Origin of the sequence: Kitasatospora sp. NPDC052868, from assembly GCF_044547105.1 — a bacterium.
Taxonomy (GTDB): Bacteria; Actinomycetota; Actinomycetes; order Streptomycetales; family Streptomycetaceae; genus Kitasatospora.
The window spans coordinates 109,433-167,103 of the sequence record NZ_JBITZW010000015.1; the positions used below are offsets into that span (position 1 = coordinate 109,433).

The window sequence follows — 57,671 nt, forward strand, 5'->3', positions numbered from 1 at the left end:
CCTTCCCAGTGCCCGGCGGGCCAGCACCGATACGGTACGCCGCAGCCGAACGGCCGCCGCGCTCGGCCCCTCGGTCACGGCCTCCCAGGCGCCCTCGGCGCCGTAGCCGTCAGGTACACAGGCGGCGGCCACGTACTCGCCGAAGGCGGCCGTCGCGGCGGGGTCGATCTCGCGGGAGCCGTCCCAGTCGATGCAGCCGGCCACCCAGGCCTCGGCCTCCAGCGGGCGCAGCGGCACGGGGGCGACGGCGCCGACCGCGCAGCGCACGGCGCGCCGGGCCGGGTCGAGGACGAGGGCGACGGAGGCGGTGGCGCGGGCGGGTCCGCTGCGGCCGGTGGCCTTGAGGAAGACCTGCGGGGCGTGCAGCAGCGGGACGCGCACCCAGGTGAGCAGTTCGCCGGGGCGCACCGGGTCGAGGCCGGTGAGCAGGTGGCTGACCGGTACCTCGCGGGTGGCGCCGGCCCGGGCGAGGGTGACGCTGGCCTCCAGCGCGGCGAGCACCGGCAGGGTGTCGCCGGCCGGGGCGGCGGTGGCGATGTTGCCGCCGAGGGTGCCGACGTTGCGCACCTGCGGCGGGCCCGCGGTCCGCGCCGCGTCGGCCAGCGCCGGGATCAGCGCGGCGAAGTCGGGGCGGTCCATCCGGGCGTGGGTGAGTCCGGCGCCGAGCACGGCGGTGCCGCCGTCCTCGTACCGCCAGCCGCGCAGTTCGGTGATCCGGCCGAGGCCGATCAGGGCGGCGGGGCGCAGCCGTCCGGCGTTGACGGCCTCCATCAGGTCGGTGGCGCCGGCCACCGGTACCGCGGCCGGGGTGGCGGCCAGCGCGTCGACGGCCTCGTCGAGGGAGGCCGGCAGCATGATCGTCCGGTTCACCTGGGTCCCACCGTGCTCCACTTGCTCATCGATCGCCTGCCGCCCGCGGCCTTCGGCCGAGATGTCCGCGTCGGCAGCCCGGCCTGGCCCGTAGGGTACGGGCGATCGGGCCGGGTTGGGCAACTCTGGCACACAATGCTCGATGATCATTTCGGGGCAGGCGAACGGGACTGCCCGATTGGGACGGATACCGGGCGGTATCTGCTCCGGTTCGATGCGAACCGGAGCAGATGTTCATCTGTTCTTGACGTCCGATGACCACTCGGAAGTTCCCGGGCGCCGCCACGCGGTGCGGCGCCCGGAGGTGCTCACTTCTCCGGCGGCGCGCCCTCGATCGGCCGGCCGACCACCCCGGGCCGGCGCTGCCAGGGGTGCGGCCCGCCGGCCGGCCGGTACTCCACGCCGAGCGCGTCCAACCGGGCCCGGTGGGCTTCCATCCGGCGGTCGAACCCCTCGAAGTCGCGCGCGGCCGGGTCGGCCGGCAGCGCGGACCAGGCGACCTCGGCGAAGGCCGCCAACCGGGGGAAGGCCCGGTAGTCGATGTCCCGGGCGGAGTCCATGAACTCGCTCCAGAGGTTGGCCTGGGTGCCGATCACCCGCCGGGCCGCCTCCTCGTCCAGCTGCCGGGGCACGGGCTCGAACCGGTAGACGTCCTCCAGCGTGCGCAGGAAGCCCACCGGGATGGGCTCCTCGTCCGCCGGGCCCTGCCGGTGGTCCAGGTAGACGTGCTGCTCGGGGCACATCACCACGTCGTGCCCGGCCTGCGCGGCGGCGATCCCGCCGGAGAAGCCGCGCCAGGAGGAGACGGCCGCGCCGGGCGCCAGGCCGCCCTCCAGGATCTCGTCCCAGCCGATCAGCCGGCGTCCGCGGGCGGCCAGCCAGCCGTCGAAGTGCCGGATCACCCAGCTCTGCAGCTCGTCCTCGTTGGTCAGCCCGAGCTCGGTGATCCGCTCCTGCGCGGCCGCGCTGTCCTTCCACTGCTCCTTGGGGCACTCGTCGCCGCCGAGGTGGATGAACTCGGACGGGAAGATCTCCAGGACCTCCTCCAGCACGCCCTCGAAGAACCGCAGCGTGCCCTCGGAGGCGTTCAGCACGTTGGGGCTGACCCCCCAGTCGGTCCAGACGCCCAGCGCCGAGGTGTCCACCACGTCGGCGTTGCCCAGCTCGGGGTAGGCGGCGATGGCGGCCTGGGTGTGGCCGGGCAGGTCGATCTCGGGGACGACGGTGATCTGCCGGTCGGCGGCGTACGCGACGATCTCGCGCAGGTCGTCCTGGGTGTAGAAGCCGCCGTGCGGGCGGTCGTCGCGGCGGTTGCCCAGCCGGTAGCCGACCATCGAGCGCTCGCGCCAGGCACCGCGCTCGGTGAGCTTCGGGTAGCGCTTGATCTCCACCCGCCAGCCCTGGTCGTCGGTCAGGTGCAGGTGCAGCACGTTCAGCTTGTGCGCGGCCAGCAGGTCGAGGAAGCGCAGCACGTCCGACTTGGGCAGGAAGTGCCGGGAGACGTCCAGCAGCGCGCCGCGCCAGCCGAAGCGGGGGGCGTCCTCGATGTCGACGCCGGGCAGCACCCATCCGGTGCGGCGCAGCGGCGCGCGGCGGAAGGCGTCCGGGCCGAGGAGCTGGCGCAGGGTCTGCGCGCCCCACAGGGCGCCGGCCGGGCCTGCGGCGGCGACCACGGCGCGGCCGGGGCGCACCGAGATCCGGTACGCCTCACCGGCCAGCGACTCGTCGTGGACCAGTTCGATGCCCTCGCCGGACCGCCCGGGGCCCAGCGGCAGGCCGGTCGCGGCGGTCAGCGAGGTGCGCAGCCACCGCTCGGCGTCCGCCAGGGCGGGCGCCGCGGTGAGGGTGGTCGTGCGGTCGAGGGGGAAGTCCTCGTCCGGGAGGCGGACGGAACTCAAGGGGGCGGGGATGAGATCCATCCCGCCATCCTGCCCACGACCTGCCCGATTGGCATAGACCACCTGGGGAAATGGTCGCTATGCAAAACGCTCCGGGCGGAGCTACTTGTTGTTGTCGTCCCCGCCCTGCGGCTTGCCGATGCCGTCGTAGATCTCCTTGCACATCGGGCAGACCGGGTACTTCTTCGGGTCGCGCCCGGGCACCCAGACCTTGCCGCAGAGCGCCACCACCGGGGACCCGGAGAGGGCGCTCTCCATGATCTTGTCCTTCTGGACATAGTGCGCGAAGCGCTCGTGGTCGCCGTCCCCGTTGGACACCTGCGGGACGGGCTCGACCAGGGTGCCGGTGCCGAGGCCGCGCTCGGGCTCAAGAGTGCTCATGGGTGCCAAGTCTATGGGCGCCCCGGGAAAGCGGGCCAGTGCCGGGGCCCGGGGCCATCCGGGTCAGTTCAGGGTGGGGTCGTCCGGGTAGGTCGCCAGCAGGGCGAGCGGGCCGCGCTGGCGGCGCAGCACCGCGCGCCAGAGCCGGTCCGGCTCGGGGCTGGAGATGTCACCCGGCTCACAGTCCACCAGGTACCACGCGCCGCTGCCGATCTCGCTCTCCAGCTGCCCCGGCGACCAGCCCGCGTACCCGGCGAAGATCCGCAGCGCCCCCAGCTCCCCGGCCAGCACCTCGGGCGGCGCCTCCAGGTCGACCAGGCCGATCGCGCCGTGCACCCGCCGCCAGCCGAGCGGCTCGCCGGTGCCCGGGTCCCCCGGCGCCACCGCCAGGCCGAGCGCCGAGTCGAGCGCCACCGGGCCGCCCTGGAACACCACGGCGGGCTGCCCGACCAGGCCGCCCCAGCCGTCCAGCACGCTGCCCACCTCCACCGGCGTCGGCCGGTTGAGGACGACGCCGAGCGCCCCCTCGGCGTCGTGGTCGAGGAGGAGCACCACCGCCCGCGTGAAGTTCGGGTCGGTGAGCACGGGTGTCGCGACGAGCAAGCGGCCGGTGTGGGACCGGCCTCCGTGCGAGTGGGCCCCTGTCATGCCAGACATGATCCCGCAGAACGCCCGGCGGCGGACACCGCAACACCAGGACCGTCCGGCCCGAACCCCGCCGCGCCGGACGAACACCCGTACGGACGCCCCGGCGGGCGGAACTCCACCCCAAGAGAGCACCATCACGGGAGAGGCTCACGGGAACCACTCGCACGCCTACTACCATCTACTGATGGTGGACGCCCTTTTACGGTGCCGACTCGGTCACACCGGGGGCCCGAACGCGCCCGTACGACCGGTCCACCGCCGGCTCTCACCGGAGCCCCACCCACTCCTCTGGCACCCCGGATTGCGAGAACGATGACCGACGACGTCCTGCTGGTCCACGGCGGAAACCCGCTCGAAGGCGAGATCCGCGTCCGCGGTGCGAAGAACCTGGTCCCCAAGGCCATGGTCGCCGCCCTGCTCGGCCAGGGCCCCAGCAGACTGCGCAACGTCCCGGACATCCGCGACGTCAAGGTGGTACGCGGTCTGCTCCAGCTGCACGGCGTGACCGTGCGCACCGGTGACGAGGAGGGCGAGCTGATCCTCGACCCGTCGCACGTCGAGAGCGCCAACGTCGCGGACATCGACGCGCACGCCGGCTCCTCCCGCATCCCGATCCTGTTCTGCGGCCCGCTGCTGCACCGCCTCGGCCACGCCTTCATCCCGGGCCTCGGCGGCTGCGACATCGGCGGCCGCCCGGTCGACTTCCACTTCGAGGTGCTCCGCCAGTTCGGCGCCACCATCGAGAAGCACCCGCAGGGCACCTACCTGGTCGCCCCGCAGCGCCTGCGCGGCACCCGGATCGAGCTGCCCTACCCCTCGGTCGGCGCGACCGAGCAGGTGCTGCTCACCGCCGTCCTCTGCGAGGGCGTCACCGAGCTGCGCAACGCCGCCGTCGAGCCCGAGATCGTCGACCTCATCTGCATCCTGCAGAAGATGGGCGCGATCATCACCATGGGCACCGACCGCACCATCCTGATCACCGGCGTGGACGAGCTGACCGGCTACAACCACCGCGCGCTGCCGGACCGCCTGGAGTCCGCCTCCTGGGCCTGCGCGGCGCTGGCCACCAAGGGCGACATCTACGTCCGCGGCGCCCGCCAGCTGGAGATGATGACCTTCCTCAACACCTTCCGGAAGGTCGGCGGCGCCTTCGAGGTGGACGACGAGGGCATCCGCTTCTGGCACCCGGGCGGCGAGCTCAAGGCGATCGCCCTGGAGACCGACGTGCACCCGGGCTTCCAGACCGACTGGCAGCAGCCGCTGGTGGTCGCGCTGACCCAGGCCACCGGCCTGTCCATCGTGCACGAGACGGTGTACGAGTCGCGGCTCGGCTTCACCGGCGCGCTGAACCAGATGGGCGCCCACATCCAGCTCTACCGCGAGTGCCTGGGCGGCACCCCGTGCCGCTTCGGCGCCCGCAACTTCCTGCACTCCGCGGTCGTCTCGGGCCCGTCCAAGCTGATCGGCGCCGAGCTGGTCATCCCGGACCTGCGCGGCGGCTTCTCGTACCTGATCGCGGCGCTGGCGGCCGAGGGCACCTCGACCGTGCACGGCATCGACCTGATCAACCGCGGCTACGAGAACTTCATGGAGAAGCTGCGCGACCTCGGCGCGCACGTCGAGCTGCCCAGCGAGCAGCTCGTCCACGCCTGACCGGCACGCCGGTCCGCCGGAACGACGACGGAGGCCGGGCCCCCCTCACGGGGAGCCCGGCCTCCGGGCGTTCAAGGGGTGCTTCAGGCGCCCTTGGCGGCTTCCTTCAGCTTGGAGCCGGCGCTCACCTTGGCGCTGTAGCCGGCCGCGATCTGGATCGGCTCGCCGGTCTGCGGGTTGCGGGCGGTGCGGGCAGCGCGGTGGGTGCGCTCGAAGGTCAGGAAACCGGGGATGGTGACCTTCTCGTCGCCCTTGGCGACGACCTCGCCGACGATCTCGGCGAAGGCGGCCAGAACGGCGTCGGCGTCCTTGCGGGTCACCTCGGCGCGCTCGGACAGCGCGGCCACCAGCTCACTGCGGTTCATGTGTACTCCTGTGGTCTGTTCGCTTGCGGTGTGCGGGGGCCCATCGGTGCTCCCTCCGGGGGGCACCCGGATAGGCCGCAGGTCCGCACACTGTGCTCATTCAGGCAATGCATGGTCGCGGGGCGGGTTCGTACCCCGTGCCGCCGTGCCTTCGAAGGCCCGCCTGCCTGCCTGGATACGAATCCTGCCCCGTCCGGCCCCGAGAAAGCCAATCGGGCCCCGGCGGCGCCACCCGAACAACGCCCGCCCGCCGGAGGTGTGACGCTCCGCCGGCTCCGGCGGACCGGGCGCGGGCGGCGGTCGGGACGACTCGCCGGAGGATGAGGGGGACGTTCCGTACTTGTCGGACACGCCTGCCCCGTGCAGGGCTACCGTACGCCCTAGGCACGACAAGCCCAAACACGCCCCTCGCCCTTGTGTCGCAAGGGTTCGGGGCGGGCTTGGGTGGGTAAGGGCGACATTCGGTCATTTGACCGATCCGCGACACGTCCCGAAGGGGTCGGGTCAGAGCTTGACGGTGGGGAACGAGGCGGTGTCGAGGGTGCCGACGATGCCCGGGGTCGGGCGGGCCGGGGCCGGCTCCTCCGAGGCGCCGGCCAGGGCCGCCTCCCGCACGGCGGCGGCCACCGTCTTGGCGACGTCCTTGTGGAAGACGCTCGGGATGATGTAGTTCGCGTTCAGCTCGTCGTCCGCGACGGTGGTGGCCAGCGCCCGGGCGGCGGCGATCATCATCTCGGTGTTGACCGTGCGGCTCTGGGCGTCCAGCAGGCCGCGGAAGACGCCCGGGAAGACCAGCACGTTGTTGATCTGGTTCGGGAAGTCGCTGCGGCCGGTGGCCACCACGGCGGCGGTCTGACGGGCGATCGCCGGGTCGACCTCCGGGTCCGGGTTGGCCAGCGCGAAGACGATCGCGTCCTTCGCCATGGTGGCCAGGTCTTCGCCGTCCAGGACGTTCGGGGCCGAGACGCCGATGAAGACGTCGGCGTCCGCCACGGCCTCCTTGAGCGTGCCGGTGCGGCCCGAGCGGTTGGTGTGCTCGGCGATCCAGCGCAGCGAGTCGTTGAGGTCGTCCCGGCCGCTGTGGACCACGCCGCGGACGTCCGCCACGGTGGCGTGCTCGACGCCCGCCGCCAGCAGCAGCTTGAGGATCGCGGTACCGGCGGCGCCGGCGCCCGACATCACCACCCGGATGTCGCCGATCGCCTTGCCGACCACCTTGAGCGCGTTGGTGAGCGCGGCCAGCACCACGATCGCGGTGCCGTGCTGGTCGTCGTGGAAGACCGGGATGTCCAGGGCCTCGCGCAGCCGCGCCTCGATCTCGAAGCAGCGCGGCGCGGAGATGTCCTCCAGGTTGATGCCCGCGAAGCCCGGGGCGATCGCCTTGACGATGGCCACGATCTCGTCGGTGTCCTGGGTGTCCAGGCAGATCGGCCAGGCGTCGATGCCGGCGAAGCGCTTGAACAGGGCCGCCTTGCCCTCCATCACCGGCAGCGCGGCCGCCGGGCCGATGTTGCCCAGACCGAGCACCGCGGAGCCGTCGGTGACCACCGCGACGCTGTTGCGCTTGATGGTCAGGCGGCGGGCGTCCTCGGGGTTCTCCGCGATCGCCAGGCAGACCCGGGCGACACCCGGGGTGTAGATCATGCTCAGGTCGTCACGGTTGCGGATCGGCAGCTTGGACGACATCTCGATCTTGCCGCCGAGGTGCATCAGGAAGGTGCGGTCGGAGACCTTGCCGATCGCCACGCCGTCGATCGCCCGCAGCTTCTCGACGATCTCCTCGCCGTGCGCGACCGAGGACGCCGCGACGGTCACGTCGATCCGCAGCGCCTCCAGGCCGGAGGCGGTGACGTCGAGGCCGGTGACCGATCCGCCGGAGGACTCCACGGCCGTGGTGATCGCACTGACGGCGTTGCCCCGGGCCGGGACCTCCAGCCGCACCGTGATCGAGTTGGAGACACTGGGCACCGTCGCCATCGACGTCCTTCTTCCGTCCACTGAGGGTCTCTGCGGGCCGGGCATGGATTCAACAGTTTGTTGAATGCAGTGCCCAGCGCATGCTAGACCTCGATCGTCGCACCTACCAGGGGCAAGCCAGAAATAACGTTCATTGAGTGTGCGGATCCGACAAGAGCGCGCGACCCTGCTTGCCCCCACGGGCCGATGCGTTACATTGGACGGGACACCGGCTCGATCCAAGCCCCCGGGCCCAACCTTAGTCGCTTCGAGCGACCACTTGCCGCGAGGCGAGCATGGCGGGTCGGTGTCACCAATCGTCACAACGAGGGCCCCCACCAGGCGGTGGGGGCCCTCGTCGTTGAGCAGGCGTCAGCCGGGCCGCGGGGCGGCCGCGCACGGCGGCCGCCCCACCCGTCAGCCGTGCAGCAGCGCGGGCACCCCCGCCGCGTCCGGCAGGTCGTCCGGGCCCGAGAGCACGGTCAGCCGCTGGGTCGCCCGGGTCAGCGCCACGTACAGCACCCGCAGGCCCGCCTCGGACTCGCCGGCGATGCCGGTCGGGTCGGCCACCACCGTCGCGTCGTACTCCAGGCCCTTGGCCTCCAGGCTGCCGAGCGCCACCGCCCGTTCGCCCAGATCCGCGATCCAGCCGGCCGCCTCGGCCCGGCGGTCCATCGGCACGACGACCGCCACCGTGCCGTCCACCTCCGCCAGCAGGCGCTCCAGCTCGGCCCGGGCCGCCGCCGCGAACGCCTCCGGCGCCGGGTCGGTGACGGCCGCGAAGCGCGGCTCCACCCCGACGCGGCGCACCGCGCTCGGCGAGGGCGTCCCGGGCGCGGCCAGCGCCAGCACCTTGGCGGCCACCTCGGCGATCTCGGCCGGGTTGCGGTAGTTCACGGTCAGCGTGTGGCGCCGGCGCGGCTTGCCGGACAGCACCTCGTCCATCGCCGCCGCGGCCTCCTCGGGGAACGGCCAGGAGGACTGCGCCGGGTCCCCGACGATCGTCCAGGTGGCCATCCGGGCCCGACGGCCGATCATCCGCCACTGCATCGGGGTGAGGTCCTGCGCCTCGTCCACGATGATGTGCGCGTACTCGGTGCGCTCGACCGGGATCCGGTCGCGCTGTCTGGAGCTGCGGTCGGCGAAGGTGGTGACCTCGTCCAGACCGGTCAGCAGGTCCACCGCGTCCACCTCGCGGACCTTCGGGCGGGCCGCCTCGCCGAGCAGCACCTGGAGCTCGTCGACCAGCGCCACGTCGTGCGCGGACAGCGCGCCCTCGCCGCGCTCCGACAGGTGCCGCCAGGAGGCCGCCAGGACCCGCGCCTCCTCCGGGGTGACGGCCCGTCGGGCGACCCGGTTGGTGTGCCGGGTGTGCTTGAGCATGCCGAGCACCCGGCGCGGGGTCAGCGCGGGCCACCAGGCGTCCAGGAAGTCCAGGAACGCCGCCTCGTCCGAGACGTAGTCGTCGAAGGACTCCTTCTCCTCCTGGCGCTGCTCGCGGGCGTAGTGGTCGGTCGGCCTGGGCAGGTGCCGGACGACCTCCTGCCAGAGGGCGTCCAGCAGCAGCCTGCGGGCGCGCGGGCGCAGCAGGTTCAGCGGGGTGCCGCCGGAGCCGATGACATTGCCGCGCACGGCCTTCAGGCGCCCGGCGTCCAACCGCAGCACCTCGCCGCGGGCGACCACCTTGAGCTCCTGCGGGGCGCCCGCCTCCAGCGCGCCCCTGGCGGCCCGGCGCAGCAACTGGGTCATCCGGGCCGAGCCCTTGATCCGGGCCGCCTCCGGGGTGTCGTAGGTGCCCGCCTCGATGCCGTCCACCAACGAGCCGACCGCGCGGATGGCGACCTGGCCCTCCTCGCCGAGCGAGGGCAGCACGCCCTCGGTGTAGGAGACCAGCAGCGGGGTCGGGGAGACCACCAGGATGCCCCCGGCGTAGCGGCGGCGGTCCTGGTAGAGCAGGAAGGCCGCGCGGTGCAGGGCGACGGCGGTCTTGCCGGTGCCCGGTCCGCCGGTGACCAGGGTGGCCCCGGCCGCGGCGGCGCGGATGACCTCGTCCTGCTCCTTCTGGATGGACGACACGATGTCGCGCATCGAGTGGCTGCGGGCCCGGCCGAGCGAGGCCATCAGGGCGCCGTCGCCGACCACCGCCAGCTCGCGGCCGTCCAGGGTCGGGGCGAGGTCGGGACGCAGCAGGTCGTCCTCGACGCCGACCACCTTGCGGCCCTTGGAACGGATCACCCGGCGGCGGATCACCCGGCCGGGCTCCAGCGGGGTGGAGCGGTAGAACGGCGCGGCGGCCGGCGCCCGCCAGTCGATCACCAGCGGGCCGTACTCGGCGTCCAGGACGCCCAGCCGGCCGATGTGGAGGGTCTCGGCGACGGCCGGGTCGGCCGGGTCGAGCGGGGTGTTCGAGGGGATGCCGTGCTCCTCCGGCGCGTCGGCCTGCTGGAGGTCGATCCGGCCGAAGAGGAAGTCCTCGAACTCGTTGTTGAGCCGCTGGAGGTGCGCGCCGGCCCGGTAGACCTGGGCGTCGCGCTCGGCGAGCGCGCCGGGGGTGCCGACCTGGACCCGCTTGACGGCGTCCTCCAGGATGTACTCGGCCTCGGCGAGCTTCTCCTCCAGGCGGTGGTAGACGGTGTCGAGGTGGTGCTGCTCCTCGGCGACCTCACGCGCGCGGATGGTGTCCCCGTCCGCGGCGGAGTCGGCGGCGGCGGTGATGGCGGTGTCCGTGTTGCTCTGCATGGCCTCGGTGGTAGCGGCGGTGTACTGGGTTGAGCCGTGCGCGCCCAAGAAGCCCCCTGACGTACATCTTGCGGTGGGTGGGTCCGGCTCGGGGAAATGAGCGGACGGAAAATCCTACGCCCCCGACCCCGGTCCGCGCTGCACCGCCCGCCCCCTGGGTGGTGGCGGTGCTCCTGCGGGCCCGCCGGGAGGGACGACGAAGGCCGCCCCCCGCTGAGCGGTGGGCGGCCTTCGACTTTTGAAACATGGGGTTGTGGAGATGCCGGGAATCGAACCCGGGTCCAGTGGAGTGGATTCAGGACTTCTCCGAGCGCAGTCCGCTGTGATTTTCTCGGCCCTGGCGGTCACGCGGACAAGCCGCCAACAGGCCCAGCTGCTGTTTGATTTCCCCTCCGCCCCCGCAGCCCGGGCGGACGGTTGAGTTCCCTAGATTATGCCAGGGTCCGGGTCGGGAACTCCCCGGTCTGACACCCAAGCGCTATCGGTGCTTATTAGGCAGCGAGAGCGAACTGCTGGGAATCGCGCTTAGAAGTGGCGATTATTTTTTTGCGACAGATGGTTAACGAGATCATTGCCGCGTTCCTCGGCTCGCTTCTCCTGTTTCGACTTCCCCTGTCGAAACCGATCATCCCCATGTTTTGTTGAGAAACAGCTCGGTGGGCGGCGAACCGACCCGACCGTGTTGCTTGCGCCATAGTACGCGAGGCGACGGGTGAGGGTCCAGCGGATTAACCCTGGCGCCGCCGTGCCGCCGCCACGGCGCGTGCCGTCTCGCGGGTGTCCTGCTTCTCGCGCAGCGTCTGCCGCTTGTCGTACAACTTCTTGCCGACGGCGAGTGCGAGTTCGAGCTTCACCCGGCCGTCCTTGAAGTACAGCGAGAGCGGGATGAGGGTGTGCCCGGCGTCGCGGACCTTGGCCTCGATCTTGTGGATCTCCATCCGGTGCAGCAGCAGCTTGCGCTTGCGCCGCGCGGCGTGGTTGGTCCACGTCCCCTGGGTGTACTCCGGGATGAAGACGTTGTCGATCCACGCCTCGTGGTTCTGGATGTAGGCGTAGCCGTCGACCAGGTTGGCCCGACCCTCGCGTAGTGACTTGACCTCGGTGCCGGTGAGCACGAGGCCGCACTCATAGGTGTCGAGGATGGTGTACTCGTGTCGCGCCTTCTTGTTCTGCGCGATCAGCTTGTGTCCGGTTTCCTTTGCCATAGCGCCGATCATTCTCGCATCCCGACCCGGTGCCGGGCAGCCCCTTTACGCGCGGGTCCCCAGACCCGCCAGGACCCGCAGGGCGAGCGCGTCGGCGTCCTCGTCCCCGGCCGCCGGTACGTCGGGGGCCAGCCCGGTGCCCTCCGGGGAGCGCCCGGCGGGGGTGAAGTAGCGGCCGACGGTGAGCTCCAGCACCGCGCCGTCGGCGAGCCGGCTGGGCTGCTGGACGGTGCCCTTGCCGAAGGTGCGGCCGCCCACCACCACGGCCCGGCTGCGGTCCTGGAGGGCGCCGGTGAGCAGTTCGGCGGCGCTCATCGTGCCGCCGTCCACCAGCACCACCAGCGGGACGTGCTGGTCGCCGCCGGGCGGGGCGGTCAGCTCGCGGGTCCCGCCGCGCTCCTGGTAGGAGCCGACCGGTCCGCCGTCCAGGAAGACCCCGGCGGTGTCGGCGGCCTCCTCGACCAGGCCGCCGGAGTTCCCGCGCAGGTCGAGCACCACCCCGGCGCGGGCGCCCTGCACGGCGGCGCGCACCTGCTCGGCCACCCCGCTGGTGAAGGCCCGCACGGTGATCCGGACGACCCCCTTGTCCAGGTGCTCCACCGCGACCTGCTGGCTGTCCAGCAGGGTCCGGTACAGCCGGACCTCGCGGACCTCGCCATCGCCGCGCTGGACGTCGAGGGTCACCTCGGAGCCGACCCGGCGCTCGCCCTCCCGCCCGCGCAGCCGGGCGACCACCTCGGTGACCGGCAGGTGGTCGGCCTGGTCGGCGCCGATCCGCAGCAGCCGGTCGCCGGGGGCGATGCCGGCCGCGGCGGCCGGGCCCGCGGGCTGCACCTGGGAGACCTCGGTGACGCCGTCCTGTCCGCGGCCCACCGAGAGGCCGACCCCGAGGTAGCGGCCGTCCAGGCCCTGGCTGAACTCGGCGTACTCCTGCGCGCTGTAGTAGGCCCCCCAGCGGTCGCCGTTGGCGCCGAGCAGGTGCTCGGCCTGCTGCTGGGAGAGCGCGGCGCCGGCCGGGTCCTGCCCGGCCGCGACGGGGGCGGCGGTGGCGGCGGCCGCCGGGGCGGCGTCGGCGGAGGAGTGGCGGGCCGGGGCGGTGCCCGAGTCCCCCCACGCGCCGGTGGCGGCACCGGCCAGCAGCACGGCGCCGAACACCAGGCCGAGGGTGACCGCCTGACGTGCTCTGCGCGGAGTCTCTGGCATGGCATCGGAGTCTAGACACAGCGCGGAGCGCGCCGGGCCGGAACGGGTGACGCCGGAGCGGCGACGGCCCCGGACGGCGCAGTGCCGTCCGGGGCCGTCGGGGCCGCACGGGGGTCGTGCGGGTCGAACAGGTGCCTAGACCTTCAGGTACTTGCGCAGCGTGAAGAACGCCGCGATACCGGCCATGCCCATACCGACCACCACCAGCAGCGGTATCACCGCCAGCACCGAGCCGAGCCCGATGAAGTGGATGAACTGCACCCGGTCGGCCAGCCAGCTGTGGACGAAGAAGTGCCCGCCGAGCAGCAGTCCGGACGCCATCACCGCGCCGAGCAGCGCGGCGAACGCGGCCTCGGCGATGAACGGCATCTGGACGTAGAAGTTCGAAGCACCGACCAGGCGCATGATGCCGGTCTCACGCCGTCGGCTGTACGCCGACACCCGGACGGTGTTGACGATCAGCAGCAGGGCGACGAACAGCATCAGCACCATGATCACGAATGCCGCGGTCTGCAGGCCGTTCAGCAGGCCGAAGAGGTTCTCCAGGATCTTGCGCTGGTCCTCCACCGACTTGACGCCCGGTTTGCCCGCGAAGGCGCTCTGGATGACGTCGTACTTGGTCGGGTCCTTGAGCTTCACCCGCCAGGACTGCGGGATGGCCTCCGGGCCGAGGACGGAGATGAGCGGGTTGTCCGGGTTCATCTCCTTCCAGTGCTTGTACGCCTCGGCGGAGTTCTCGAAGGTCGCCGACTGGACCACCGAGTCCATCTTGTCCAGCTGGGACTTGATCTCCTCGATCTGCGGGTCGGTGGCCGCACCGGCCTGGCACTGCGGCGAGTTGCGGGCATCCGACTTGGTGCAGAAGTAGATGCTCACCTCGACCTTGTCGTACCAGTACCCCTTCATCGAGTTGACCTGGTCACGGACCAGGAGCGAGGCACCGGCGAGGGCGAGGGAGAGCGCGACGCTGACGACGACCGCGATGGTCATCGTCAGGTTGCGGCGGAGACCCACACCGATCTCCGACAGGACGAACTGGGCGCGCATGCGTGTAACAACTCCAGGGTCGGGACCGGTCCGGCAACGGTGGGCCGGCGGCCTACGGCATCAGTGCTGGTGGATCAGTGCTGGTATCCGTAGACGCCGCGGGCCTGGTCACGGACCAGCAGCCCCTTGTCGAGCTCGATGACGCGCTTGCGCATCTGGTCGACGATGGCCTGGTCGTGCGTGGCCATCAGCACCGTGGTGCCGGTGCGGTTGATCCGGTCGAGCAGCTTCATGATGCCGACCGAGTTCTGCGGGTCGAGGTTTCCGGTGGGCTCGTCCGCGATCAGCAGCATCGGGCGGTTCACGAAGGCGCGGGCGATCGCCACGCGCTGCTGCTCACCACCGGAGAGCTCGCCGGGCATGCGGTCCTCCTTGCCCCCGAGGCCGACCAGGTCCAGCACCTCGGGCACCACCTTGTTGATGGCGCTCTTGGGCTTGCCGATCACTTCGAGCGCGAAGGCGACGTTCTGCGCGACCGTCTTGTTCGGCAGCAGGCGGAAGTCCTGGAAGACGGTGCCCAGCTGGCGGCGCATGTGCGGCACCTTCCAGTTGGACAGCTTGCCCAGGTCCTTGCCCAGCACGTGCACCTCGCCGACGCTGGGGCGCTCCTCGCGCAGGCACAGGCGCAGGAAGGTGGACTTGCCCGAGCCGGACGAGCCGACCAGGAAGACGAACTCGCCCTTCTCGATCTCCAGCGAGACGTTGTCCAGGGCGGGACGGTTCTGCTTGGGATAGGTCTTGGAGACGTTGTCGAATCTGATCACGGCTGCATCACGGAGGCCATCCTAGGCGGCGCCAGTCCTCGGTCGATCCACCCCGGGCGCCCGGCCCGGGAGCGGGCGGAGGGAGCGGAAAGGGCCGCTCCCGGCTTGGGACCATACGCGAGTCCGCGCCCGGCCCGCAGGGTCGGCCCGTGACAGCGGTCGAAAGCTGGGGGATAATGTCCGGTTATGCCCTGAATATTGCGAGGCATCTCACAGCCCGGGGGCCGGAACGGTCAGAACCTGGCAGAGTGGAGGTGGCGGTCGGGGTCGGCCGCTCCCCCGCACAGGGCAAGAAAAGGAACCAAAGCCCCGTCCGGTGCGTTGGCTGTAGCAGCGAGGAGGAGATCGCATGACCTGCGACCATCTGGTGTGCGCCAACTGCAACGGCCGCGTGAGCGAGGGCCGCTGCCCGGTCTGCCGCGCCAACCGGGCCCGGCTGCAGGAGCAGCAGGGTCCGTTCGCCGCACTCTCCCCCGCGATGCTGCTGGCCCTGGTGGCCGGGCTGCTCGCGGTGGTGCTGATCGCCCGGCAGGCGCTGGCCTGATTCCGTTCGAAGGTGCGAAACGTACGAGGAGGGCCCCGACGGTGATCCGTCGGGGCCCTCCTCGTACGCCTGCCTACTGCGCGATGCCTACTGCGCGGCGGTCTCGCGCTGCTTGCGCCAGCGGATGCCGGCCTCGATGAAGCCGTCGATGTCGCCGTCCAGCACGCCCTGCGGGTTGCCGACCTCGTACTCGGTGCGCACGTCCTTCACCATCTGGTACGGGTGCAGCACGTAGGAGCGCATCTGGTTGCCCCAGGAGCTGCCGCTGTCCTTGAGGGCGTCCATCGCCGCCCGCTCCTCCTGGCGGCGCCGCTCCAGCAGCTTGGCCTGGAGGACGTTCATCGCGGAGGCCTTGTTCTGGATCTGCGAGCGCTCGTTCTGGCAGGAGACCACGACGCCGGTCGGGAGGTGCGTGATGCGCACCGCCGAGTCGGTGGTGTTGACGCCCTGGCCGCCGGGGCCGGAGGCGCGGTACACGTCGATCCGCAGCTCGGACTCGTCGATGTCGACGTGGTCGGACTGCTCGACGACCGGGAGCACCTCGACACCGGCGAACGAGGTCTGCCGGCGGCCCTGGTTGTCGAACGGCGAGATGCGGACCAGGCGGTGGGTGCCCTGCTCGACCGAGAGCGTGCCGTAGGCGTACGGCGCCTTGACGGTGAAGGTCGCGGACTTGATGCCGGCCTCCTCCGCGTACGAGGTGTCGTAGACCTCGGTCGGGTAGCCGTGCCGCTCGGCCCAGCGCAGGTACATGCGCATCAGCTGCTCGGCGAAGTCGGCGGCGTCCACGCCACCGGCCTCGGCGCGGATGTTGATCAGCGCCTCGCGGGCGTCGTACTCGCCGGACAGGAGGGTGCGGACCTCCAGCTCCTCGACCGCCTTCTTGACGGACGCCAGCTCGCCCTCGGCCTCGACGCGGGTGTCCGCGTCGTCCTCGGCCTCGGCGAGCTCGAACAGGACGCCGACGTCGTCGATACGGCTGCGCAGGGACTCGACACGGCGCAGTTCGCCCTGGAGGAAGGAGAGCCGACTGGTCACCTTCTGCGCGTTCGCGAGGTCGTCCCACAGGTCGGGGGCGGCTGCCTCATCCTCCAGACGCGCGATGTCGGCCCGGATCTTGTCCAGGTCGAGGACGGCCTCGATCGACCCCATGGTCGTAGCGAGGTTCTTGAGCTCTTCGGAAGGATCGACGGCTGCCACGCACCCAGGGTAATGCCCCCGGGGGGGCACCTGGCGACACCGGGGGCTCCCGCCCACGGCCGGGGCGGCTACGGCGCCCGCGGACCGCTGCTGTGGACGGTCGGGCGGGGTGCCGGGCCGCCGTGGCCGGTGACGGCCGCGAAGGCCGTCCAGGCGGCGGCCGCGCCGGCCAGCAGCAGGACGGTGGCCAGCAGGACGGCCAGCACCCGGCGGCGGCGCAGCAGGGCCTGGCGGTTGCGGCGGTGGCCGCTCTGGCCGGTGCCGGTGCGCTGGGCCCGGGACTCGGCCGCGTAGGAGGCGAGCTCCTCGGCCGAGGGACGGCGCAGGCTGGTGTGGGTGTCCCGGGTGGAGTCGGGGGCGGTGCCGGGCACCAGCGGGACGGCCGGACCGCGGCGGAGCTTGTGGACGCCGGGCCCGGCGTCCACCTCGGCGTAGACGGCCTCGCCGGGGGTCAGCAGCTCCTCGGCCGGGGGGCGGCCCTGGGCGGGGACGGCCAGCACCGGCAGCCCGGCCAGTGCGGGCAGCTGCTCGCGCAGCCGCTCGGCCAGCTCGGCGGCGCGCAGCCGGGAGGCCGGGGCCTTGGCCAGGCACTCGGCGATGATCCGCCACAGGCCGTCCGGCAGGCCCGGCACCGGCGGGACCTGCTCGGTGACGTGGCGGCGCAGCACGGCGCCGGTGTGTCCGCCGCCGAACGGGGTGGCGCCGGCCAGCACCTCGTAGAGCACGGTGGCCAGGGCGTAGATGTCGACGGCGGCGCGCGGCTCCAGGCCCTCGATGATCTCGGGGGCGAGGTAGTCGGGGGTGCCGATGATCCGGGTGGCGCGGGTGCGGCGCGGGGCGTCGACCAGGCGGGCCACGCCGAAGTCGGTGAGCTTGGCGCGCGGCGCGCCGCCGGGGCCGGGGGCGGCGGCGAGGTCCAGCAGGACGTTCTCGGGCTTGACGTCGCGGTGCACGATCCCGGCGGCGTGCGCGGCGGCCAGGCCGTCGGCGACGTCGGCGATCAGCGAGACGGCGGCCTGCGGGGCGAGTGCGCCGTCGCGCTCCAGCCGGGAGCGCAGGTCGGTGCCCTGGACCAGCTCCATCACGAGGGCGAGGTCGCTGCCGTCCACCACCATGTCGCGGACGCCGACCACCCGGGGGTGGTCGAGGCTGGTCAGCGCGGCGCGCTCCTGGACGAAGCGGCCGACCAGCACCTGGTCGGCGGCCAGGTCCTCGCGCAGCAGCTTGACCGCGACCGGGCCGTCCGGGCCCTCGCCGAGCCAGACCGTCCCGGCCGAACCCCGGCCGATCACCTGGTGGACGGTGTAGCGGCTGCCGATCTTGCGTGCCAATGCTGCTCCGTGGGCGGCGGGAGCGCACTGGGGGTCCGGTGCGCTCGGTGGGGCGGGACAACAGCGACCAACCTACGCGCCCGGACACCCTTCGCGGGCCGCCTGAGGGCGCTCGGCGGGCTCTGGCAGGCGAGAAATATTATGGATTGTCGACAAAGCGTCAATGTTGCCGTCAGCGCCGCGCGGTGGCCCCGGCGGCGGCCGGTGCGGTGCACCGGCCGCCGGCTCAGTTCTTCGAACTGCCGAAGACGCTGCTCACCCAGTCGCTCGCGCTGTTGAACCAGTCCTGGACGTCGGACCAGTACTGCGGCAGCGGGGTGAAGTTCCACAGCGCCACCGCGGCCACCGCGAGCACCAGCAGCACCATCAGGCAGCCCTTGAGGCAGCCGAGGCCCGGGATGTACATCCGGTTGCGGCTGCGCGGGCGCGGCTCGCGGGCGGGCGCGGGCTCGCGCCGGGCCGGCTCGCGCGGCGGCGCCTCCCGGCGCTGCGGGGGCTCGCGGTGCTGCGGTGCGGGCGGTTCGGCCCGGCGCGGGACGGCGGCCGGTGCGGGCGGCGGCGGGTAGCCGCCCTGGGGGCCGCCCTGCGGCGGGGCCTGGCGGCCCTGCGGCGCGCCGTACCCGGGCGGCGGGGCCTGCTGGTAGCCGCGCTGCGGGGGCTGGTTGTAGCCGCCGGGGGGCTGCGGGCGGCCGCCGGGCGGGGCCTGGTACGGCGGCGGGGCCACCGGCGGCCGCTGGGCGTAGCCGGGCGGCGGGGGCTGCTGCTGGTAGCCGCGCGGGGGCTGCTGCTGCGGGTACCCCTGCGGAGGCTGCTGCGGGGGCTGCTGCTGGTAGCCCTGCGGGCCCTGCGGACGGCCCTGGCCGCCCGCCTGGTACGGCGGCGGGGCGACCGGCGGGGCCTCGAAGTCCTCGGGGGCGAAGTAGCCGATCTCGGTCTGCTGGTTGCGGTCGCGGGCGGCCCGCAGCTGGGTCTGCCACGGGTGCGGCGCCTCCGGCTCCGGCGGGCCGGGCGGGGTGGGCGGCATCACCTGGGTCCGGTCGGCCGCGCCGAACGGGGCCGGCGGGGGCTGGGTGCCCATCAGCCGGGTGGCGGCCGCCGGGTCGTACTGGGCCTGGTCGTACTGGGCCTGGTCGTACTGGGCCTGGTCGAACGACGGGGCCTGGCCTCCGGTCGGCAGCACCTGGGTGCGGTCCTCGGTGCCCGGCGTACCGGGCAGACCGGCGGCGGCGCCCGGTACGGCGGTCGGCTGCGGGTCGGGCAGCAGGAGCGCGCCGACCGCGAGCGCCGCGTCCACCGCCGCCGGGGCGGCGTGCACGCCGACGCCCGCCGCGACCACCCGCAGCGCGTGCGCCAGCGAGACGGCGCTCGGGCGCTGCGCCGGGTCCTTGCGCAGGCAGCGCTCGATCACCGTCCAGAGCGGCTCGGGCAGGTTGGCCGGGCGCTGCGGCTCCTGGGCCAGGTGCGCCTGGAGGATCGCCAGCGGGCCGTCGCCCTGGAACGGCTGCCGCCCGGTGACCAGCTCGTACAGCATGATCCCGGCGCCGTAGACGTCCACGGCGGAGGTCTGCGGGCGGCCCTCGGCGGACTCGGGCGCGACGTACGCCGGGGTGCCGACGAACTCGTGGGTGCGGGTGATGCCCGGGGAGTCGGCGAGCCGGGCGATGCCGAAGTCGGTCAGCATCGGGTGCATCTGCTCGGTGCCGTCCACCAGGGTGGAGGCGAGCAGGACGTTGGCCGGCTTGAGGTCGCGGTGGACGACCCCGTCGGCGTGGCTGGCCGCCAGCGCGTCCGCGACCTGGGCCATCAGCAGGGCGCCCGCGATCGGGCTGAACGGGCCGTTGCCGCGCAGGTAGCGGGCCAGGTCCGGGCCCTCGATCAGGTCCATCACCAGGGCCAGCAGCTCGCCCTCGACGACCAGGTCGCGGACCTTGACGATGTTGGGGTGGGTCAGCCGCAGCAGCAGCGAGCGCTCCCGCAGGAAGCGCATCACCACGTCCGGGTCGGCCGCCAGCTCCTCGCGCAGCACCTTGATCGCCACCGACTGCCCCGGCTCGCTGCCCGGCACCGCGACGTCCGCCCGCACCCGGCCGCGCCAGACGGTGCCGGTGGCCCCCCGGCCGAGGGTCTCCTCAAGCAGATACTTGCTGCCGACTGGCCGCACCTGTCGCACTCCTCGCCGTGCCGCCCGCGCGGGGCGCTCCTCCGCAGGTGCGGTGAGCCTGCCGGGCCCGTGTTCCGGCCACTCTAACGGTGACCGTTCAGGTTTTTGAGGCGACCGGCGAGGGCATCCGGACGGGTCCCGGGAAGTCCCCTAGGGGTCTTCCCGGAGGTCGGGGCCGAGCCGCCGCCCGGCGACGGTTGACCTGACCCTCCGTCGCCTCCACCATGACCATGATCGCAAGATCGTCAAATCCGGTACCGTGCGCGGACTGTCCGTGACGGATGGCAGGATGACAGTCGCCACTCTTGTGGCCCAAGCTCGCCGCGGCTGCCCGCGGCGGCGTCGGAAGCGGCACGAGGCAGCGGCACCAGCTCCCCGGCTCCGGCCGGGGGTACCCCCAGAGCACCAGCAGAAGGGACCGCGGGCGAGATGCAGATCCGGCTGACCGTCCTCCGACCGCGCAGTGGCCCGGCAGCCGCCGGCTCCGCCATCCCCTACGTGGACGTCCTGGTCACCGCGCCCGTCGGCACCGCGCTCGGCTCCGTCGCGGGCGCCCTCGCGGGCGCCGTGGGCGTGCGCGGCCCGCGGGCCGCCACCCATGTGCACCTGTACGCCGGGGCACACCGGGTGGACGAGCACACCCTGCTCGGCCACCCCCCGCTGCTCGACGGCGCCGTGCTGAGCCTCAACGAGCCCGACCCGACCGCCGACGACCCCGACGACGGGCGGGCCGCCGCCGAGCTGCGCGTGGTCGGCGGCCCCGACGCGGGCGGCGTGCACCGGCTGCACGGCCGGGAGATCCGGGTCGGGCGCTCCGGCGAGGCCGACGTCCCGCTGGACGACCCCGACGTCTCCCGGCTGCACCTCGCGCTGCACCTCACCGCCGACGGCCGGGTCGCCGTCCGCGACCTCGGCTCCACCAACGGCACCACCCTCGACGGCCGCTTCGTCCCGGCCGGACCGCCCGAGGAGGCCGTCCCGCTCGACGGCGGCGGCCTGCTGCGGATCGGCGAGTCCACCCTCCGGATCGGCCCGCCGGACATCGCGGGCGGCCCCGGGGCGCCCGTCCGCACGGCGCTGCCCGACGGTCACGGCCACCTCCAGCTCGCCCCGCCCGCCCCCGGCCGGCCCGCACCGCCCGCGGTCGAGCCGCCCGCCGCACCCGAGCCGCCGGCCGGCCGCGGCCGCGGCCTGCTCTCGCTGCGCCTCGGCCGCGGCGCCACCGACTCCCCGGACGGCCAGGACAGCGCCGAGCGCCACCACGCCGCCGTCCGCACCCGGCAGGCCGCCGCCCAGCGCGAACGCTGGCCCGACCCCGCCACCCTGCTGCTGAACGCCCTCGGCCCGGGCCCGCGGCTCTGGGAGCGCGGCCCCGGCCACCCCGACGCGCTCACCCTGCGGCTGGGCACCGCCGACCGCCCCGGCGGCGCCGGCACGTCGCCCGGCACGGTGCTGCCCGCCGTCCCCGTCACGCTCGACCTGCAGACCGCCGGCAGCCTCGGCCTCAGCGGCCCGCGCGAGCGCCTCGACGCCCTCGCCCGCGCCGTCGTCGCCCAGCTCGCCGCCCTGCACCCGCCGACCGGTCTCAGCCTGGTCGTGGTCGACGCCGACCCGGCGCGCCCCGCCCAGGACCGCGCCGACACCTGGGCCTGGGCCCTGTGGCTGCCGCACCTGCACCCCGCCGAGGGCCAGGACTGCCGGCTCCTGCTCGGCCTCGACGACGAGCAGGCCACCGCCCGCCTGACCGAGCTGACCGCCCGGCTCAGCGGCCCGACCGGCCTCGGCGGCCACCCCGCCACCGTGGTCGTGGTCGACGGCCGACCGCGCAACGAGGCCGCCCGGCAGGCGCTGGACCTGCTGCTGCGCCAGGGCCCCGCCGTCGGCATCTTCCCGATCTGCCTCGCCGAGCAGCCCGAGCTGCTGCCGCGCGGCCTCGGCGCCACCGCCCTGATCACCGGCGAGGTCGGCACCCAGCTCTCCATCGACCGGCCCGTCGCACGCGGCCGCGAGACCCTCCACGAGGTGTCGCTGGACGCCGTCTCCGACGTCTGGGCCGAGCGGCTGGCCCGCGTCCTCGCCCCGCTGCGCGAGGCCGTCCCCGCCGCGCGCGGCCCGCTGCCCGACGCCCTTCGCCTGCTCGACCTGCTCCAGCTCGACACCGTCACCCCGGCCAAGCTCTCGGCCCGCTGGGACGCCCACGCCGGGGGGATCGGCGCCGCCACCGCCCTGCTCGGCACCACCCGCGACGAGCTCTGCACGCTGGACCTCGCCGACCCCGAGCTCACCCTGCCCTCCCCCGACCCGGGCGGCCCGCACCTGCTGATCGGCGGCGCGCGCGGCTCCGGCAAGACCGAGCTGCTGCGCACCCTGGTCGCCTCGCTGGCCGTCTCCGAGCGGCCCGAGCGGCTGACCGTGACCATCGTGGAGGGCCGGGCCCCGGACGGCGACGGCGGCCTGGACGGCTGCACCGAGCTGCCGCACGTCACGGCGCTGGTGAACGCCGCGGCCGACCCGCGGCAGGCACTGCTCACCGCCGAGTCGCTGGAGGACGAGCTGGCGCTGCGCGAGCGGCTCTTCGACGGGCTGGACTTCGCCTCCTGGCACGCCGCGCGGATCCTCGACGACGAGCGCGGCGTGGACGCCGGGCAGGGTCTGAGCACCGACCGGGGCCTGAGCTCCGAACGGCCGGCCGTACCGGTGCCCGCCGTCGTCGGGGCGGGCGGCTCGACCCCCGTCGCCCGGATCATCCAGCCCCGCAGCGGCGACCGCCCCCGGCCCGCCGCCCCCTCCCCCGCCGTCCCGGCCCGGCTGGTCGTCGTGGTGGACGACTACGACGCCCTGCTCGCCCCGAACTCCCCGGCCGGGCGGCCACTCGCCCGCGCGCTGGCCGCGATCGCCCGCCGCGGCGGACCGCTCGGCATCCACCTCGCCGTGGCCACCGGCCGCCCGGACGAGACGGCCGGCACCGAGGTGGACGAGGCCGCCCTGCTGCGGATCGCGCTGCGCACCGACGACCCGGCCGACTCCGACCTGCTGATCCACCTGGGAGACGCCGCCGCCCTCGCCGAGGACACCCCCGGCCGCGGGTACCTGAGGCTCCCCGACGGCGGCGTCACCGCCTTCCAGACGGCGCGGATCAGCGGCCGCATCCCGCGGACGGCGACGCTGCGGCCGACGGTCGTCGCGATAGACCCGCTGCAGCTCGGCGCCCCGCCGGCCCGCCGCCCGGTCCGCGAACTGGGCAACGGCCCGACGGACCTCGCCCTGCTCGCCAGCGCCCTGCAGCGCGCGGCCGGCCGCTGAGGCACCGGGCACCGAAACGGCTGTGGGGCCCGGTGCAAGCGGGCCCCACAGCTCTACTCCCCCGTGACGGTCAGGCGTTCCGCTGCTTCGTCTCGGCGCCGGCCTGGTCCACGACCGTGCGGCCGAGCACCGCCGAGTGCCCGATCACCGCGCCGGGCTTGCCCAGCTCGTTGCCCTCGCCGACCACGACCAGGCGCTCGCCGAGGAACTCGTGGCTCGCCGGGTCGAAGATCCACTCGGTGCGGGTGGTGCCGTCCACGTGCGCCACCGCCACACCGTGGCGGCCGGAGGCGTCCACCGAGTCGTCGACCACGGTGACCCCGGGGATCTTGGCTGCCGCCCGGTAGAGCGCGCTGCCGACCGCCGGCGGCGCCAGCTGCTCGCGCAGCAGGTCGCCGATGGTCGCGAAGGCCTCCTGGTCCGGGGTCCTGCCCTGGCCCTTGGTCTCCTCGTAGATCTTCTTCAGCAGCACGTCCGGGTCGGTCGGCAGCGCGGCCAGGTACTGGTAGGTCGGCGAGTGCAGGCTCTGCACGGTGGTCGGGTCGACCCACTCGCCGCCGTCGGTCCGCGGCGCCGGGCGCTTGTCGCCCTCCTTGCGCGGCGCCGGCTCGACAGGGCGCCCCTCCTCCTTGAGCACGCCCCACTGGCTGCCGTCCACCGAGAACCAGGTCTGCCGGCGGTGCGGCTTGTCGACGCTCGTCTCGCCGGTGGCCAGGTTGGTGCTGCTGAAGGACACCAGGCTGTCGACGTAGACGTACTGCTGCTTGCCGGGCTTCGGGTCGGCCTTGCCGGCGGCGGCGTCCGCCACCTGGGTGAGCAGCTGGACGGCCGCCACCGGGGCGGCGTTCAGGGCGGCGCCCCCACCCTGGCTCTGCTGGCTCTGCTGGCTCTGCTGCTGGGCCTGCTGCTGCGCCGGGCGGACCTCGCCGCTCCCGCCGCTCAGCACCACGGCCAGCGCCAGACCGCCGGCGAGGGCGGGAACCGCCACCCACCCGAGTCGGCCGCGCCGGGCCCCGGCGGGCTTGCGCTCCTGAGCCTTCTGGTTCTGGATCTCGCTCATCAGATGTCCCCTCAACAGCCGGTGGCGGTCGGAGGAGAGCTCCGGCTTCGCCGGCGGCGGCAGCAGCCGGGCCAGCTCGGCACCCTCGTACTCGTTCATCGGTTCGTCTCCCGTGTCGACCGGGCCGCACCGGTGCGGCCAACCCGTACCTGTCCGCTCTCCGAGCGCGGTTCCCGCCCCCGGGTGAGTTCTTCCTCCGCCAGCGCGCGCAGTTTGGTGCGGGCGCGCGACAGCCGGGAGCGCACCGTGCCGATCGGCACTCCCAGGGCCTCGGCCGCGCTCGCGTAGTCCAGCCCCGCCCAGACGCAGAGGCCGAACACGTCCCGGTCCGCCTTGCGCAGCCGGCTCAGTGCCCGCCGGGCCGCCGCGAGCTGCGCGCTGTCGTCGAGCCTGCCGACCAGTTCGTCGGCGAAGTCCGGCACCACGTCGCGCTCGGGCATCCGGGCCATCGCCGCCCGGTGGCGCCGGGCCGCCCGGGCGGTGTTGCGCAGCACGTTGGCGGCGATCCCGAACAGCCAGGGCCGTACCGGCCCCTCGTCCTCCTCCCGGAGCCTGCCGCGTAGTCTCCAGGCCTCCAGGAAGGTCAGCTGGACGATGTCCTCGGCGACCGACCAGTCCCCCGACACCCGCACCGCGTACCGGTACAGGTCACCCGCAGCCTCGTCGAACAGCTCCCCGAACGCCCACTGGTCCCCACTCCTCAACCGGCCCCGCTGTGACAGTTCCACACCCCCACCTGTCCGCACCGGCCCACCGGGTTCCCGCGGACGGCACAACACGGCGGGCCCGCGTCCGGGAACGCGGGCCCGCCGGCCGATCGGCGCCGCCCCTGCTCAGGAGGCCGGGGGCTGGGCGGCGGCACGGGAGTACTGGGCGGCGGCGAGGACGGATGCCATCAACTCGCCGTCGAGGGCCGAGGCCTCGGCCAGCCTGGTCGCCGCCGCGTGGGAGGAGAGCAGGGTCTTGGTGACCCGCAGGGCGGCCTCGGAGCGGCGGGTGATGGGCCTGGCCCACTCCTCCACCGCGGCGTCCAGGTCCTGCTCGGCGACGACCCGCTGCAGGATGGACAGGCCCGCCGCCTCCACGGCGCCGACCGGCCGGCCGGTCAGGATGATCTCCCGGACCCGGGCCGCGCCGACCTCGTTGAGCAGCCGGGGCAGCAGGCCGCCGAAGGCGACGGGCAGGCCGAGGGCGAGTTCGGGCAGCCGGAAGACGGCGCTCTCGGCGCCGACCCGCAGGTCGCAGGCGAGGGCCAGCGCGAAGCCGGCCCCGGTCGCCCGGCCCTGGACCCGCGCGATCGTCACGGCGGGGCTGTCCGTCAGGGCCTCGCAGACCCGGCGGGCCTTGTTGCCGTAGCCCCGGATGCCGCCTCCGGTGGGGTCCTCGCCGAGCGCGGCGGCGAACTCCTCGCGGTCGCCGCCGAGGCAGAAGTCCGGGCCGGCGGCGGAGAGCACGATCACGCGTATGCCCGGATCCGGCTCGGCGAGCACGGCGAGCAGGTCGTCCAGCATCGCCGTGGAGACGGCGTTGCCCGTACCGGGGCTGTCCAACTGGACGTACAGCACCGGGCCCTGGCGCTCGAAGCGGACCGTGCTCGGAGCGGCGGCCCGGACGGGGCCGGCCGGGGCGCACGGGAGGTACGAGGGGTGCTTGGTGTACTTGGGGTACTGGGGCGCGAGAGGAGTGACGTTCATGCGGCAACTCTCAGGGACGTCACCCGGTGGAAGACCATCCGGGGTGCGTACTCGGGCGCGCCCGCCGCCCGCAGGGTCGGGAAGCGCCGCAGCAGCTGCCCCATCAGGATGCGCGCCTCCAGCCGGGCCAGGCCCGCACCGAGGCAGTAGTGGGCGCCCCCGCCGAACGCGAGGTGGGTCCCTCTTCGGAGGATGTCGAAGCTGTGCGGGTCCGGGTTGCGGCGCGGATCGTGGTTGGCCGCGCCGTACATCACGTGGACCATGGTGTCCTTGGGGACGAGCACCCCGGAGAGCACGGTGTCCTCCCCCGCGACGCGGCTGTTCAGGCGGATCGGCGGGTCGTGGCGCAGCGCCTCCTCGATCGCGTCGTCGATGTGCTCGGGCCGGGCCCGCAGCCACTCCCAGGCCCCGGGCGAGCGGAGCAGCGACCAGATGAGCGAGGAGAGCAGGGTCGCCGTGGTCTCCAGGGAGGCGATGGTGACGAACATGGTGAGCTGGTAGACGACCCGGTCGGTGGCCGCGGGGTCGCACTCCAGCGCGTCCCAGGTGCGGATCCAGCCGGAGATCACGTCCTCGCCCGGGTTCGTGCGGCGCTCTCGGACGAGGCCGGTGAAGTACCGGCGCAGGTCGGCTGTCGCCGCCTCGGAGACCGCCAACTCCTTCTTGGTCGGGAGGAGTTCCTGGGCGTGCACCTGGTTGTGGGTCATCCCCAGGATGTGCGCGTAGTCCTCCGGCGCGATGCCCAGCCAGCGCCCGACGGTGTTGATCGGCAGGCGTTCGCTGACCACGGCGGCCAGGTCGGCCTCGCCGTCCACGCGTATTCGCTCGGCCAGCCGGTCGAGCAGGTCGGCGACGTCGGCCTCGATCCGCGGCGCCAGGTCCAGGAGGGTGTTCCGGTCGAAGAGGTTCCCCAGGCTGTGCCGCTGCCGGGTGTGCTCGGGGGAGTTGAGCCGGGAGAGCGTCCGGCTCATCTCCTGGGTGGCGACGGCGTGCCAGCGCTCGGTCTCGCTCTGCCGCTCCTGCCAGGCGAAGTCGGGGACGAGCCAGGTCCTGCCGCGCAGGACCTGGTTGCACGCGTCGAAACCGGTGACCAGGTACCCGCCCCAGGGCGCCGGGACGAGATCGCCCATCGCCCGGAGCTCGTCGTAGACCGGGCCCGGGTCGGCCAGGCCCTCCGCCGACCGCAGGCGCCGCAGAAGTGGCACCGCGGCGCGGCGGTCGACGGTTCCGGCCCGGGACTCCGGGTTCCCGGGGCGGGCTTCCAGCATGGCGGTCACACGGGGCTCCTTGCGCGCGGGCGGGCCGTACTGCGGCGACCTACCCCGCAGCAGCGCGCTCAAGCGTCGATTTGTGTTGCCCCCGTCACGTGCCACACGGCTGTCGCACTCCGTTCATCGCACGGATGTTGACCGGAGTGTGACAAACCGTCGGTCAGAGCCGGAACACGTCCAGGAAGGAGCTCCACCACCCCTTCTGCTTGCCCGGGGCCCGGCCCGCGGCGGGTGCGGCGGCCTGCTGGTGCGGTGCCTCGGAGGCCGCGGGCGGCCAGGCGGCGGGCCCGGCCGTTCCGACCGGTCCGGCGCCGGCGGCCGGCGCCGAGGTACGGGCCGCCGTCGGGCTGAACCGCACCGGCAGCGAGACCAGTCCGCGCTGGAACGGTCCCGGCCGCCACTCCAGGCTCTCCGCGGGCGCCGCGAGCGTGACGTCCGGGAGCGCGTTGAGCAGGCACTCGATCGCGCTCAGCGCGATCAGCTGGGCCGGGGACTTGGCCGGGCAGGCGTGCGGGCCGGCGCCCCAGGCCAGGTGGGCACCCTTGCTGAGGGTCAGTCGGGCGTCCGTCAGCACGGGGTCGCTGTTGGCGGCCGCGAAGCTGATCAGCACCGGGCTGCCCGCGTCCATCGGGACCCCGCCCACCTCCACGTCCTGCATCGGGAAGTGCGTCGCGTAGTTGGCGATCGGCGGGTTGTTCCACAGCACGTCGTCGAGGGCGTCCTCGATGCGCAGGGCGCCGCCGTCCGCGCCCTCCCGGGAGAGCAGCAGGAGCAGCGCGTTGCCTATCAGGTTGCGCTCGGGCTCGACGCCGGCGCCCATCAGCATGACCAGCTGGTCCTTGAGCTCCTCGTCCCGCAGGCCGGCCGGGTGCTGGATGAGCCACGAGGTGATGTCGTCGCCCGGCTGGCGGCGCTTCAGCGCGACCAGGTCCATCAGGCAGGACGTCAGGTCCTCGTTGGCCTGCATCACGTCGAGGCCGTCGAAGAGCGCGGACATGCTGCGGGTCAGCCGGTCGCCGATGTCCGCCGGGCAGCCGAAGAGCTGGTTGAACAGCAGCAGCGGCAGCAGCTTGGCGTAGTCGTTGAGCAGGTCGGCCCGGCCCAGCGCGCTGAACTGGTCGATCAGATAGCCGGCGATCCGCTCGACGTGCCGGTTGAGCCGGTTGTCGTTGAGCCGGTCCAGGCTCTCGGTCACGGCCTTGCGCAGCCGCAGGTGCTCGGCGCCGTCCGTGAACAGGCAGTTGGGCCGGTAGAACATCATCGGCAGGACCGGGCTGTCCAACGGCACCCGCCCCTCGTTCAGCGCCGCCCAGCGCCGGGAGTCCCGGGCGAACAGCCCCGGGTTCTGCAGCACCCGCAGGGCCGCCTCGTGCGAGGTGACCAGGGTGGCCTCCACGCCCGGGGACAACTCCACCGGCGCGGCCGGACCGTGGGCGCGCAGCTTGTCGTAGACCGCGTCGGGGTCGGACGAGAACGCCTCCCCGTAGAGCGGCGTGCTCCCCACGTGCATCGGGCAGCCCGGAGGAGGCGACTGCAGGGCAGGTCGCTGCGGAGATTCCATGGGTCGTTCCTTGGAAGTGGCCCCGGGCGGGTGCGGCCCCGGGAGGCGTGACGGGAAGGGGGAGGTCAGGAGGCGCGGGCGAGCAGGTGCCGGACGAGGGTCAGCAGGGCGTCGGCCGACGACCGCTGGTCCCGGGCGTCGCAGAACACCACCGGCGTGTGCGGCAGCAGGTCGAGCGCCTCGCGCAGCTCGTCCTCGGTGTAGTCGCTCTGCCGGTCGAAGCTGTTGACCGCCACGGCGTACTCCAGGCCGTACTGCTCGATCAGGTCGATGACGGGGAAGGTGTCCGAGAGGCGGGTCGGGTCGGCCAGCAGCAGCGCGCCCAGCGCCCCCCGCGCCATGTCCTCCCAGAGCTGCATGAACCGCTGCTGGCCGGGTGTGCCGAAGAGGTACAGCACCAGGTCGTCGCCGAGGGTCAGCCGGCCGAAGTCCAGGGCGACGGTCGTGGTCTTCTTGTCCGGTACCCCGCGGAGGTCGTCGACGCGGATGGAGGCCTGCGTCATCTCCTCCTCGGTGCTCAGCGGGGCGATCTCCGACAGGGCGCCGATCAGCGTGGTCTTGCCGACCGCGAAGTGCCCCACGACCAGGATCTTGACAGCGGTCGTCACCTCTCCCGGGACATAGATGTCCTCAGGCGAACCGGCGTTGAAGTCCATGCAGTACCTTCTCTAGAAGTCTCGGGTCCGGGGCCTGGGCCGGCGGCGGGGACGCCCGGCGCAGCAGCCGTCCCTCGCGGATCAGGTCCGTCAGCAGCAGCCGCACCACCCCCACCGGAAGTTCCAGACGGGCCGCGACCTCGGCCACCGAGAGGTAGCCGCCGGAGCACAGCTCCCAGATCGCCTGGGTCTCCGGGCTCGACAGGGCAGGGAGCTCCTGCTCGGGAGCGGTGGTGACCAGGGTGATCAGTGAGAGGTCGTCCGCACTCGGTAACTCACGGCCACCGGTGATGACATAGGACCGGATGAAGCCGCCGGCCACCCGCTGCTCCTCGCCGGAAGCCGTCATGAGCCGCTGAACGTGCTCTGGCGCGGCGCCGCGGTCATCGCCCGGCCGAGTGCGCCCACCTGCTGCTGCATCCGGAAGGACATCGCCTCCATGTCGACGTCGGGGGCGGTGGAGGCCGCGAGGTAGGCACCGCTGCCGGCCGCGATCAGGAAGATCCAACCGTGGTCGTACTCCAGGAGGGTCTGGCGCCACATCCCGGCTCCGCCGCCGACGAACGGGGCGACCGCCCGGCTCAGCGACTGCATCGAGCTCATCGCCGCGGCGTTGGTCTCCGCGTCGTCCCGGCCGATCTCGCTGGACCGCTCGAGCAGCAGGCCGTCGGAGGAGACGAGGATGGCATGCCGGGCACCCGGCACCTGAAGTACGTCGTTGAGCACCCAGGACAGATCAGGGCTCACTGGATCTCGGTTCCTTCCGTGGTCATGGTGTTGCGCCCGGACAGCGTGCCGCGCTGGAACGCGCCGAGACGGGACGCCGTGTTCTGGCCGCCGGTGCTCCGCACCGGCTCCTCGACGCGGTCGGTGCCCTGCGGGTGCGGGACTACCGAGACGGTGCGCTGGCGGCGGCGCCTGGGCAGCCGGCCGTCCGCGGTCGTCTCCATCTCCATCGCCGCCTCCGTTTGCGCCAGGACCGGGGCCAGGACGGCCGGCTCCGGCTCGGGCAGCGACATCAGCCGCTGGCCGGGCGCCTGTGCCAGGACCGGCACGGGCTGTTCCACGGGCTCAACCGGGTAGTCGCCGCGCTCGGCGGCCACCGGGGGCGCGACCTCGCTGCTGAGCAGCGCGGTCGGCAGGAGGATCACGGCCCGCACACCGCCGTACGGGGAGACCGAGTCGACGGAGACCCGGAAGCCGTAGCGGGCGGCCAGCATGCCGGAGACGGCGAAGCCGAACTTGGGGGGGTTGCCCAGACTCGTGAGGCTGATCGGCGCCCCCGGGTTCAGGAGCGCGGCCGCGCGGTCCTTCTCCTCCTGGCCCATGCCGAGGCCGGCGTCGTCGATGATCAGGCAGACCCCGGTGGGGACGGCCTGGACGCTGATCTCCACCGGGGTGTCCGGCGCGGAGTAGTTGGTGGCGTTGGCCAGCAGCTCGGACAGCACGACGGCGACCGGCTCGACGACCTTGCTGGCGAGCGAGACGCTGACCCGGGAGTGGATCCTGACCCGGTCGAAGTGGCGGATCCGGCCCTGGGCGCTGCGCGCCACGTCGTAGACCGACGCGACGCTCTCCCGGCGGCCCAGCCAGCCGCCGCAGAGCACCGCGATGCCCTGGGCGCGCCGGCCGAACTGGCTGTTCGTGTGGTCGATCATCATCAGGTCGGCCAGGATCTGCGGGCTGTCGCCGTACTTCCGCTGCACCTTGTCGATGACGATCTGCTGCTCGTCGGCCAGGCCCTGCAGCGTTCGCATCGCCGCCTTGAGGACGGCTTTGGTGTCCTCCTCCCCGTCCCGGCGCACCTCGGCCAGGACGGCGGCGTGCTGGCTCTGCAGCCGCGCGTTCAACGCGCCGAGGTCGTCGCGCTGGCGCTGCGCCAAGGCGGCCGCCTCCTCCAGGGAAACGTTCCGCCGGCGCAGGGCGAGGTTCGTCCTGCGGGCTTGGAGGGCTGCTCCGAGGGCTGCGAGCATCACCACGATAAAGACCCAGAAAAAGGGTTCCTGCACAAATGACGTCATGAAACTCTCTTCAGGTGGCATCGCGTCAGGAACAGATCCGGGCCGCCCTGCGCGAACGGGACTGGCGGCCCAAACCTCTCCGAAAGACACCTGTCGTTCCATCACGTCGGTGGAGCTCCCGGCACGAGAACCTGCGGCAACGCCTATCGCGGAGTCAGCCTACTGCAACTCTTGGCATGTCAGAACAGTTGCCAACCAGGGCAGTTGTGGCAAAACTCCACGACCCGCCGATGACTCTGGGCGGGAATGGCGGAGTTTGTGACTCGGCGTTAACCCACACCTCACACGAAGGCCACACATCTCTCGCCGCACAGCGTCACCGCACAATCACGCTGCGGAATAAGGCGTTCTCCGGGGCCTTCCGGGAGGGGCCTACCCGGAGGGCCGCCGGGAGGGGCCTGCGGCCGAACCGCCCCGGAACGCGGAACGGCGGGCCCGCGTCCGAGGACGCGAGCCCGCCGTTGCCGACCGGCCAAGCCTGGTGTCAGCGCATCGAACCCGTGCGGAGCAGGGTGCGGATGACGCGCATCGCGACGGAGAGGCTGGACAGCTCGTAGTTGTCCGAACCCCTTATGTCGTCGAGGGTGCTCTTCGCCCGGTTCAGCAGGGTGGCGTTGAGCTCGGCCCAGGCGGTGTAGCGCTCCTCGGGCGTCGCTCCCTCGGGGCCGCAGACCAGGATGTCGGCGGTCAGCGCCGCGTGGGCCGCGAAGAGGTCCTCGCGGATGGCCGCGCGGGCCATCGAGGACCAGCGGTCGGTGCGGGGCAGCTCGATGATGCGGTCGAGCAGGTGGGTGATCTGCAGCCGGTCGGCGAGGTCGTAGTACAGCTCGGCGACGTCGGCGACGTCCTTGCCGCCCCGGTCCGCGACCTCGGTGATGTCCAGGGTCGGGAAGGTGGAGGACAGGCCCGCGATCCTGGTGGCCAGGGCCTCCGGGACACCGGCCTCGGCCAGCTCGGCGTAGACCGCCTCGAACCACGCCAGGTCCTCGCCGCGCAGCGGCTTGGGCAGCGAGCCCCAGACCTGGTGGACCCGGTCGTGGAAGAACTCGATGGTGGCGGCGATGTCGAGCGGCTGGCGGCGGTTGTTGAGCATCCACCGGGTGGCGCGCTCGACCAGCCGGCGCGAGTGCAGCCGCATCTTGGTCTGGGCCCGGGCCGAGACCTTGTTGTCCAGGGCCGCGATCTCGGTCCAGATGTCCTCCAGGCCGAAGACGGCCCGGGCGGCGGTGTGCGTACGGGCGATCTCCTCGTACGTGGCGCCGGTCTCCTCCTTCAGCCGGAAGGCGAAGGTGCAGCCACCGCGGTTGATCGTGTCGTTGACGATCAGCGTGGTGATGATCTCGCGGCGCAGGGCGTGGTTGTCGATCGCCTCGGCGAACCGGGCCCGCAGCGCGCTCGGGAAGTACTCGTGCAGCGCGGTGTGGAAGAACGGGTCGTCGGGCAGCTCGGTGGCGAGCAGCTCGTCGGCCAGGGTGATCTTGGTGTAGGCCAGCAGCACCGACAGCTCGGGCTGCGAGAGGCCGCGCCCGTTCTGCTGGCGCTCGCGGATCTGCCGCTCGGTGGGCAGGAACTCCAGCGCCCGGTCGAGCCGGCCGTCGCGCTCCAGGCGGTTGATCATCCGGGAGTGGACGTTGACCATGCTGACGGCCTGCGCGACCGCGTTGGCCAGCACCACGTTCTGCGCGTAGTTGTTGCGCAGCACCAGGTGGCCGACCTCGTCGGTCATCTCGGCCAGCAGGGCGTTGCGCTGCTTGACCGTCATGTCGCCGTCGGCGACGACCTGGTTGAGCAGGATCTTGATGTTGACCTCGTGGTCCGAGGTGTCCACACCGGCCGAGTTGTCGATGGCGTCGGTGTTGATCCAGCCGCCGGTGCCCTCGGGGCCGCCGGTGGCCGCGTACTCGATGCGGCCGAGCTGGGTGCAGCCGAGGTTGCCGCCCTCGCCGACGACCCGGGCGCGGACCTGCTCGCCGTTGACCCGGATCGCGTCGTTGGCCTTGTCGCCGACCTCGGCGTTGGTCTCGGTCGAGGCCTTGATGTAGGTGCCGATGCCGCCGTTCCAGAACAGGTCGACGGGCGCCTGCAGGATGGCCTTCATCAGCTCGGCCGGGGTGAGCCGGGACTCCTCGATGCCCAGCGCGGCCCGGACCTGCGAGCTGAGCTGGATGGACTTGGCGCTGCGCGGGAAGACACCGCCGCCCGCCGAGATCAGCGACTTGTCGTAGTCGTCCCAGGAGCTGCGCGGCACGTCGAACAGCCGGCGGCGCTCGGCGAACGAGGTGGCCGCGTCCGGGTTCGGGTCGAGGAAGATGTGCCGGTGGTCGAAGGCGGCGACCAGGCGGATGTGCTCGCTGAGCAGCATGCCGTTGCCGAAGACGTCACCGGACATGTCGCCGATGCCGACGACGCTGAAGTCCTCGGTCTGGGTGTCGTGGCCCAGCTCGCGGAAGTTGCGCTTGACCGACTCCCAGGCGCCGCGGGCGGTGATGCCCATGCCCTTGTGGTCGTAGCCGGCCGAGCCGCCGGAGGCGAAGGCGTCGCCCAGCCAGAAGCCGTAGGACTCGGCGACACCGTTGGCGATGTCGGAGAAGGTCGCGGTGCCCTTGTCGGCGGCGACGACCAGGTAGGTGTCGTCCTCGTCGTGGCGGACCACGTCCGCGGGGTGGACGACCTCGCCGCCCTTGAGGTTGTCGGTGATGTCCAGCAGCGCCGAGATGAACGTCTTGTAGGACGAGATGCCCTCGGCCAGCCAGGCGTCCCGGTCCACCGACGGGTCCGGCAGCTGCTTGGCGACGAAGCCGCCCTTGGCGCCGACCGGGACGATGACGGTGTTCTTCACCATCTGGGCCTTGACCAGGCCGAGGATCTCGGTCCGGAAGTCCTCGCGGCGGTCGGACCAGCGCAGGCCGCCTCGGGCGACCTTGCCGAAGCGCAGGTGCACGCCCTCGACCTGCGGCGAGTACACCCAGATCTCGAACGCCGGGCGCGGGGCCGGCAGGTCCGGGATGGCCTTCGGGTCGAACTTCATCGACACGTAGGAGTGCCACTCGCCGTCGACCGCGTGCTGGAAGAAGTTGGTCCGCAGGGTGGCCTTGATGAGGTGCAGGAAGGAGCGCAGGATGCGGTCCTCGTCCAGCGAGGCGACCTCGTCCAGCGCGCCGGACAGCTCCTCGACGATGCCCTCGGTCAGCTCGGCGGCACCCAGCTGGTGGCTGGGGCTCAGCCGGGCCTCGAAGAGGTTCACCAGCAGGCGGGTGGTGTGGGTGTTGTTGCGGAGCGCGTCCTCCATGTAGTCCTGGGAGAACGTGGAGCCCGCCTGGCGCAGGTACTTGGCGTACGAGCGCAGCATCATCGCCTGGCGCCAGGTCAGCCCGGCGGTCAGCACCAGCTCGTTGAAGCCGTCGTTCTCGGCCTTGCCGGTCCAGGTGGCGGCGAAGGTCTCCTGGAAGCGCTCGCGCGCCTCGTCGGTCAGCTCGACGGCCTCGCGCAGCCGCAGGCCGAAGTCGTAGACCCAGGCGGTGGTCTGGTCCGAGCGGGTCAGCGCGTACGGGTGCTCGTCGAGCACCTCGACGCCCAGCCGCTGGAGGACCGGCAGGACCTCGGTGAGCGAGATCGGGCCGCCGACCCGGTAGATCTTGAAGCGGCGCTCGTCGTCGCCCGCGCCGACCGGCTGGTACAGGTTCAGGCGGAAGTCGCCCTCGCCGTGCAGCGCCTCGATCTGCTTGAGGTCGGCGACGGCGGTGCGTGCGGTGAAGTCCGCGCGGTAGCCGTCGGGGAAGGCGTTGCCGTACTTGCGGGACAGCTCGGCGGCCCGCTCCTCGCCCAGCTCCAGGTGCAGCTGGTCGTTGAAGCCGTCCATCCAGAACCGGGCGGCCTCGGCGAGCTTGCCCTCGATCCGCTCGATCTCGGCGTCCGTCAGGTGCGGCAGTTCGCTGCCGGGGGTGACCCGGACGACGAAGTGCAGTCGGGTCAGGACGGACTCCGTCGACCAGACCGTGTAGTCGATGGAGGCGCCGTTGAGCTCCTGCATCAGGATGTCCATCAGGCGCAGCCGGATGCGGGTGGTGTAGCGGTCGCGCGGCAGGTAGACCAGCGCGGAGAAGTAGCGCCCGTACTCGTCCTGGCGCAGGAACAGCCGCAGCCGGCGGCGCTCCTGGAGGTAGAGCACGCTGGTGGCGATCTGGAGCAGCTCGGTGGCCGGGGTCTGGAAGATCTCGTCCCGGGGGAAGGTCTCCAGGATCTGCAGCAGGTCGCGGCCGTCGTGGCTCTCGGTGGAGAAGCCGGAGCTGGCGATGACGTCCTGGACCTTGCGGCGCACCACCGGGATGCGGCTGACCGACTCGGTGTACGCGGCGGCGGAGAACAGGCCGAGGAAGCGGCGCTCGCCGATCACCTCGCCGTTGGCGTCGAACTTCTTCACGCCGACGTAGTCGAGGTAGGCCGGGCGGTGCACGGTGGAGCGGCTGTTGGCCTTGGTGAGGACGAGCAGCTTCTTCTCGTGGGCCTTGGCGCGCACCGGCGCGGAGAGCCGGCCGAAGGCCTCGCTGACCGGGTGGTGGTCGTCGTCGTGGCTGAGCGGGTCGGAGCGCAGGATGCCGAGGCCGGTGCCGGCCACCGCTCTCAGGACCTCCTCGCCCTCGTGCTCGACCAGGTCGTACTCGCGGTACCCGAGGAAGGTGAACTTGTCGTCGGCGAGCCAGCGCATCAGCTCCCAGGCCTCGCCGACCTCCTGCTCGGGCAGGTGGGCCGGGGGCTCCTCGGCGAGCTCGTCGGCCAGGCGCAGGGCGGAGTCGCGCATCTTCGACCAGTCCTCGACGACCTCGCGGACGTCGCCCAGGACCCGGCGCAGGTCGGCCTCGATCGAGCGGAGGTCCTCGCGGTCGGTCTCGCGGTCGATCTCGACGTGCATCCAGGACTCGACGACGGCGTCGGCGGGCCACTCGGCGCCGGCCGCCTGGCTGCGGGCGCAGGCGTCGATGTCCAGGATCTCCAGCAGCTTGCCGGTGATGTCACGGCGGACGACCAGCTGGGGGTGGATCACGACGTGGATCGCGCGGTCCTGGCGGGACAGCTCGTTGGTGACCGAGTCGACCAGGAACGGCATGTCGTCGGTGACGACCTCGACCACGGTGTGGCCGCAGGACCAGCCGTTCTCCTCCACCGACGGGGTGTACACCCGGACCTCGGCGGTGCCCTGCGGGCGCTTGAGGCCGAGCCGGTAGTGGGAGGCGGCCGCGCCGTAGACGTCGACCGCGTCGCGGTCGACCAGGTCCTCGGGCGCGGTGTGGAGGTAGTAGTGGTGCAGGTACGCGGTCAGAGCGCCGTTGCTCAGACCCTCCCCCGGCGCCGCTCCCCCCACCTGGCTGTTCTCAGCGGCTGCTGCTGCCTTCTTGAGCAGCTCGGCCTTGGCTGCGTCCAGCTTGGTCTGCATGACTTCTTGGCTCCTGTCGCGCGCCGTTGCGTGACTCGGTGGTGTGTGGGTGTACACCGCCGGGTCTACCGCAATCCTGCCCGACCGACCGGCTGAAAGGCCTTCATGGCACGCATGAAACACCTCTACAGCGGGTAGGACGAGACGTTCGGCCTGCGGAGCCACCCGACGACGCCAGCCAGCCTAACGGGATCAATCGAAGGTGTCAGGGGACAGGGAGGCGCAAACCCGCAGGAAGATCCGTCCGTCCTGGACACGATGTCCAATCCACCTCGCCGTTTGCGCCATCAGCCGAATCCCCTGGTGCTTCAGCCCATGTGGGGGTAGGTGTGACTGGTCGGCGGCACGAAGGTCTCCTTGATCGAGCGGGCCGAGGTCCACCGCAGCAGGTTCTGCGCGGCGCCCGCCTTGTCGTTGGTCCCGGAGGCCCGGCCGCCGCCGAAGGGCTGCTGGCCGACCACCGCGCCGGTCGGCTTGTCGTTGATGTAGAAGTTGCCCGCGGTGAAGCGCAGCGCCTCCACCGCCTGGGCGATGGCGTAGCGGTCCGTGGCGATCACCGCCCCGGTCAGGCCGTACGGCGCGCCGGAGTCGACCCGGCCGAGCACGTCGTCCCAGCGGCCGTCCTCGTAGACGTGCACGGCGAGGATCGGCCCGAAGTACTCGGTGCGGAACATCTCGTTGCGGTGGTCGGAGGAGACCAGCACGGTCGGCCGGACGAACCAGCCGATCGCGTCGTCGTACTGGCCGCCGGCCGCCAGCTCCACCGTCGGGTCGGCCTTGGCCCGCTCGATGGCGTCGCGGTTCTTCTCGAAGGCCCGCCGGTCGATCAGCGCGCCCATGAAGTTGGACAGGTCGGTGACGTCGCCGACGGCCAGCGCGTCCACCTCGGCCAGCAGGTCGTCCTTGATCTTCTGCCAGAGGCTGCGCGGCAGGTAGGCGCGGGAGAGCGCCGAGCACTTCTGGCCCTGGTACTCGAAGGCGCCCCGGATCAGCGCGGTCCGCAGGATCTCCGGGTCGGCCGAGCGGTGGGCGAGCAGGAAGTCCTTGCCGCCGGTCTCGCCGACGATCCGCGGGTACGTCCGGTAGGTGCCGATGGCGGCGCCGACGCTCTGCCAGAGCGACTGGAAGGTCGCGGTGGAGCCGGTGAAGTGCAGACCGGCGAGGGCCGGGTCGGCGAGCGCGACCGGGGAGACCTGCAGCCCGTCGCCGGTCACCATGTTGATCACCCCGGGCGGCAGCCCGGCGGCCTCCAGCAGCCGCATCAGGTGGTACGCGGCCAGGGTCTGGGTCGGGGCGGGCTTCCAGACCACGGTGTTGCCCATCAGGGCGGGGGCGGTCGGCAGGTTGCCGGCGATGGCGGTGAAGTTGAACGGGGTGACCGCGTAGACGAAGCCCTCCAGCGGGCGGTGGTCGGTGCGGTTCCACACCCCCGGCGAGGAGACCGGCTGCTCGGCCAGGATCTGCCGGGCGAAGTGCACGTTCCACCGCCAGAAGTCGATCAGCTCGCAGGCGGAGTCGATCTCGGCCTGCTGCGCGGTCTTGGACTGGCCCAGCATGGTGGCCGCGTTGAGCGTCTCCCGCCAGGGCCCGGCGAGCAGGTCCGCGGCCCGCAGGAAGACCGCCGCCCGGTCGTCGAAGGAGAGCGCGCGCCACTCCCGCCCGGCGGCGAGCGCCGCGTCCACCGCGAGCCGGGCGTCCTCCCGGGTGGCGTTGCCGAGCACGCCGAGCCGGGCCGCGTGGTGGTGCGGCTGGACGACGTCGATCCGCTCGCCGCCGCCGAACCGCTGCTCGCCGGCGATGGTCATCGGCAGCGGGATCTGCTCGGCGGCCAGCTCGTCCAGCCTCCGCACCAGCCGGGCCCGCTCCGGGCTGCCCGGTGCGTAGTCGTGCACCGGCTCGTTGCCCGGGTCCGGGACCTGGGTGACTGCGTCGATGGGCATGGCGGCTCCCCGCTCGTCGTACTGGCTGGTGTCAATCCAGACTGACGAGGGCGGACCGGTTCACGCGCTCTGACACGCCATCACCGGACGTGGTTCGCACCACGCCCGCGCGGCCCTCGGCTCAGTCGGCCAGCCGGCCGGCCAGCTCCACCGCCTCCGCCAGGCTGTCCACCACGGGGACGCCGACGGGCTCCAGCTTCTCCCGGGTGTGCGAGCCGCCGGTGTACAGCACCGCGTGCGCACCCGCGGCCAGCGCCGCCAGCGCGTCGTCCGCGGCGTCGCCGATCAGCACCGTCCGGGCCGGGTCCACAAGCTCCCCGAGGGCGGCCAGGTGCCTGGTCAAGTGCTCCGCCTTCTGGCCGCCGGACGGCCCGCTGCGACCGTCCACCCGCAGGAAGTGCGAGGTCAGGCCGAACCCCTCGACCACCGGCAGCAGCTTCTCGTGCTCGTACATCGACAGCAGCGACTGGCTGTGCCCGGCCTGGCCCCAGCCGCTCAGCAGCTGCGCCGCGCCGTCGGTCAGCCCGCAGGCGATGCTCAGCTCGACGTACCGGTCGTGGAACGCGTCGTCCAGCCGCAGCCACTCGGCCTCGGAGGGCAGGCGGCCGAGCAGCCGCTGGTAGAAGCGGGGGATCGGGATCTCGTACTGCTCGCGGTACTCCTGCATGGTCATCGGCGCTACGCCGATGGTCGCGAACGCGGCGTTGCTCGCTCCGAGCACCGCCTCCATGTCGTGGAAGAGCGTGCCGTTCCAGTCCCAGACGATATGAGTGCGCACGCAGGGAACGGTAACCCCGGCCACCGACAGGGCGGTAGGACGGGGCTCACCGAGGGCCCGCGCCAACACCCGCCGGAGACCCGCCGAAGGCCCCGGCAGGGCCCTCCGGGCCCGGTTCAGGCCAGCAGGGCGGGGATCTCCTGGGTCGCGAACCAGAGCAGGTCGTGGTCCTCGGCGCCGTCCACGGCGAACTGGGCGTCCTGGTCGCCCGCGTCCGCCGCCCCGACGGCCGCCACCGCCGCCGCGACGTCCTCGACGACCTCCTGGTCGGCCACGTCGGCGTGCACCGCCGCCGCCTTCGCCAGCCGCACCGGCCCGGCCAGCACCACCCGGCCGAGCGAGGCCTGGTCCTGGTACTCGTCACCGGGGAACGGCTGCACGGCCGAGTCGGCGACGTCCAGCGCCACCACCACCCGGCGGCGCGGCGCGTCCTGGTCGGCGGCCAGCAGCCGCAGCGAGGACTGGGCGGCCCGGTTCAGCGCCGCGTACTCCAGCTCCTCCAGGTCGTCGCTGACGTACCACTCGCGCAGCGCGGGGGTCACGGCGTAGGCCGCCGACTGCTCCAGGGCACCGCCCGGGTGCGCCGCCGCCAGGCCGTTCAGGGTGGTGGGCACGTACACGCGCATCGGTGGCACTCTCCGGTTCGTCCAGCGGCACAGGCTTCCAGCGCCCCCAGAATAAGCGCCGGGACGCCACCCGTGATCACCTGCTCACCGCTCACCCCGGACCGGCCGCCGCCGCCCCGGGCCGCCGGGCGTCCTCCAGGGCGGCCCGGCTGGTGCGCAGCGCGCTCTCCAGCACCGCGCCCCGGCGGGCCGGGTCCATCAGGTTCGGACCCATCGCCGCCAGGTCCTCCAGGGTCGGCGCGAGCAGGTGCACCCGGACCCCGCTCTCCCGCAGCAGCCGGGCCTCGCGCAGCAGCTGCCTGGTCACCGCCCGGCGGTAGCGGCTGACCAGCTGGGCGAGCACTCCGCGCGGGCGGTCCCGGGCGCGCCACTCGCGCAGCGCCGCCAGGGTGCCGCGGCCTGGGCCCGCCGGCGGCTCGGCCGCCCCGGCCCGGGTGCGCGGCCGCAGCCGCAGCGCCATCGGGGCGAGGACGTACACCTCGTCCAGGCCGCGCCCGAGCATCAGGTCCGCGTTGGTGGCCGACCAGCAGCCGCCGTCCACGTACGCGGAGCCGTCCACCCGCACCGGCGCGAACCAGCCGGGGATCGCACAGGAGGCCATCACCGCCTCGGCCACCGCGGCGGGCGGTGTGTCCGGATCCCCGAAGACGACCCGGTGGCCGCTGCGGTAGTCCACCGCCGCGACCCGCAGGGCCTGCCAGGGGCCGGCCTGCGGGGCCGGGTCGAACAGCGCGCCGACCAGCTCGCCGACCGATACGAGCGAGCCCCGGCCGTGCGGTGCCATCGCCGACACCATGGTCAGCAGCGGGTACTCGCGCGGGTGCCGGACGGCGTCCCGCAGCAGGCCCGGCGAGCCGATCCCGGCCCGCGGGCGCGGCGGCAGCGCGCCGCCGACCGCCGTGTCGTAGTCGAACTCCACCCCGGCCAGCGGGCCGGCGGTGATCGGCAGGCCGCGCTGGTGGTCGCGCAACTGCTCGGCGCGCACCCCGCCGGCCAGCATCGCGCCGAGGATCGCGCCCGCCGACGTCCCGAGGACCACGTCGGCGCTGCCCGGCTGCCAGCCGACCGCCTCCTCGACGGCGCACAGCGCGCCGACCGTCCAGGCCGCGCCCAGCATGCCGCCGCCGCCCAGCACCAGGCCGCGCCGGGGCGCGCCCGCGGCGGGCGGCGCCGCGCTGCCCTCGCCCGTCGAAACCTGTGTCGCCATCGCCGGCCGCCTGTCGTCCTCGGGCGCTGCTGTCGGCGCCTGCGCGTGCTTCTCCCCGGGGGGTGCCCCGGTCCGGCTCCGATCGTGCGCGCCGACCCGGGGCGGGCGCAACGCCGCGCGGGCGGCCGCCACCCGGACCGACGCACCGGCCCGTCCCCTTTCGGGCCCCGGGGCCCGCCCGCAGGCGTCAACCGGGCGCCCTTCCGGCCGGGCCGACGACCCGCCCCCGTACTGGGTGGTTCACCCGGATAGGTGAACCGGCGGGCCGCCCGCCAACCGGCCGCAAAGCCGATTGCCGCCCCGCGCGAGCCACCGCTACCAAGGACCCGACCGCACCCGGCCACACCGTCGAGGAGATCCGCCATGGCCCACGGCCCGAGCGCCCAGCCCCACCCGCAGCCCCACCGCCACCTGCAGCCCCACCCGCAGCCTCAGCAGCACCCGCACCGCGTCCGGGCCCCGGGCCGTTCCGTCGCGGGCAGCGCCCGCACCGGGCACCACCCGCCGGCCGGCCGCTCTCCGCGCCACCCCCGCGCCGCCTGCACCGCCGCGTCCGGCCAGGAGGCACGCACCGGTCTTACCACCCGCTTCGCGCACCAGCTGGTCGAGGTGCTCACCGGCGCCCGCCCGTCCGGCCAGCTGATGCGCCACACCACCCTGGACGGCTACGGCCAGCTCGCCGCGCTGGTCCGCTGCGGCACTCTGCGGCGCGGCGGGGCCGCCGACCGGCCCCGGCTGGGCCCGGTGCACGACCGCTCGCCCTCCCCCGACGCGGTCGAGGCGTGCGTCCGGGTCGACCTCGGCCGCCGGCACCACATGGTGGCCTTCCGGCTGGAGCAGCGCGGACCGGCCGGGCAGTGGCAGTGCACCGCCGTGGAGGCCCGGTGAGAGCCCGGACGCCCGCCCGGACGCCCCCGCTGGCGCTCCCGGGAACGCCGCAGGGCGCCACCCCCGTACGGGAGCGGCGCCCTGGTGTACCGGCGGCCGGGTGCTCAGCCCTTGCGGCGGCGGCCCTTGGCCGACTTGGCGGCCTTGCGGCGCTCGGCGCGGGTCAGCCCGTCGCCCTCGTCCTCCGCGGTGAGGTCCTCGAAGTCGCCCTCGACGACGCCGCCACCGACCTCGTCCGAGGGGGCCGTGTAGTGCAGGCGCTGCGGCTTGGGGGCCTCCAGGCCCTTGGCCTTGATCTCCGGGCGGGCGGCGTCCTTCTCCAGCTTGTCGAGCAGCACCTCGGCGTCCTCGACCGGCACCTCCTCGACCTGCTGCTCGACCTGGACCTCCAGGTTGAACAGGTAGCCGACGGACTCCTCCTTGATGCCCTCCATCATGGCGGTGAACATGTCGAAGCCCTCGCGCTGGTACTCGACCAGCGGGTCGCGCTGCGCCATGGCGCGCAGGCCGATGCCCTCCTGGAGGTAGTCCATCTCGTAGAGGTGCTCGCGCCAGCGGCGGTCCAGCACCGAGAGGACGACCCGGCGCTCCAGCTCGCGCATGATCTCCGCGCCGAGCTGGTCCTCACGGGCGCCGTACTGCCCCTGGATGTCCTCCTGGATGGCCTTGGTGAGGAACTCCGGGGTCAGCCCGGCGGTGCCGCCGGCCTCCTCCTCCAGCTGCTCCAGCTCCAGGGTGAGCGGGTAGAGCTGCTTGAGCGCGGACCAGAGCTTGTCGAGGTCCCAGTCGTCCTCGAAGCCCTCGCCGGTGGCGGCCTTGACGTACGCCTCGACGGTGTCGTCCATGAAGTGGCCGACCTGCTCCTGCAGGTCCTCGCCCTCCAGGACGCGGCGGCGCTCGCCGTAGATGACCTCGCGCTGGCGGTTCAGCACCTCGTCGTACTTGAGGACGTTCTTGCGGATCTCGAAGTTCTGCTGCTCGACCTGGGTCTGCGCCGAGGCGATGGCACGGGTGACCATCTTGGACTCGATCGGCACGTCCTCGGGCACGTTGGCCATCGACAGCACGCGCTCGACCATGCCGGCCTTGAACAGGCGCATCAGGTCGTCGCCCAGCGACAGGTAGAAACGGGACTCGCCCGGGTCGCCCTGACGGCCGGAGCGGCCGCGCAGCTGGTTGTCGATCCGGCGGGACTCGTGCCGCTCGGTGCCGAGGACGTAGAGGCCGCCGGCCTCCTTGACCTCGTCCTGCTCGGCCTTGACGGAGCTCTTGGCCTTCTCCAGCGCGGCCGGGAACTCGGCCTCGTACTCCTCCGGCGTCTCCGTCGGGGTGAGCCCGCGCTGCGCCAGCTCGGCCGCCGCGAGGTGGTCGGAGTTGCCGCCGAGCATGATGTCGGTGCCACGGCCGGCCATGTTGGTGGCGACGGTGACGGCGCCCTTGCGGCCGGCCTGCGCGACGATCTGCGCCTCGCGCTCGTGGTGCTTGGCGTTCAGCACCTCGTGCGGGATGCCGCGCTTGCGCAGCTCCTGCGACAGGTACTCGGACTTCTCCACCGACACGGTGCCGACCAGCACCGGCTGGCCCTTCTCGTGCTTCTCGGCGATGTCCTCGACCACGGCGGCGAACTTGGCCGGCTCCGACTTGTAGATCAGGTCGGGCTGGTCGATGCGCAGCGGCGTCTTGTTGGTCGGGATCGGCACCACGCCGAGCTTGTAGATCTGGTGGAACTCCGCGGCCTCGGTCGTACCGGTACCGGTCATGCCGGACAGCTTGTCGTACAGGCGGAAGAAGTTCTGCAGGGTGATGGTGGCCAGGGTCTGGTTCTCGTTCTGGACCTCCACCCCCTCCTTGGCCTCGATCGCCTGGTGCATGCCCTCGTTGTAGCGGCGGCCGGCCAGGATGCGGCCGGTGTGCTCGTCAACGATCATGACCTCGCCGTTCATGACGACGTAGTCCTTGTCGTTCTTGTAGAGCTCCTTCGCCTTGATGGCGTTGTTCAGGAACCCGACAAGCGGCGTGTTCACCGACTCGTAGAGGTTGTCGATGCCCAGGTAGTCCTCGACCCGGGAGACGCCCTCCTCCAGCACGCCGACGGTGCGCTTCTTCTCGTCGACCTCGTAGTCGCGGTCGATCTTGAGGCGCTGCACCAGCTTGGCGAAGTCGGCGTACCACTTGGTCGCCTGGTCGGCCGGGCCGGAGATGATCAGCGGGGTGCGGGCCTCGTCGATGAGGATCGAGTCGACCTCGTCGACGACCGCGAAGTTGTGGCCGCGCTGGACCAGTTCGTCCTGCGACCAGGCCATGTTGTCGCGCAGGTAGTCGAAGCCGAACTCGTTGTTGGTGCCGTACGTGATGTCCATCCCGTACTGGCGCTTGCGCTCGGCGGGCGTCATGTTGCCCAGGATCACGCCGACTTCGAGGCCCAGGAAGCGGTGCACCCGGCCCATCCACTCCGAGTCGCGCTCGGCGAGGTAGTCGTTGACGGTGATCAGGTGCACGCCCTTGCCGGTGAGCGCGTTGAGGTACGTCGGGAGCGTGCCGACGAGGGTCTTGCCCTCACCGGTGCGCATCTCGGCGACGTAGCCGAGGTGCAGCGCGGCGCCGCCCATGATCTGGACGTCGTAGTGGCGCTGGCCGAGCACGCGTCGGGCCGCCTCGCGGACGGTGGCGAACGCCTCGGGGAGGATGTCGTCCAGGGACTCGCCGTCGGCGAGCCGCTGCTTGTACTCGTCGGTCAGCGCGCGCAGCTCGGCGTCCGTGAGGTTGACGAAGTCCTCTTCGATGGAGTTGACCTGGGCAGCAATCCGCTGCAGCTTGCGAAGGATCTTGCCTTCGCCGGCGCGCAGGATCTTGTCGAAGACGGACACTTGAGCGGGCTCCTTGCCTGTATTGGCACTGGACGACTGCACGGCGGGTCCACCCCACCGCACGGGCCATCGTATGCGAGGACTCCAACCCCCCGGGAGGTGCGTCAGCACGCTATTCCCGTGTCACCCCTGCGAGCACATGCCTCGATAGCGATGCCTACCAGGGCAAAGCGGTCACCACCCCGGGCAGTTGGGCGGTTAATCGGATGCCCGGATTCCTCTCCGTACGGAATAATCCGCCCATGACAGAGCACGCCGACACCCCTGTGGACCCCGTCGTCCTCACCACCGAGCGCCTGGTACTGCGGCCGCCGCAGGCCTGTGACCTGCAGGCGCTCTTCGAGGCCTGCCAGGACGAGGAGATCCAGCGCTGGACGGTCGTCCCCAGCCCGTACCGCTTCGAGGACGCGGAGTACTTCGTCAACGATCTCGCCGCCAACGGCTGGCGCACCGGCGAGGCCCTGATCTGGTGCGTGCTGGAGCGCGGGAGCGGCGCCCTGGTCGGCACCCAGGGGATCACCCTCACCCCGGGCCGGACGGGCAGCGGCGAGGTCGGCTGGTGGGCCGCCAAGGAGCACCGCGGCCGCGGCTACACCGTCAAGGCCGCCCGTGCCGTCGCCCGCTACGGCCTCACCGAGCTGGGCCTGCGCCGGCTGGAGTGGCAGGCGTACGTGGGCAACGACGGCTCGCGCGCGGTGGCCGACCGGGTCGGCTACCGCTTCGAGGGCACCCTGCGCTCGTACGCCGAGCAGCGCGGCGTGTTCCACGACTCCTGGGTCGCCTCGCTGCTCGCCACCGACCTGGACTGAGCCGCCCCGGCGGCAGAGCCGGGCGGCCCCGTCGGCCGGTCCCGGCTGTCGGTCCCGGCGTCTACCCTCGCCGACATGACCGTCACGACTCCCGTCACGACCCTCAGCGCCGACGAGGCGCGCCGCATCGCCCTGCGCGCCCAGGGCCTGCTCGGTGCGCCGGACCGCCGGGGCGGCGTACGCGGGGTGCTGCGCCACCTCGGCGCCGTCCAGCTCGACACCATCTCGGTGCTGGCCCGCTCGCACGAGCTGATCCCCTACGCCCGCCTCGGCGCGGTCGGCCGCCCGGCCGTCGAGGAGGCGTACTGGGGCTCGGGCGCGACCTTCGAGTACTGGTCGCACGCGGCGTGCATCCTGCCCGTCGAGGAGTGGCCGCTGTTCGCGTTCCGCCGCCGCGGCTACCGCGGGCGCGGCCACCTCTGGGGCCACCAGGTCACCCCGGAGACGTACCGGCACGTACTGGACAAGCTGCGCGCCGAAGGGCCGTTGACCTCCACCGAGCTGGGCGGCGCCAAGAAGACCGCCGAGTGGTGGGACTGGTCCGACACCAAGATCGCGGTGGAGCGGGCCCTGGCCTTCGGCGACGTGGTCTGCGCCGAGCGCCGGAGCTGGAAGCGGGTCTACGCACTCGCCGAACAGGCCGTCCCCACGGAGCTGTTCGAGCAGGACCCGAGCGACGAGGAGTGCCTGCGCACCCTGGTCGCCCAGGCCGGGGCCGCGCTCGGCGTGGCCACCCGGGCCGACCTGCTGGACTACCACCGGCTGCGCGCCGAGCAGCTGGACGCGGTGGTCGAGGCCTCCGGCCTGGTCCCGGTGGAGGTGGCGGGCTGGGGTCCGGCGGGCGCCGCGGCCGCCGCGTGGGCCGATCCGGCCGCGCTGGCCGCCCCGCCGCGCGGGCGCCACCGCACCGCGCTGCTCTCCCCGTTCGACTCGCTGATCTGGGACCGCGCCCGCACCGAGCGGATCTTCGGTATGGCCCACCGACTGGAGGCCTACACCCCGAAGGACAGGCGGGTGCACGGCTACTTCGCGATGCCGCTGCTGACCGGCGGCCGGCTGGTCGGCCGGGTCGATCCGGCCCGCGAGGGGCGCACCCTGGTCGCCCGTCAGGTCTCGCTGGACTCCCCGCGCCACCTGGAGGCACTGGCGGCGGCGCTGCGCGAGGCGGCCGCCTGGGTGGGCTGCGACGCCGTCCGAGTGGAGGCGCTGAACGACGAGGGGCTGCGCCCGGCCCTGACGCGGCTGCTCGACTCCTAGGATCCGGAGGCCGCGGGCAGGCGCACCGAGGGAGCCCCAACGCCCGGGCGCCTCACCCTATTTCGAGGATCTTCTCCCGCATCGCGTAGACCACGGCCTCCATCCTGGAGTGCAGCTGGAGCTTCTCCAGGATGTTGCGCACGTGGTTCTTCACGGTGTTCTCGCTGATGAACAGCTCCTTGGCGATCTCCCGGTTGTTCATCCCGGTGGCCACCAGCTTCAGCACCTCCAACTCCCGGTCGGTCAGCCGGGGAGCGGGCACCAGGTCCCGGTCGTCGGAGCGGCGCTGGATCATCGACTTGAACTCGGTGAGCAGCTTGGAGGCCATCGACGGGCTGATCTGGGACTGCCCGTCGGCGACCGCGCGGATCGCGGTGGCGACCTCGTCGGTGGAGATCTCCTTGAGCAGGTAGCCGGTGGCGCCGGCCTTGATCGCCTCGTAGAGGTCGGCCTCCTCATCGCTTATCGTCAGCATGATGATCTTGGTGCTGGGCACCACGTCCTTGATCGCGGTACAGGCCTCGATCCCGCTGCGCCGGGGCATCCGGACATCCATCAGGATGATGTCGGGCAGCAGGTCGGCGGCCTTCAGCACCGCCTCGGCGCCGTCCCCCGCCTCACCGATGACCTTGATGTCCTCCTCCTCCGCGAGCACGATCTCCAGCCCGCGGCGGAACAGCGCGTGGTCGTCCACCACCAGGACGCGAATGGGCTCGGCCCGGCGCGGGCCGTACTCGGGCTCGGCCCCCGGTCCTGGCGACACCCCCGCGCCCGGCCCCGCAGCGGGCCCCAGCCCGAAGTGATCCCCCATCCGCTCCTCCCCCGTCGCCGGTCCTCGTCGCGCCATCATTCCACGCCTCGGACCCCCTCCGGTCACCCTCAGGTGCCGAATCCCCTGCACCGGGTGACCTCGGGCCCGCCGCGGCCGCCCCGGCACCCCGAAACGCCGGTGACCCCGGCGGCAACGGCTGCCGGGGTCACCTCATCCCATACCGCCGGGACGGTCAGTCCTCGTCGTCGGCCCCGCCGATCGCGCCGCCGGCGCCGCCACCCGCCCCGACCGAGCCGTCGGCCTTCAGGTGGATGACACCGTAGTGGTAACCGTGCCGGCGGTAGACGACGCTCGGCAGGCCGCTGTCCTTCTCCACGAACAGGTAGAAGTCGTGGCCGACCAGTTCCATCTCGTAGAGCGCCTGGTCGAGCGCCATGGGGGCGGCCGGGTGGGTCTTCTCCCGGACCACCAGCGGGCCTTCGCCCTCCACTTCCAGGGATCCCATCATGGTCTTGCGGACGGCCCCGTTGGTCTCGCCGGCGGGCTGCGTCGTGTCGGGCAGCGCGGCGAGGGACGCGGTCGCCTCGGCGACGCTGATGGGGGTGCGACCGTTGCCGCCCTTGTGCACCCGGCGCCGGTCTGCGGACTTGCGCAGCTGGGCGTCGAGCTTCGCCGAAGCCAGGTCGAGTGCCGCGTACGGGTCTGCCGCGGCCGCCTCGGCCCGGATCACCGGGCCACGGGTACGGAGAGTGATCTCCACCCGCTCGGACCGGTCGGCCTGACGCGGGTTGTGCTCCTTGGACACCTCGACGTCGAGGCTGATCACCTTGCCGTCGAACTTCTGGACCTTCTCCAGCTTCTCGGCCACGTGCTCGCGGAACCTCTTGGGCACCTCGGTCTTGCGGCCCTTGACGACGATGTCCACGCAGAACTCCGATCCCTCGTGCTGACGCCGATCCGGGTGCTACCGAATCGGGCTGAGACCCAGCCGGACCAGCCAATCCACTGCCGACCCTTCGCCCCGCCGCGAGCGGCGAAAGCGACTGGCCCTCACCTCACTTCCTCCCCACCAGGGACGGTTGAAACCCCCTGGAGCCTCATAGAACACCTCACACGGGGATTTCGCCTCCCCAGGCGGCAAAGTGGGTATGACCCGATCTTGTGGGGTTGGCGGTCGAGCTGTTGCACCCTGTCTACCCTCTTGCGAGTGAAGCATGGGTAAATACCTGGACAACACCCCCCGTACGGCGCATCCTGTGCTCACTCTCCGTGCCTGCCCTCCGCCAGGAGCAGCCGTGCCACCCATCACGTCCCCCGCCCGCCCAGAGCCCGCCCCCAGTCCGTTCGCCTACGCACTGGGCGGCCTGCTGGACCTCCTGCTGCCCGCCCGCTGCGCCGGCTGCGGCACCGGCCGCAGCCCGCTCTGCCCGACCTGCCGCCACGCCCTGACCGCCGCCCGGCCCGGCCCCACCGCCCTGCCCTGGGTGCACGCCGCCGCCCGGTACGCCGATCCGGTACGCCAGTTGCTGATCGCCCACAAGGAGCGCGGCGCGCTGCGCCTGGCCGACCCGCTGGGTGAAGCGCTCGCCCAGGCCGTGCGCTCCGCGCTCGGGCCGCGCGCCGGTCAGGCGCCGCTGCTGCTCGTCCCGATGCCCTCCACCCGCGCCGCCGTCCGCGCCCGGGGCCACGACCCGACGCTGCGGCTGGCCGGCGCCGCCGCCCGGGCGCTGCGCCGGGCCGGGCTGGACGCCCGGGCCGCGCCGCTGCTGCGGCACGTCCGCCCGGTCGCGGACCAGAGCGGCCTGTCCGCCCCGGAGCGCCGGCGCAATCTGCACGGCGCGCTCACCGTCCTGCCGCGCGCCCACCGGCGGCTGACGGGCCGCCAACCCGTGCTGGTGGACGACCTGGTGACGACCGGGGCCAGCCTCGCCGAGGCCGCCCGGGCGCTGGCCGCCGCCGGACTGCCGCCGCGGGCGGCCGCGACCGTGGCGGCCGCCGTCCCGCACCGGCCGGACCGTGCGACCCCGGCCTGCGGAGGCCGGGGCGGTCGGCTCAGCCCGGGTAGATGAAGGCGCTCGCCCGGTACTGCGGCGGCAGGACGAGCTCGCGCCACTGGTTGTTGACCAGGCGGTAGATCTTGCCGTCCGCCCCCTGCAGGGCCAGCACCGGAGGCACCTGGCCCGCGGTGTCGTCACGGGACTCGGAGGCCTGCACCGAGACCATCCCCTCGCCGCCCAGCAGCGAGCCCTCGGTGCTCCGCGAGCCGTCCGTGCTGATGTAGTGCAGCTGCGGCAGCCGGTCCTTCTCCTTGCCCAGCACCAGCAGTTGATCGGCCTCCGCCCAGGACACCGAGGTGACGTCGGTGAGCTGCGGCGCGGCGTTGCGCAGCCCGGTGATCCGCGCCGTGGGCGCGTCCTGGGTGCCGCCGTGCTGCACCAGGCCGACCATCAGGCTCCGGTCGCCCTTGCGGTCCTTGACGACCAGGGCGATCCGGACCCCGTCCGAGGCCGTCTTGAGGCTCTGCACCGTGCCCCCGTCGAGCCCCTCGACCGGCACGGTGACGGGCTTGCGCCCGCGCACCATCACCACCCGCGGGTTCTGCGGGTCGCGGTCCACCACCCAGAGGTCGCCGCGGCCGTCCCAGCTGGGCGAGGCCAGCCCGTCCTCGGCCTTGTCCGCGGCCCGGGCCGTCGTGCTGAGCACGGCCTCGGGGAGCACCGACTCGCTGTCGGCCAGCCCCACCGAGTACAGCTGGTGGCCGTCCGGGCTGATCGCCGCGGCGCGCTGGCCGTTGCGGCTCACCGCGATCGTCCCGACCGCCCGCTTGCCGTTGGCCGGGGCCTTGCCGAGCACGCCTGCGACCGCTGAGCCCTCGCCCTGCTCACGGGCCTGCAACAGCACCCCGTTGTCGGCGCGCTGGTAGTACTGCTGGTCGGCCGCCGGACCGGCCAGGGCGCCGGGGGCACTGGCCGGCAGGTCGTTGCGCGCCACCACGCAGCTGCTGCCGCGCGGGCCCTTCAGCTCCAGCCGGTCCATCTGGCCCTTGCCCTGGTCGGCGAGGGTGTAGAGGAGCTGGTTGGCCATCTGCTTGCACTGCATCCCGCCGCCGAGGTCGGGCCCGGCGGCCACCACGTGGGCGGTCCGGCCGTCGTCCACCGTGACCGGCTGCACGGTGACCCCGGCCGGGAACGCCGTCCGGACCACCGGCGAGAGCCACTCCGACGGACCGGATACCAGGGCCCTGGCGGCGGCGGTCAGCGGGTCTATTCGGCGCCGCAGGTAGATCGGGTCGGCGATCAGCACCTCCTGCGCCGTGGGCGCGGAGGGGTCGGCGGCCGCATAGAAGAAACGGTCCACCTGGCGGTAGCTGTTGCGGAAGTTGGTCTCGTTGATGATCAGACCGTCGGGCAGCCGGTCGATCCGCCACTCCCCGGACTTCTCCCGGACGAAGTTGAAGGTGAAGCTGACATCCTTCTGCCCCTCCCGGAAGCGGTAGGAGTGCTTCTCGTCCACCTGGGCGACGACCGCCCCGGACACCGGGATGGACACCGAGGTGTCGGCGTCCGTGAGGGCCTGGTCGGTGTGCGTCGGGTTGGCCGCCAGCACCATGATCCCCGCCTCCGGGTTCCACCGGCCGGCGGCCTCCTCGGTCAGGTACTGCCGCGCCGTCGGGTAGCCGTCGTCCGCGGTCGAGGCGTCCAGGAAGCCGGTCAGCAGGTCACTCGGCTTGGCCCCCTTGGCGGGCGCCATCGGAAAGACCCTGACCTGGAGGTTCTTGTCCGCCGCGCCCTGCGACAGCTCGACCTTGGCGATGCCGCCGGAGTCCGGCATCGCGGCGCAGCCACCCACCAGCGCGGCCCCCAGCACCGCGCCGGCCACCGCGGCCAGCCGCGGCTCAGTCCTGCTGCTGGTCCTTCGCACGCTGCGTCCCCTCCGTGTCCGTCCCACCCGTGCCGTTCGCGGCGCTCACCGCGACCGGCTCCTGCGGCTCCGCCGTCCGCTGCGCCACCGAGGGCCGGCCGGGCGTCGGATCGACCACGACCTGGGCACCGGTGGCACCGTACCCGGCCCCCGCGGCGCGGACGTCCGAGGGGTCCGAGCGCGGTCCCTCGGGCACCCGGCGGCCCAGAGCCGGGCCGATGCTCAGCACCCCGCCCAGCCCGCTGCCGAAGCCGTTGCCGCCGCCCTCCGGGGCCTCCGGCACGGCCGGGTCCTCGGTCGCGGTCAGTGCGGTGGCACCCGCCGGGTGGATCGCCCGCCGGTACGGCACCCCGGCCGAGCCGAGGCCCCGGTTGTTGCGGGAGTCCTCCGGCTCCAGCCGGAACGGCGCCCGGTTGATCTCGCCGCCGCGGGTGCGCGGCAGGGTGAGCCGGAAGTGCGAGCCCCCACCGGGCTCGCCCCAGGCCTGCAGCCAGCCGGCGTGCAGATGCGCGTCCTCGACCGCGATGGACAGGCCGAGGCCGGTACCGCCGGTGGTCCGCACCCGGGACGGGTCGGCCCGCCAGAAGCGGTGGAACACCCGGGAGGCCTCGCCCGGCTTGAGCCCGATGCCGTAGTCGCGCACACCGACGGCGACCGCGCCGTCGGCCGAGCCCAGCCGGACCACGACGTCGCGGCCCTCGCCGTGCTCCAGCGCGTTGACCACCAGGTTGCGCAGGATGCGCTCGATCCGCCGGGAGTCGACCTCCGCCAGCACCGGCTCGCCGTCGCCGCGGATCACCACGGCGCTGCCCTTGGCCTGGGCCAGCGGGTCCGCGGCCTCCACCACCCGGGTGACGATCTCGCGCAGGTCCACCGGCTCGGCGTCCAGGATCGCGGCGCCGGCGTCGAAGCGGCTGATCTCCAGCAGGTCGGCGAGCAGCGACTCGAAGCGGTCCAGCTGCCCCTGGAGCAGCTCCGCCGAGCGGGCCGCCATCGGGTCCAGGTCCTCGCGGCTGTCGTAGATCAGGTCGGCGGCCATCCGCACCGTGGTCAGCGGGGTGCGCAGCTCGTGCGAGACGTCCGAGACGAAGCGCCGCTGGACCCGCGAGAGCTCCTCCAGCTGGCGGATCTGCGCCTGCAGGGCGTTGGCCATCCGGTTGAAGGACTCGCCGAGCCGGGCGATGTCGTCCGTCCCGGTGACCTTCATCCGCTCTTCCAGGTGCCCGGCGGCCAGCCGCTCGGAGATCCCGGCGGCCATCCGCACCGGGGTGACCACCTGGCGCACCACCAACCAGGCGATGCCGACCAGCAGGATCACCACGAACAGGCCCGCGGTGGCCAGGGTGCCGGTCACCAGGTCGAGGGTCTTGGTCTCCTGGCCGAAGGGGAAGACGTAGTACAGCTGGTAGCTGGTGCTGCTCGGCCCGGTGAACTGCTGGCCGAGGACGAGCCCCGGCTCCGAGTCGGAGCCGCCGCCGCGGTGGATCCGGGTCGGCTGCTCGAACATCACGCCGGGCTCCGAGGCCACCGCCGTCCGCAGCGACTCCGGAATGCTGCTCGGCAGGACGTCCCCGGAGTAGCGCGGGCCCAGCCCGGGGTTCTGCTGCGCCACCACCTGGCTGCTGCCGGGCAGGATCGCGATCACCGAGTAGACGCTCTGCCCGCTGGCCGCGAGGTCGCCGACCTGCTTCAGCAGCCAGGTGCCGATCTCGTCGGTGGTCGGGTCGCTGGTGGCCCCGACCTTGAAGCGCAGGTCCTTCGCCTCGTCGATCTTCTTCTGCTCGCTCTTGAAGCCGCCGTCGGCCTGGCTGCGGGCCGAGGTCTTCTTGGTGTCCAGCAGTCCGGTGCGCACCTGGGCCACCACGACCACGCCGAGCACCAGCACGACCGCGACGGAGAGCAACAGGGTGGCGGCGACCACCCGCAGCTGGATGGAGCGCCGGTAGAGCGCCGTCACCCGGTGGAACGGTCGTCGCAGCTGACGGGTCAGGAGCGCGAGCAGGGCCGCCGGACCGCGCCGACGGCGGCGGCCCTGGGTGGTCGAGCTCAGCACGTCCCCGCGCACGGCGGGGCCCCCGTCGGTCGAGGAACCCAACGGGGTCTCGTCAGCCTTGTACACCACGTCAGCTGGGCCCGGCCTTGTAGCCGACGCCACGAACGGTCACCACGATCTCGGGGCGCTCCGGGTCCTTCTCGATCTTGGAGCGCAGACGCTGGACGTGGACGTTGACCAGCCGGGTGTCCGCCGCGTGGCGGTAGCCCCAGACCTGCTCCAGCAGCACCTCGCGGGTGAACACCTGCCAGGGCTTGCGGGCCAGCGCGACCAGCAGGTCGAACTCCAGCGGGGTCAGCGGGATGCCCCGCCCGTCCCGCTTCACCGAGTGGCCGGCCACGTCGATCACCAGGTCGCCGATGGTCAGCTGCTCGGGCGTCGGCTCCTCGGCCCGGCGCAGCCGCGCCCGCACCCGGGCCACCAGCTCCTTCGGCTTGAACGGCTTGGTGACGTAGTCGTCGGCGCCCGATTCCAGGCCGACCACCACGTCCACGGTGTCCGTCTTCGCGGTCAGCATGACGATCGGGATGCCCGACTCGGCCCGGATCTGCCGGCAGACGTCGATGCCGTCCCGTCCGGGCAGCATCAGGTCCAGCAGGACCAGGTCGGGCTTGGTCTCCCGGAACGCGGCTAGCGCCTTGTCCCCATCCGCGACGAAAAACGGCTCAAAACCCTCACCACGCAGCACGATACCGAGCATCTCGGCCAGTGCGGAGTCGTCATCAACGACGAGGACGCGTCCCTTCATGAGTCCATACTCTCATTACCGGATTGTGACCTGCCGCACAGCAGTCCCATTGCGCCAGAACGGCCAAGTGGCAGCCCGGTCGATTACCGGCCATATCGGGCGAATTTCCTGCGCCGAACCGCTCCGGAACGATCCGCGAACCCGCACCGGCCACCACCGCGGAGCCCGCCCGCGGTTCAGGAGCCGGATACCCCTGAGACCCGTCCGAGCACCATGGCACGATGGGCGCTGCGCGCGGGTGAAGATCCACCCGGCCCCGCGAACCCTGACGCCCCTCCGAGGAGCAGTGATGACCGACACTCCGGGCTGGGCCTCGCCCAGCTCGTCCGAGCCGCCCCGCGAGGACGCCCGGCCGCCGGCCGACGCGCCCGCCGCCGTGCCCGGTCCGTCGGCACCACCACAGGGCGCACCCGCCACCCCGCCCGCCTGGGGCTCCGGCTACGGCGGCCCGCCGCCCGGCGGCCCGCAGTACGGCCAGTACGGCTGGGGCGCGCCGCCGAGCCCCAAGCCCGGCATCATCCCGCTGCGCCCGCTCGGCCTCGGCGAGCTGCTGGACGGCGCCGCCTCCACCATCCGCAAGCACTGGCGGACGACGCTCGGCCTCTCGCTCGGCGTCGCCGTGCTCCAGCAGGCCGCGGCCACCGCGACCGAGCTGTCCATCGACGGCGACACCGGCAACCTCACGCCGGTCCTGACCACGCTCGCCAGCCTGCCGGTCAGCCTGCTGCTCGGCGTCGTCGCCTCCGCGCTGCTGACCATGGTCGTCAGCCGCGCCATCCTCGGCCAGTCCGCCACCATCCGCGACGCCTGGCGGGACGCCCGCCCCCGGCTGTTCCAGATGCTCGGCCTGACCCTGCTCACCGCCCTGATCGGCGGCGGCATCGTGCTGCTCGGCTTCGCCCCGATGATCGGCTACGTGATCGCCGGCGCGGACGAGCCCGCCATCGCCGCCCTGCTGTTCGTGGTCGGCCTGCTCAGCCTGCCGGTCGCCGTCTGGATCTGGATCCAGCTCAGCCTGGCGGCCCCCGCCCTGATGCTGGAGAAGCAGGGCGTGCTGACCGCGCTCTCCCGCTCCCGCCGGCTCGTCCGCGGCTCCTGGTGGCGCCTGTTCGGCATCAACCTGCTCAGCCAGGTGCTGGCCGGCATCGTCGCCGGGATGATCTCGGTGCCGTTCACGATCATCGGTGTGGTCCTGGGCTTCGACGACCTCGCCGGCCAGGCCGACTCCGGCGGCGTGGTCAGCCTCCCGCCGGCCCTGCTGATCACCACGGCCATCGCCGGCGTCATCTCCGCCACCCTGACCATCCCGTTCACCGCCAGCATCGGCGTCCTCCTCTACGTCGACCAGCGGATCCGCCGCGAGGCCCTGGACATCGAGCTGGCCCGCGCCGCCGGGCTGCCCGAGTACGGCGGCACCGGCTGGAGCGACCCGGCCGGCCCGCCCGCCGCGAGGCTCTGACCCGGATGCCGAACTGGGGGGACCTGACCCGGGCGGCCGGCGGCGCACCGGTCACCATTCCGCGCGATCCGGCACGCGACGCCGCCCGGGACGAACTGCTCAAGGCCGACTACCACCGCCACGACCCGAGCCTCCAGGAGCGGGTCCTCGACTGGATCGGCGACCGGCTCGGCGACGCCCTCGACACCGTCGCGGGCAACGGCACCAGCGGAACCACCGGCCTGATCCTCTTCCTGGTGATCGCCGCCCTGATCGGCGGCGCCCTGTGGTGGCGCCTCGGCGCACCCCGGCGGGCCGCCCGAACCGTCCAGCCCGTCTTCGGCACCGCCGGCCCGCGCAGCGCCGCCCAGTACCGGGCCGAGGCCGAACGGCACGCCGCCGCCGGCCAGTGGCCCCAGGCCGTCCGGGAGCAGATGCGCGCCCTGGTCCGGGCCCTGGAGGAGCGCACCCTGCTCGACACGCGCCCCGGCCGCACCGCCGACGAGGCCGCCGCCGAGGCCGGCCGCGCCCTGCCCGAGCACGCCGCCGCCCTCGCCGCCGCCGCCCGGACCTTCGACGACATCGCCTACGGCGAGCGCACCGCCGACCAGGCCGCCTACCGGCTGCTGCACGACCTCGACCGGGCCCTGGAGCGCACCCGCCCGGCCCTCACCCCGGTGCCGGTCCCGGCCCAGGCCCAGGGAGGAGCGGCATGACCACCACCGTCCCCGCCCCCGACGCGCCCCCCGCGCCGACCGCGCCCGCCGCCACCCCCACCAGCCTCGCGCCGACCGGCCGAAGCCTCTGGTACCGCGGACGCTGGTACCTGTTCACCACCGCGATGCTGCTGCTCGCCGGAGCCGTCCTGGCCGGCCTCAACCAGGAGCAGCGCTACCCGCCGCTCGACCCGCGCTCCTACGACCCCACCGGCACCCGCGCCGTGATCGCGCTGCTCCAGCGCGAAGGCGTCAAGGCCGACATCACCGCCGACCTCACCACCGGCGCGGCCGGCGGCGACACCCTCGTGGTGCCGGAGCCCGACCTGCTCTCCCCCGACCGGCTGCGCGCCCTGGCCGCCGCCCGGCACGGCCGCCTGGTCCTCATCGCCCCCGGCCCGGCCGCCCTCAGCGCGCTGGTCCCCGGCGTCCGCCCCTCCGACGAGGGCGGCGGCGTCCCCTACGCCTCCATCCGCAGCACCCCCGCCGACTGCTCCCTGCCCGCCGCCGTGCGGGCCGGCAGCGCCCACCTCGGCGGCCTGCTCTACACCGCCGGCACCCGCGGCGAGGGCTGCTACCCCCGCGGCCACGGCTACCCGCTGGTCAGCGTCCCGAACAGCCGCGGCGGGGACGTCATCGTGCTCGGCAGCGGCGCCTTCCTCACCAACGAGCTGCTCGCCAAGGACGGC

At 73.0% G+C, this 57,671-nt stretch carries 44 protein-coding genes and 1 other RNA gene (2 of these 45 running past the window's edge); 10 read left to right on the forward strand and 35 right to left on the reverse strand.

The annotated features are described in order from the left end of the window. The 4 genes from ACIGZJ_RS24745 to ACIGZJ_RS24760 form a co-directional block, all read right to left on the reverse strand. Positions 1–855, reverse strand: the 5' portion of a protein-coding gene (locus ACIGZJ_RS24745; RefSeq protein ID WP_392939013.1) for an FAD binding domain-containing protein. Its footprint begins 12 nt before the window's first position; 855 of the gene's 867 nt are visible here — the first part of the coding sequence; it begins with the start codon at positions 853–855; its stop codon lies off the left edge, out of view. A gap of 323 nt (positions 856–1,178) precedes the next feature. After that, a complete protein-coding gene (locus ACIGZJ_RS24750; protein WP_396459260.1) occupies positions 1,179–2,789 on the reverse strand; it encodes a beta-N-acetylhexosaminidase in 1,611 nt (536 codons plus the stop codon). Positions 2,790–2,870: 81 nt separating this feature from the next. Beyond that, complete coding sequence (locus ACIGZJ_RS24755; protein WP_360195114.1) at positions 2,871–3,149, reverse strand: DUF3039 domain-containing protein; 279 nt, start codon at positions 3,147–3,149, stop codon at positions 2,871–2,873. Between the two features lie 63 nt (positions 3,150–3,212). Next, positions 3,213–3,806 carry a YqgE/AlgH family protein gene (locus ACIGZJ_RS24760; RefSeq protein ID WP_392938772.1) on the reverse strand — a complete coding sequence of 198 codons (594 nt, stop codon included), beginning with the start codon at positions 3,804–3,806 and terminating at the stop codon, positions 3,213–3,215. A gap of 303 nt (positions 3,807–4,109) precedes the next feature. Between ACIGZJ_RS24760 and murA the strand changes: the two genes are divergently transcribed. Then, positions 4,110–5,450, forward strand: a complete 1,341-nt coding sequence (gene murA, locus ACIGZJ_RS24765) for a UDP-N-acetylglucosamine 1-carboxyvinyltransferase (protein ID WP_392938770.1) — start codon at positions 4,110–4,112, stop codon at positions 5,448–5,450. A gap of 83 nt (positions 5,451–5,533) precedes the next feature. Here the strand turns inward: murA and ACIGZJ_RS24770 are convergent, their stop codons facing one another. The 8 genes from ACIGZJ_RS24770 to ftsE form a co-directional block, all read right to left on the reverse strand. Next, positions 5,534–5,815, reverse strand: coding sequence for an HU family DNA-binding protein (locus ACIGZJ_RS24770; RefSeq protein ID WP_030059737.1), 282 nt, complete (start codon positions 5,813–5,815; stop codon positions 5,534–5,536). Between the two features lie 504 nt (positions 5,816–6,319). Beyond that, positions 6,320–7,792, reverse strand: a complete 1,473-nt coding sequence (locus tag ACIGZJ_RS24775; RefSeq protein WP_396459261.1) for an NAD-dependent malic enzyme — start codon at positions 7,790–7,792, stop codon at positions 6,320–6,322. Positions 7,793–8,188: 396 nt separating this feature from the next. Then, entirely contained in the window at positions 8,189–10,510 is a 2,322-nt protein-coding gene (locus ACIGZJ_RS24780; RefSeq protein WP_396459262.1) for a HelD family protein, read from the reverse strand. Between the two features lie 251 nt (positions 10,511–10,761). Continuing rightward, positions 10,762–11,143, reverse strand: a transfer-messenger RNA (tmRNA) gene (ssrA, locus tag ACIGZJ_RS24785). 95 nt (positions 11,144–11,238) lie between these two features. Next, entirely contained in the window at positions 11,239–11,715 is a 477-nt protein-coding gene (gene smpB, locus ACIGZJ_RS24790) for an SsrA-binding protein SmpB (protein ID WP_392938766.1), read from the reverse strand. 45 nt (positions 11,716–11,760) lie between these two features. Next, complete coding sequence (locus ACIGZJ_RS24795; RefSeq protein WP_396459263.1) at positions 11,761–12,918, reverse strand: S41 family peptidase; 1,158 nt, start codon at positions 12,916–12,918, stop codon at positions 11,761–11,763. Positions 12,919–13,053: 135 nt separating this feature from the next. After that, a complete protein-coding gene (gene ftsX / locus ACIGZJ_RS24800; protein WP_396459264.1) occupies positions 13,054–13,965 on the reverse strand; it encodes a permease-like cell division protein FtsX in 912 nt (303 codons plus the stop codon). 74 nt (positions 13,966–14,039) lie between these two features. After that, entirely contained in the window at positions 14,040–14,729 is a 690-nt protein-coding gene (gene ftsE / locus ACIGZJ_RS24805; protein WP_184919059.1) for a cell division ATP-binding protein FtsE, read from the reverse strand. 349 nt (positions 14,730–15,078) lie between these two features. Between ftsE and ACIGZJ_RS24810 the strand changes: the two genes are divergently transcribed. Further along, complete coding sequence (locus tag ACIGZJ_RS24810; RefSeq protein WP_392938761.1) at positions 15,079–15,273, forward strand: hypothetical protein; 195 nt, start codon at positions 15,079–15,081, stop codon at positions 15,271–15,273. Positions 15,274–15,360: 87 nt separating this feature from the next. On the opposite strand, the gene prfB is transcribed toward ACIGZJ_RS24810, so the two are convergent. From prfB to ACIGZJ_RS24825, 3 genes are all read right to left on the reverse strand, one after another. Next, positions 15,361–16,473 carry a peptide chain release factor 2 gene (prfB, locus tag ACIGZJ_RS24815; protein WP_396459265.1) on the reverse strand — a complete coding sequence of 371 codons (1,113 nt, stop codon included), beginning with the start codon at positions 16,471–16,473 and terminating at the stop codon, positions 15,361–15,363. 68 nt (positions 16,474–16,541) lie between these two features. Continuing rightward, the gene (locus ACIGZJ_RS24820) at positions 16,542–17,804 is read right to left on the reverse strand and encodes a serine/threonine-protein kinase (protein WP_396459266.1); all 1,263 of its coding nucleotides are present in this window, start codon (positions 17,802–17,804) and stop codon (positions 16,542–16,544) included. 226 nt (positions 17,805–18,030) lie between these two features. Beyond that, positions 18,031–19,965 (reverse strand): protein kinase, encoded by a 1,935-nt coding sequence (locus ACIGZJ_RS24825; protein WP_396459267.1) that lies wholly within the window; start codon positions 19,963–19,965, stop codon positions 18,031–18,033. Positions 19,966–20,394: 429 nt separating this feature from the next. Here ACIGZJ_RS24825 and ACIGZJ_RS24830 point away from each other — a divergent pair, with 429 nt between their 5' ends. Continuing rightward, a complete protein-coding gene (locus ACIGZJ_RS24830; protein WP_396459268.1) occupies positions 20,395–23,268 on the forward strand; it encodes an FtsK/SpoIIIE domain-containing protein in 2,874 nt (957 codons plus the stop codon). A gap of 70 nt (positions 23,269–23,338) precedes the next feature. Here the strand turns inward: ACIGZJ_RS24830 and ACIGZJ_RS24835 are convergent, their stop codons facing one another. From ACIGZJ_RS24835 to ACIGZJ_RS24900, 14 genes are all read right to left on the reverse strand, one after another. Next, positions 23,339–24,427, reverse strand: a complete 1,089-nt coding sequence (locus ACIGZJ_RS24835) for a CU044_5270 family protein (RefSeq protein ID WP_396459269.1) — start codon at positions 24,425–24,427, stop codon at positions 23,339–23,341. Then, positions 24,424–25,056: an RNA polymerase sigma factor gene (locus ACIGZJ_RS24840; protein ID WP_396459270.1), complete on the reverse strand. Its 633-nt coding sequence runs from the start codon at positions 25,054–25,056 to the stop codon at positions 24,424–24,426. Before ACIGZJ_RS24840 ends, ACIGZJ_RS24835 begins: the two co-directional genes overlap by 4 nt. Before the next feature lie 105 nt (positions 25,057–25,161). Then, positions 25,162–26,022 (reverse strand): enoyl-CoA hydratase/isomerase family protein, encoded by an 861-nt coding sequence (locus ACIGZJ_RS24845; RefSeq protein ID WP_396459271.1) that lies wholly within the window; start codon positions 26,020–26,022, stop codon positions 25,162–25,164. Then, on the reverse strand, positions 26,019–27,152 hold the full coding sequence (locus ACIGZJ_RS24850) for a cytochrome P450 (protein ID WP_396459299.1): 1,134 nt from the start codon (positions 27,150–27,152) through the stop codon (positions 26,019–26,021). Before ACIGZJ_RS24850 ends, ACIGZJ_RS24845 begins: the two co-directional genes overlap by 4 nt. A gap of 301 nt (positions 27,153–27,453) precedes the next feature. Then, entirely contained in the window at positions 27,454–28,854 is a 1,401-nt protein-coding gene (locus ACIGZJ_RS24855) for a cytochrome P450 (protein WP_396459272.1), read from the reverse strand. A gap of 65 nt (positions 28,855–28,919) precedes the next feature. Next, positions 28,920–29,510: an ATP/GTP-binding protein gene (locus tag ACIGZJ_RS24860; protein ID WP_392938745.1), complete on the reverse strand. Its 591-nt coding sequence runs from the start codon at positions 29,508–29,510 to the stop codon at positions 28,920–28,922. Then, on the reverse strand, positions 29,485–29,859 hold the full coding sequence (locus tag ACIGZJ_RS24865; protein ID WP_392938744.1) for a DUF742 domain-containing protein: 375 nt from the start codon (positions 29,857–29,859) through the stop codon (positions 29,485–29,487). Before ACIGZJ_RS24865 ends, ACIGZJ_RS24860 begins: the two co-directional genes overlap by 26 nt. Beyond that, positions 29,856–30,257, reverse strand: coding sequence for a roadblock/LC7 domain-containing protein (locus ACIGZJ_RS24870; RefSeq protein WP_392938743.1), 402 nt, complete (start codon positions 30,255–30,257; stop codon positions 29,856–29,858). Before ACIGZJ_RS24870 ends, ACIGZJ_RS24865 begins: the two co-directional genes overlap by 4 nt. After that, on the reverse strand, positions 30,254–31,531 hold the full coding sequence (locus tag ACIGZJ_RS24875; protein ID WP_396459273.1) for an ATP-binding protein: 1,278 nt from the start codon (positions 31,529–31,531) through the stop codon (positions 30,254–30,256). The genes ACIGZJ_RS24870 and ACIGZJ_RS24875 overlap by 4 nt, the downstream gene beginning before the upstream one ends. Before the next feature lie 484 nt (positions 31,532–32,015). Beyond that, the gene (locus ACIGZJ_RS24880; RefSeq protein ID WP_396459274.1) at positions 32,016–36,962 is read right to left on the reverse strand and encodes an NAD-glutamate dehydrogenase; all 4,947 of its coding nucleotides are present in this window, start codon (positions 36,960–36,962) and stop codon (positions 32,016–32,018) included. Positions 36,963–37,270: 308 nt separating this feature from the next. Next, positions 37,271–38,896 (reverse strand): L-glutamate gamma-semialdehyde dehydrogenase, encoded by a 1,626-nt coding sequence (gene pruA, locus ACIGZJ_RS24885; protein WP_396459300.1) that lies wholly within the window; start codon positions 38,894–38,896, stop codon positions 37,271–37,273. 127 nt (positions 38,897–39,023) lie between these two features. After that, positions 39,024–39,680, reverse strand: a complete 657-nt coding sequence (locus tag ACIGZJ_RS24890; RefSeq protein WP_396459275.1) for an HAD family hydrolase — start codon at positions 39,678–39,680, stop codon at positions 39,024–39,026. 116 nt (positions 39,681–39,796) lie between these two features. Beyond that, positions 39,797–40,306, reverse strand: a complete 510-nt coding sequence (locus ACIGZJ_RS24895) for a DUF6912 family protein (RefSeq protein ID WP_392938737.1) — start codon at positions 40,304–40,306, stop codon at positions 39,797–39,799. 91 nt (positions 40,307–40,397) lie between these two features. After that, a complete protein-coding gene (locus ACIGZJ_RS24900; RefSeq protein WP_396459276.1) occupies positions 40,398–41,513 on the reverse strand; it encodes a patatin-like phospholipase family protein in 1,116 nt (371 codons plus the stop codon). A gap of 363 nt (positions 41,514–41,876) precedes the next feature. Here ACIGZJ_RS24900 and ACIGZJ_RS24905 point away from each other — a divergent pair, with 363 nt between their 5' ends. Further along, positions 41,877–42,401, forward strand: a complete 525-nt coding sequence (locus tag ACIGZJ_RS24905) for an Rv3235 family protein (RefSeq protein ID WP_396459277.1) — start codon at positions 41,877–41,879, stop codon at positions 42,399–42,401. A gap of 104 nt (positions 42,402–42,505) precedes the next feature. Here the strand turns inward: ACIGZJ_RS24905 and secA are convergent, their stop codons facing one another. Next, on the reverse strand, positions 42,506–45,268 hold the full coding sequence (gene secA, locus ACIGZJ_RS24910; protein WP_396459278.1) for a preprotein translocase subunit SecA: 2,763 nt from the start codon (positions 45,266–45,268) through the stop codon (positions 42,506–42,508). Positions 45,269–45,510: 242 nt separating this feature from the next. On the opposite strand from secA, the gene ACIGZJ_RS24915 reads away from it, so the two are divergent. Together ACIGZJ_RS24915 and ACIGZJ_RS24920 are read left to right on the forward strand one after the other, a co-directional pair. Next, a complete protein-coding gene (locus tag ACIGZJ_RS24915) occupies positions 45,511–46,077 on the forward strand; it encodes a GNAT family N-acetyltransferase (RefSeq protein ID WP_396459279.1) in 567 nt (188 codons plus the stop codon). A 75-nt stretch (positions 46,078–46,152) separates the two neighbouring features. Next, complete coding sequence (locus tag ACIGZJ_RS24920; protein WP_396459280.1) at positions 46,153–47,334, forward strand: winged helix-turn-helix domain-containing protein; 1,182 nt, start codon at positions 46,153–46,155, stop codon at positions 47,332–47,334. A 52-nt stretch (positions 47,335–47,386) separates the two neighbouring features. Here the strand turns inward: ACIGZJ_RS24920 and ACIGZJ_RS24925 are convergent, their stop codons facing one another. Together ACIGZJ_RS24925 and hpf are read right to left on the reverse strand one after the other, a co-directional pair. Continuing rightward, the gene (locus ACIGZJ_RS24925) at positions 47,387–48,145 is read right to left on the reverse strand and encodes a response regulator (RefSeq protein ID WP_396459281.1); all 759 of its coding nucleotides are present in this window, start codon (positions 48,143–48,145) and stop codon (positions 47,387–47,389) included. A gap of 193 nt (positions 48,146–48,338) precedes the next feature. Further along, positions 48,339–49,031, reverse strand: coding sequence for a ribosome hibernation-promoting factor, HPF/YfiA family (gene hpf / locus ACIGZJ_RS24930; protein WP_396459282.1), 693 nt, complete (start codon positions 49,029–49,031; stop codon positions 48,339–48,341). A 370-nt stretch (positions 49,032–49,401) separates the two neighbouring features. Here hpf and ACIGZJ_RS24935 point away from each other — a divergent pair, with 370 nt between their 5' ends. Continuing rightward, complete coding sequence (locus ACIGZJ_RS24935) at positions 49,402–50,175, forward strand: ComF family protein (RefSeq protein WP_396459283.1); 774 nt, start codon at positions 49,402–49,404, stop codon at positions 50,173–50,175. Here the strand turns inward: ACIGZJ_RS24935 and ACIGZJ_RS24940 are convergent. From ACIGZJ_RS24940 to mtrA, 3 genes are read right to left on the reverse strand one after another with little or no spacing between them, the layout of a single operon-like run. Beyond that, positions 50,159–52,027 carry an LpqB family beta-propeller domain-containing protein gene (locus ACIGZJ_RS24940; RefSeq protein WP_396459284.1) on the reverse strand — a complete coding sequence of 623 codons (1,869 nt, stop codon included), beginning with the start codon at positions 52,025–52,027 and terminating at the stop codon, positions 50,159–50,161. The genes ACIGZJ_RS24935 and ACIGZJ_RS24940 overlap by 17 nt on opposite strands. Further along, on the reverse strand, positions 52,002–54,122 hold the full coding sequence (mtrB, locus tag ACIGZJ_RS24945) for an MtrAB system histidine kinase MtrB (protein WP_396459285.1): 2,121 nt from the start codon (positions 54,120–54,122) through the stop codon (positions 52,002–52,004). The genes ACIGZJ_RS24940 and mtrB overlap by 26 nt, the downstream gene beginning before the upstream one ends. A gap of 28 nt (positions 54,123–54,150) precedes the next feature. After that, positions 54,151–54,828: an MtrAB system response regulator MtrA gene (gene mtrA, locus ACIGZJ_RS24950; RefSeq protein ID WP_030061806.1), complete on the reverse strand. Its 678-nt coding sequence runs from the start codon at positions 54,826–54,828 to the stop codon at positions 54,151–54,153. Between the two features lie 289 nt (positions 54,829–55,117). On the opposite strand from mtrA, the gene ACIGZJ_RS24955 reads away from it, so the two are divergent. The 3 genes in view from ACIGZJ_RS24955 to ACIGZJ_RS24965 are tightly spaced (at most 5 nt apart) and all read left to right on the forward strand, a layout consistent with a single transcriptional unit that may run on beyond the window. Next, the gene (locus tag ACIGZJ_RS24955) at positions 55,118–56,287 is read left to right on the forward strand and encodes a hypothetical protein (RefSeq protein ID WP_396459286.1); all 1,170 of its coding nucleotides are present in this window, start codon (positions 55,118–55,120) and stop codon (positions 56,285–56,287) included. A gap of 5 nt (positions 56,288–56,292) precedes the next feature. Further along, positions 56,293–56,982: a DUF4129 domain-containing protein gene (locus ACIGZJ_RS24960; protein ID WP_396459287.1), complete on the forward strand. Its 690-nt coding sequence runs from the start codon at positions 56,293–56,295 to the stop codon at positions 56,980–56,982. Next, positions 56,979–57,671, forward strand: the 5' portion of a protein-coding gene (locus ACIGZJ_RS24965) for a DUF4350 domain-containing protein (protein WP_396459288.1). 531 nt of this gene lie beyond the right edge of the window; the window shows 693 of its 1,224 coding nt (coding positions 1–693); the start codon lies at positions 56,979–56,981; its stop codon lies off the right edge, out of view. The genes ACIGZJ_RS24960 and ACIGZJ_RS24965 overlap by 4 nt, the downstream gene beginning before the upstream one ends.

Excerpts from the sequence above, each read along its gene's own strand:
- ACIGZJ_RS24750 (WP_396459260.1), bottom strand. The coding sequence starts at position 2,789 with ATGGATCTCATCCCCGCCCCCTTGAGTTCCGTCCGCCTCCCGGACGAG.
- ACIGZJ_RS24920 (WP_396459280.1), top strand. The coding sequence starts at position 46,153 with ATGACCGTCACGACTCCCGTCACGACCCTCAGCGCCGACGAGGCGCGC.
- ACIGZJ_RS24860 (WP_392938745.1), bottom strand. The coding sequence starts at position 29,510 with ATGGACTTCAACGCCGGTTCGCCTGAGGACATCTATGTCCCGGGAGAG.
- ACIGZJ_RS24770 (WP_030059737.1), bottom strand. The coding sequence starts at position 5,815 with ATGAACCGCAGTGAGCTGGTGGCCGCGCTGTCCGAGCGCGCCGAGGTG.
- ACIGZJ_RS24780 (WP_396459262.1), bottom strand. The coding sequence starts at position 10,510 with ATGCAGAGCAACACGGACACCGCCATCACCGCCGCCGCCGACTCCGCC.
- ACIGZJ_RS24755 (WP_360195114.1), bottom strand. The coding sequence starts at position 3,149 with ATGAGCACTCTTGAGCCCGAGCGCGGCCTCGGCACCGGCACCCTGGTC.
- ACIGZJ_RS24835 (WP_396459269.1), bottom strand. The coding sequence starts at position 24,427 with ATGAACGAGTACGAGGGTGCCGAGCTGGCCCGGCTGCTGCCGCCGCCG.
- ACIGZJ_RS24850 (WP_396459299.1), bottom strand. The coding sequence starts at position 27,152 with ATGGGCGATCTCGTCCCGGCGCCCTGGGGCGGGTACCTGGTCACCGGT.
- murA (WP_392938770.1), top strand. The coding sequence starts at position 4,110 with ATGACCGACGACGTCCTGCTGGTCCACGGCGGAAACCCGCTCGAAGGC.
- ACIGZJ_RS24915 (WP_396459279.1), top strand. The coding sequence starts at position 45,511 with ATGACAGAGCACGCCGACACCCCTGTGGACCCCGTCGTCCTCACCACC.
- ACIGZJ_RS24960 (WP_396459287.1), top strand. The coding sequence starts at position 56,293 with ATGCCGAACTGGGGGGACCTGACCCGGGCGGCCGGCGGCGCACCGGTC.
- ACIGZJ_RS24830 (WP_396459268.1), top strand. The coding sequence starts at position 20,395 with ATGCAGATCCGGCTGACCGTCCTCCGACCGCGCAGTGGCCCGGCAGCC.
- ACIGZJ_RS24900 (WP_396459276.1), bottom strand. The coding sequence starts at position 41,513 with ATGGCGACACAGGTTTCGACGGGCGAGGGCAGCGCGGCGCCGCCCGCC.
- ACIGZJ_RS24875 (WP_396459273.1), bottom strand. The coding sequence starts at position 31,531 with ATGACGTCATTTGTGCAGGAACCCTTTTTCTGGGTCTTTATCGTGGTG.
- ACIGZJ_RS24855 (WP_396459272.1), bottom strand. The coding sequence starts at position 28,854 with ATGGAATCTCCGCAGCGACCTGCCCTGCAGTCGCCTCCTCCGGGCTGC.
- ACIGZJ_RS24760 (WP_392938772.1), bottom strand. The coding sequence starts at position 3,806 with ATGTCTGGCATGACAGGGGCCCACTCGCACGGAGGCCGGTCCCACACC.
- ACIGZJ_RS24895 (WP_392938737.1), bottom strand. The coding sequence starts at position 40,306 with ATGCGCGTGTACGTGCCCACCACCCTGAACGGCCTGGCGGCGGCGCAC.
- smpB (WP_392938766.1), bottom strand. The coding sequence starts at position 11,715 with ATGGCAAAGGAAACCGGACACAAGCTGATCGCGCAGAACAAGAAGGCG.
- ACIGZJ_RS24775 (WP_396459261.1), bottom strand. The coding sequence starts at position 7,792 with ATGGCGACGGTGCCCAGTGTCTCCAACTCGATCACGGTGCGGCTGGAG.
- ACIGZJ_RS24865 (WP_392938744.1), bottom strand. The coding sequence starts at position 29,859 with ATGACGGCTTCCGGCGAGGAGCAGCGGGTGGCCGGCGGCTTCATCCGG.
- ACIGZJ_RS24955 (WP_396459286.1), top strand. The coding sequence starts at position 55,118 with ATGACCGACACTCCGGGCTGGGCCTCGCCCAGCTCGTCCGAGCCGCCC.
- ACIGZJ_RS24845 (WP_396459271.1), bottom strand. The coding sequence starts at position 26,022 with ATGAACGTCACTCCTCTCGCGCCCCAGTACCCCAAGTACACCAAGCAC.
- ACIGZJ_RS24925 (WP_396459281.1), bottom strand. The coding sequence starts at position 48,145 with ATGGGGGATCACTTCGGGCTGGGGCCCGCTGCGGGGCCGGGCGCGGGG.
- ACIGZJ_RS24810 (WP_392938761.1), top strand. The coding sequence starts at position 15,079 with ATGACCTGCGACCATCTGGTGTGCGCCAACTGCAACGGCCGCGTGAGC.
- mtrA (WP_030061806.1), bottom strand. The coding sequence starts at position 54,828 with ATGAAGGGACGCGTCCTCGTCGTTGATGACGACTCCGCACTGGCCGAG.
- ACIGZJ_RS24880 (WP_396459274.1), bottom strand. The coding sequence starts at position 36,962 with ATGCAGACCAAGCTGGACGCAGCCAAGGCCGAGCTGCTCAAGAAGGCA.
- ACIGZJ_RS24795 (WP_396459263.1), bottom strand. The coding sequence starts at position 12,918 with ATGCCAGAGACTCCGCGCAGAGCACGTCAGGCGGTCACCCTCGGCCTG.
- ftsX (WP_396459264.1), bottom strand. The coding sequence starts at position 13,965 with ATGCGCGCCCAGTTCGTCCTGTCGGAGATCGGTGTGGGTCTCCGCCGC.
- ACIGZJ_RS24905 (WP_396459277.1), top strand. The coding sequence starts at position 41,877 with ATGGCCCACGGCCCGAGCGCCCAGCCCCACCCGCAGCCCCACCGCCAC.